At 39.0% G+C, this 57,671-nt stretch carries 53 protein-coding genes (2 of these 53 cut by a window edge); 32 read left to right on the top strand and 21 right to left on the bottom strand.

The genetic code is table 11. From position 1 onward, the window contains the following. The 9 genes from DK207_RS03055 to DK207_RS03015 form a co-directional block, all read left to right on the top strand. Window positions 1-746 carry the 3' portion of a metal-dependent hydrolase gene (locus tag DK207_RS03055; protein ID WP_004953589.1) on the top strand. The gene continues 214 nt to the left of window position 1, outside the view, so only the last 746 of its 960 coding nucleotides appear in the window; the start codon falls outside the window, past its left edge; its stop codon occupies window positions 744-746. 299 nt (window positions 747-1,045) lie between these two features. Next, entirely contained in the window at window positions 1,046-2,020 is a 975-nt protein-coding gene (locus DK207_RS03050) for a metal-dependent hydrolase (protein ID WP_109439927.1), read from the top strand. 36 nt (window positions 2,021-2,056) lie between these two features. Then, on the top strand, window positions 2,057-2,881 hold the full coding sequence (locus DK207_RS03045) for an SDR family NAD(P)-dependent oxidoreductase (protein ID WP_004953592.1): 825 nt from the start codon (window positions 2,057-2,059) through the stop codon (window positions 2,879-2,881). 93 nt (window positions 2,882-2,974) lie between these two features. Beyond that, window positions 2,975-4,495, top strand: a complete 1,521-nt coding sequence (locus DK207_RS03040) for a flavin-containing monooxygenase (RefSeq protein ID WP_109439926.1) — start codon at window positions 2,975-2,977, stop codon at window positions 4,493-4,495. A 261-nt stretch (window positions 4,496-4,756) separates the two neighbouring features. Beyond that, a complete protein-coding gene (locus DK207_RS03035; protein ID WP_109439925.1) occupies window positions 4,757-5,629 on the top strand; it encodes a class I SAM-dependent methyltransferase in 873 nt (290 codons plus the stop codon). A gap of 79 nt (window positions 5,630-5,708) precedes the next feature. Then, entirely contained in the window at window positions 5,709-6,638 is a 930-nt protein-coding gene (locus DK207_RS03030; RefSeq protein ID WP_109439924.1) for a lauroyl acyltransferase, read from the top strand. A gap of 84 nt (window positions 6,639-6,722) precedes the next feature. Continuing rightward, window positions 6,723-7,484, top strand: coding sequence for a LamB/YcsF family protein (locus DK207_RS03025; RefSeq protein ID WP_109439923.1), 762 nt, complete (start codon window positions 6,723-6,725; stop codon window positions 7,482-7,484). A gap of 32 nt (window positions 7,485-7,516) precedes the next feature. After that, window positions 7,517-9,109 carry an urea amidolyase family protein gene (locus DK207_RS03020; protein ID WP_109439922.1) on the top strand — a complete coding sequence of 531 codons (1,593 nt, stop codon included), beginning with the start codon at window positions 7,517-7,519 and terminating at the stop codon, window positions 9,107-9,109. Continuing rightward, the gene (locus DK207_RS03015; protein WP_109439921.1) at window positions 9,093-10,826 is read left to right on the top strand and encodes an acetyl/propionyl/methylcrotonyl-CoA carboxylase subunit alpha; all 1,734 of its coding nucleotides are present in this window, start codon (window positions 9,093-9,095) and stop codon (window positions 10,824-10,826) included. The genes DK207_RS03020 and DK207_RS03015 overlap by 17 nt, the downstream gene beginning before the upstream one ends. A 54-nt stretch (window positions 10,827-10,880) precedes the next feature. Here DK207_RS03015 and DK207_RS03010 read toward each other — a convergent pair whose 3' ends face one another. Both DK207_RS03010 and crp read right to left on the bottom strand, forming a co-directional pair. Beyond that, window positions 10,881-11,657, bottom strand: a complete 777-nt coding sequence (locus tag DK207_RS03010) for a M48 family metallopeptidase (RefSeq protein WP_109439920.1) — start codon at window positions 11,655-11,657, stop codon at window positions 10,881-10,883. 202 nt (window positions 11,658-11,859) lie between these two features. Beyond that, a complete protein-coding gene (gene crp, locus DK207_RS03005; protein ID WP_005082645.1) occupies window positions 11,860-12,567 on the bottom strand; it encodes a cAMP-activated global transcriptional regulator CRP in 708 nt (235 codons plus the stop codon). A 146-nt stretch (window positions 12,568-12,713) separates the two neighbouring features. Between crp and DK207_RS03000 the strand changes: the two genes are divergently transcribed. Beyond that, window positions 12,714-13,136, top strand: a complete 423-nt coding sequence (locus tag DK207_RS03000; RefSeq protein ID WP_109439919.1) for an OsmC family protein — start codon at window positions 12,714-12,716, stop codon at window positions 13,134-13,136. A 65-nt stretch (window positions 13,137-13,201) separates the two neighbouring features. On the opposite strand, the gene DK207_RS02995 is transcribed toward DK207_RS03000, so the two are convergent. Beyond that, window positions 13,202-14,002, bottom strand: coding sequence for a peptidoglycan DD-metalloendopeptidase family protein (locus DK207_RS02995; protein ID WP_162540201.1), 801 nt, complete (start codon window positions 14,000-14,002; stop codon window positions 13,202-13,204). Window positions 14,003-14,265: 263 nt separating this feature from the next. Between DK207_RS02995 and clpB the strand changes: the two genes are divergently transcribed. Further along, complete coding sequence (clpB, locus tag DK207_RS02990; RefSeq protein WP_109439917.1) at window positions 14,266-16,845, top strand: ATP-dependent chaperone ClpB; 2,580 nt, start codon at window positions 14,266-14,268, stop codon at window positions 16,843-16,845. Window positions 16,846-17,014: 169 nt separating this feature from the next. Next, on the top strand, window positions 17,015-17,440 hold the full coding sequence (locus tag DK207_RS02985; protein WP_109439916.1) for a hypothetical protein: 426 nt from the start codon (window positions 17,015-17,017) through the stop codon (window positions 17,438-17,440). Between the two features lie 31 nt (window positions 17,441-17,471). Here DK207_RS02985 and rlmKL read toward each other — a convergent pair whose 3' ends face one another. Further along, on the bottom strand, window positions 17,472-19,679 hold the full coding sequence (gene rlmKL / locus DK207_RS02980; protein ID WP_109439915.1) for a bifunctional 23S rRNA (guanine(2069)-N(7))-methyltransferase RlmK/23S rRNA (guanine(2445)-N(2))-methyltransferase RlmL: 2,208 nt from the start codon (window positions 19,677-19,679) through the stop codon (window positions 17,472-17,474). 264 nt (window positions 19,680-19,943) lie between these two features. Between rlmKL and DK207_RS02975 the strand changes: the two genes are divergently transcribed. The 5 genes from DK207_RS02975 to DK207_RS02955 all read left to right on the top strand — a co-directional run bounded on the left by DK207_RS02975 (window position 19,944) and on the right by DK207_RS02955 (window position 24,306). Beyond that, the gene (locus tag DK207_RS02975; RefSeq protein WP_109439914.1) at window positions 19,944-20,315 is read left to right on the top strand and encodes a hypothetical protein; all 372 of its coding nucleotides are present in this window, start codon (window positions 19,944-19,946) and stop codon (window positions 20,313-20,315) included. Between the two features lie 120 nt (window positions 20,316-20,435). After that, the gene (locus tag DK207_RS02970; protein ID WP_109439913.1) at window positions 20,436-21,452 is read left to right on the top strand and encodes an aspartate carbamoyltransferase catalytic subunit; all 1,017 of its coding nucleotides are present in this window, start codon (window positions 20,436-20,438) and stop codon (window positions 21,450-21,452) included. Between the two features lie 12 nt (window positions 21,453-21,464). Then, entirely contained in the window at window positions 21,465-22,697 is a 1,233-nt protein-coding gene (locus DK207_RS02965) for a dihydroorotase (protein ID WP_109439912.1), read from the top strand. A gap of 207 nt (window positions 22,698-22,904) precedes the next feature. Continuing rightward, entirely contained in the window at window positions 22,905-23,471 is a 567-nt protein-coding gene (locus DK207_RS02960) for a hypothetical protein (protein ID WP_109439911.1), read from the top strand. Between the two features lie 58 nt (window positions 23,472-23,529). Then, a complete protein-coding gene (locus DK207_RS02955; RefSeq protein WP_109439910.1) occupies window positions 23,530-24,306 on the top strand; it encodes a Rossmann-like and DUF2520 domain-containing protein in 777 nt (258 codons plus the stop codon). Window positions 24,307-24,329: 23 nt separating this feature from the next. Here DK207_RS02955 and DK207_RS02950 read toward each other — a convergent pair whose 3' ends face one another. Genes DK207_RS02950 through DK207_RS02940 form a run of 3 tightly spaced genes read right to left on the bottom strand, consistent with a single transcriptional unit; the run spans window position 24,330 to window position 27,096 of the window. Next, a complete protein-coding gene (locus DK207_RS02950; protein ID WP_109439909.1) occupies window positions 24,330-25,052 on the bottom strand; it encodes an AAA family ATPase in 723 nt (240 codons plus the stop codon). A 49-nt stretch (window positions 25,053-25,101) separates the two neighbouring features. Next, entirely contained in the window at window positions 25,102-25,917 is an 816-nt protein-coding gene (gene thiM, locus DK207_RS02945; protein WP_109439908.1) for a hydroxyethylthiazole kinase, read from the bottom strand. A gap of 18 nt (window positions 25,918-25,935) precedes the next feature. After that, window positions 25,936-27,096: a hypothetical protein gene (locus DK207_RS02940; RefSeq protein WP_004639458.1), complete on the bottom strand. Its 1,161-nt coding sequence runs from the start codon at window positions 27,094-27,096 to the stop codon at window positions 25,936-25,938. Window positions 27,097-27,361: 265 nt separating this feature from the next. Between DK207_RS02940 and DK207_RS02935 the strand changes: the two genes are divergently transcribed. Both DK207_RS02935 and DK207_RS02930 read left to right on the top strand, forming a co-directional pair. Further along, complete coding sequence (locus tag DK207_RS02935; protein ID WP_005090061.1) at window positions 27,362-27,838, top strand: DUF2147 domain-containing protein; 477 nt, start codon at window positions 27,362-27,364, stop codon at window positions 27,836-27,838. A 160-nt stretch (window positions 27,839-27,998) separates the two neighbouring features. Then, on the top strand, window positions 27,999-28,472 hold the full coding sequence (locus DK207_RS02930) for a DUF2147 domain-containing protein (protein ID WP_004639455.1): 474 nt from the start codon (window positions 27,999-28,001) through the stop codon (window positions 28,470-28,472). Window positions 28,473-28,552: 80 nt separating this feature from the next. On the opposite strand, the gene DK207_RS02925 is transcribed toward DK207_RS02930, so the two are convergent. Continuing rightward, window positions 28,553-28,810: a hypothetical protein gene (locus DK207_RS02925; RefSeq protein ID WP_004639454.1), complete on the bottom strand. Its 258-nt coding sequence runs from the start codon at window positions 28,808-28,810 to the stop codon at window positions 28,553-28,555. A 416-nt stretch (window positions 28,811-29,226) separates the two neighbouring features. Between DK207_RS02925 and pepN the strand changes: the two genes are divergently transcribed. From pepN to DK207_RS02900, 5 genes are all read left to right on the top strand, one after another. Beyond that, window positions 29,227-31,833 (top strand): aminopeptidase N, encoded by a 2,607-nt coding sequence (gene pepN / locus DK207_RS02920; RefSeq protein WP_109439907.1) that lies wholly within the window; start codon window positions 29,227-29,229, stop codon window positions 31,831-31,833. 132 nt (window positions 31,834-31,965) lie between these two features. Next, complete coding sequence (locus DK207_RS02915) at window positions 31,966-33,345, top strand: L-serine ammonia-lyase (protein WP_109439906.1); 1,380 nt, start codon at window positions 31,966-31,968, stop codon at window positions 33,343-33,345. Between the two features lie 137 nt (window positions 33,346-33,482). Beyond that, a complete protein-coding gene (locus tag DK207_RS02910) occupies window positions 33,483-34,172 on the top strand; it encodes a dienelactone hydrolase family protein (protein WP_109439905.1) in 690 nt (229 codons plus the stop codon). Between the two features lie 69 nt (window positions 34,173-34,241). Next, the gene (locus DK207_RS02905; protein WP_109439904.1) at window positions 34,242-34,664 is read left to right on the top strand and encodes an RDD family protein; all 423 of its coding nucleotides are present in this window, start codon (window positions 34,242-34,244) and stop codon (window positions 34,662-34,664) included. Between the two features lie 189 nt (window positions 34,665-34,853). Next, on the top strand, window positions 34,854-36,683 hold the full coding sequence (locus tag DK207_RS02900; RefSeq protein WP_109439903.1) for a monovalent cation:proton antiporter-2 (CPA2) family protein: 1,830 nt from the start codon (window positions 34,854-34,856) through the stop codon (window positions 36,681-36,683). 44 nt (window positions 36,684-36,727) lie between these two features. On the opposite strand, the gene DK207_RS02895 is transcribed toward DK207_RS02900, so the two are convergent. The 4 genes from DK207_RS02895 to DK207_RS02880 form a co-directional block, all read right to left on the bottom strand. Then, a complete protein-coding gene (locus DK207_RS02895) occupies window positions 36,728-37,900 on the bottom strand; it encodes a benzoate/H(+) symporter BenE family transporter (protein WP_109439902.1) in 1,173 nt (390 codons plus the stop codon). 169 nt (window positions 37,901-38,069) lie between these two features. Continuing rightward, window positions 38,070-38,717: a leucine efflux protein LeuE gene (gene leuE / locus DK207_RS02890; RefSeq protein ID WP_109439901.1), complete on the bottom strand. Its 648-nt coding sequence runs from the start codon at window positions 38,715-38,717 to the stop codon at window positions 38,070-38,072. Between the two features lie 77 nt (window positions 38,718-38,794). After that, window positions 38,795-39,784, bottom strand: coding sequence for a transaldolase (gene tal, locus DK207_RS02885; RefSeq protein WP_109439900.1), 990 nt, complete (start codon window positions 39,782-39,784; stop codon window positions 38,795-38,797). 114 nt (window positions 39,785-39,898) lie between these two features. Continuing rightward, the gene (locus DK207_RS02880; protein ID WP_109439899.1) at window positions 39,899-40,786 is read right to left on the bottom strand and encodes a LysR family transcriptional regulator; all 888 of its coding nucleotides are present in this window, start codon (window positions 40,784-40,786) and stop codon (window positions 39,899-39,901) included. Between the two features lie 88 nt (window positions 40,787-40,874). Here DK207_RS02880 and aceI point away from each other — a divergent pair, with 88 nt between their 5' ends. From aceI to DK207_RS02855, 5 genes are all read left to right on the top strand, one after another. Next, window positions 40,875-41,303: a chlorhexidine efflux PACE transporter AceI gene (gene aceI, locus DK207_RS02875; protein ID WP_109439898.1), complete on the top strand. Its 429-nt coding sequence runs from the start codon at window positions 40,875-40,877 to the stop codon at window positions 41,301-41,303. Window positions 41,304-41,581: 278 nt separating this feature from the next. Further along, on the top strand, window positions 41,582-42,385 hold the full coding sequence (locus DK207_RS02870) for an SDR family NAD(P)-dependent oxidoreductase (protein ID WP_109439897.1): 804 nt from the start codon (window positions 41,582-41,584) through the stop codon (window positions 42,383-42,385). A 198-nt stretch (window positions 42,386-42,583) separates the two neighbouring features. Further along, entirely contained in the window at window positions 42,584-46,045 is a 3,462-nt protein-coding gene (gene mfd, locus DK207_RS02865) for a transcription-repair coupling factor (protein WP_109439896.1), read from the top strand. Window positions 46,046-46,212: 167 nt separating this feature from the next. Beyond that, on the top strand, window positions 46,213-46,647 hold the full coding sequence (locus DK207_RS02860) for an HIT domain-containing protein (RefSeq protein ID WP_004639438.1): 435 nt from the start codon (window positions 46,213-46,215) through the stop codon (window positions 46,645-46,647). A gap of 50 nt (window positions 46,648-46,697) precedes the next feature. Then, entirely contained in the window at window positions 46,698-48,137 is a 1,440-nt protein-coding gene (locus DK207_RS02855; protein WP_109439895.1) for an adenylate/guanylate cyclase domain-containing protein, read from the top strand. A 60-nt stretch (window positions 48,138-48,197) separates the two neighbouring features. Here DK207_RS02855 and fdx read toward each other — a convergent pair whose 3' ends face one another. The 8 genes from fdx to DK207_RS02815 all read right to left on the bottom strand — a co-directional run bounded on the left by fdx (window position 48,198) and on the right by DK207_RS02815 (window position 54,393). Next, entirely contained in the window at window positions 48,198-48,536 is a 339-nt protein-coding gene (gene fdx, locus DK207_RS02850; RefSeq protein ID WP_109439894.1) for an ISC system 2Fe-2S type ferredoxin, read from the bottom strand. A gap of 17 nt (window positions 48,537-48,553) precedes the next feature. Continuing rightward, window positions 48,554-50,413, bottom strand: a complete 1,860-nt coding sequence (gene hscA, locus DK207_RS02845) for a Fe-S protein assembly chaperone HscA (protein ID WP_109439893.1) — start codon at window positions 50,411-50,413, stop codon at window positions 48,554-48,556. 38 nt (window positions 50,414-50,451) lie between these two features. Beyond that, window positions 50,452-50,970, bottom strand: coding sequence for a Fe-S protein assembly co-chaperone HscB (gene hscB / locus DK207_RS02840; protein ID WP_109439892.1), 519 nt, complete (start codon window positions 50,968-50,970; stop codon window positions 50,452-50,454). Window positions 50,971-51,116: 146 nt separating this feature from the next. Beyond that, window positions 51,117-51,437, bottom strand: coding sequence for an iron-sulfur cluster assembly protein IscA (gene iscA / locus DK207_RS02835; RefSeq protein ID WP_004912036.1), 321 nt, complete (start codon window positions 51,435-51,437; stop codon window positions 51,117-51,119). A gap of 29 nt (window positions 51,438-51,466) precedes the next feature. Beyond that, window positions 51,467-51,853: a Fe-S cluster assembly scaffold IscU gene (iscU, locus tag DK207_RS02830; protein ID WP_004639432.1), complete on the bottom strand. Its 387-nt coding sequence runs from the start codon at window positions 51,851-51,853 to the stop codon at window positions 51,467-51,469. A gap of 91 nt (window positions 51,854-51,944) precedes the next feature. After that, window positions 51,945-53,162 carry an IscS subfamily cysteine desulfurase gene (locus DK207_RS02825; RefSeq protein ID WP_109439891.1) on the bottom strand — a complete coding sequence of 406 codons (1,218 nt, stop codon included), beginning with the start codon at window positions 53,160-53,162 and terminating at the stop codon, window positions 51,945-51,947. 1 nt (window position 53,163) lies between these two features. Next, window positions 53,164-53,637: an Rrf2 family transcriptional regulator gene (locus DK207_RS02820; RefSeq protein WP_109439890.1), complete on the bottom strand. Its 474-nt coding sequence runs from the start codon at window positions 53,635-53,637 to the stop codon at window positions 53,164-53,166. A gap of 108 nt (window positions 53,638-53,745) precedes the next feature. After that, entirely contained in the window at window positions 53,746-54,393 is a 648-nt protein-coding gene (locus DK207_RS02815; RefSeq protein WP_109439889.1) for a hypothetical protein, read from the bottom strand. Between the two features lie 213 nt (window positions 54,394-54,606). Between DK207_RS02815 and DK207_RS02810 the strand changes: the two genes are divergently transcribed. The 3 genes from DK207_RS02810 to DK207_RS02800 all read left to right on the top strand — a co-directional run bounded on the left by DK207_RS02810 (window position 54,607) and on the right by DK207_RS02800 (window position 57,515). After that, window positions 54,607-55,062 carry a phasin family protein gene (locus tag DK207_RS02810; protein WP_109439888.1) on the top strand — a complete coding sequence of 152 codons (456 nt, stop codon included), beginning with the start codon at window positions 54,607-54,609 and terminating at the stop codon, window positions 55,060-55,062. Between the two features lie 169 nt (window positions 55,063-55,231). Next, window positions 55,232-55,504 (top strand): HU family DNA-binding protein, encoded by a 273-nt coding sequence (locus tag DK207_RS02805; protein WP_004639426.1) that lies wholly within the window; start codon window positions 55,232-55,234, stop codon window positions 55,502-55,504. A gap of 139 nt (window positions 55,505-55,643) precedes the next feature. Beyond that, on the top strand, window positions 55,644-57,515 hold the full coding sequence (locus DK207_RS02800) for a SurA N-terminal domain-containing protein (RefSeq protein WP_109439887.1): 1,872 nt from the start codon (window positions 55,644-55,646) through the stop codon (window positions 57,513-57,515). Between the two features lie 72 nt (window positions 57,516-57,587). Here the strand turns inward: DK207_RS02800 and DK207_RS02795 are convergent, their stop codons facing one another. Continuing rightward, window positions 57,588-57,671 carry the 3' portion of a YbgF trimerization domain-containing protein gene (locus tag DK207_RS02795; RefSeq protein ID WP_109439886.1) on the bottom strand. The gene runs 726 nt beyond the window's last position, so 84 of the gene's 810 nt are visible here — the last part of the coding sequence; its start codon lies off the right edge, out of view; its stop codon occupies window positions 57,588-57,590.

Here is a 57,671-nt window from a genome sequence, read left to right as displayed (position 1 = left end):
TAGTGATTGAAACAGCACGTCACCATCGTGATTTGCTCAAAGATCCTATTTTAAAACAACGTGTAACCTCTTTGATTGGTCAAGAGGCGATTCATTCTAAATTACACAATGAATTTAATGACGCAATTGTTGAACTTGATTATCCAGTGCGCTTGTATCGTTTTCTTGGTGAAAAGTTTTTTGATCATATTTTCTTGAAATTCCCACAACCATTAAAACTTTCTCTAATGGCTGGAATCGAGCATTTCACGGCCGTGTTAGCAGAATACATGATGGCGCATGAGCAGAACTTCTATTTTTCTGATGATGCAAAGACTCGTGCCTTGTGGATGTGGCACATGCTTGAAGAGTCTGAACATAAGGATGTTGCTTATGATGTTTATCAAACATTGAATGGTAATTATGCGTTACGTGTTACAGGATTCTTCCTTGCATATTTCACGATTCTTGGGCTGATTCCATTCTCTGCAACATTAGTTCCAGTTTTGCGTAAACCGCAAGAAATGTTAACGGCGAAGTTTTGGAAAGATGCTCGACGTGGTGTGAAATTAATCTTTAGCCCTAAAGATGGTGTGTTCGGTAGTACTCAGGCTCGAATCTTTGATTATTTGCGCAGAGATTTCCATCCTAACGATCATGATGCATCAGAATATTTTAAATACTACGAGAAAAAATTGTTATCAGAAGGCGGTGCTTTACATCCTTTCTTTGTGAAGGAGTTTACACCTAAAGTTCAGGCAGCTTGATTGATTTAAAGCGATGCAGTGCACGAGTGAATTATCGTTTTCGAGTGGCAAAAATGATCAATTCGTTATGAGCAATTTGGTTCTTGTTGGTCATATTTTGCTAGTGCACTATGCATCGAATATCTTGATAAAGACCAGTATTAGATTTTATCGAGATAATGTTTGGCACAAACATTCTTAGAAATTTTTTAAGAGCTGAGATGTTTCAAATTGCAGAAATAATCTTAAAGACAATTTGATCATTTCATTGGATGTGCCGCTATTAATTTTTATATTACTCTCTCTGTGGGGGACAAGCGATGGTCGCTCAAGTTATTCGAAATGTATTTTCAGACAAACTTAGTACTAAATATCAAGGCATTGTCCAAAATTTAGCGAACAAGGCTCCAATTCCTATTCGTCATTTTGATTTCAAATTTAATCCAGCTGAGTTGGATCAGAAGTTCTTCTTAAATAAAGAGTTGGCGACTTCTTATTTTCATGCTTTATCGATTTTCTTAACCTTTGGTGAGGATGTGGTCATTGAGACAGCTCGTCACCATCGCGAATTTATTAATGATCCGATTTTGAAACAAAGATTGACTTCATTAATTGGTCAAGAAGCAATTCACTCAAAAATTCATAATCAATTCAATGATGAAGTTCTCAAAGAGAATGGTTATCCAGTCGAATTACTCCGTGCGATTGCAGATAAAGTGTTTGAGTACGGAATTTATAAACTACCGCACTCTATGCAGCTATCTTTAATGGCAGGTATTGAGCATTACACCGCTGTACTCGCTGAATTTATGATGCAGCATGAAGAATATTTACTTGGTTCACAAGATGAAAGACAACGTGCGATGTGGATGTGGCACATGCTCGAAGAATCAGAGCATAAAGATATTGCTTATGATGTGTTTCTAGAGTTATCGGGTGATTACTGGGTTCGTATTACTGGATTCTTACTTGCAAGTTTAACCATTTTAGGTGGTGTTTCTTTAGGTGGTTACTTGATGCCATTTATTCGTAAGCCAAGTAATTTGATCAATCCACGTTATATGAAAGATGTATTAGAAAGTACAGCTTTGTTATTTGGTAGTGAACGAGGCGTATTTGGTAGTAGCTTTATGCATATCTTGGAATATTTACGTCCGAGCTTCCATCCAAACGACCATGACACCACCAAGTACTTGGAATATTACAAAGAGCGTTTATTAAACCCAGAAACAGGTTTATTGACACCGTATTTCTTAAAAGAATTTGTACCGCCTGTTCGTGCAGCTGCTGCATAACTTGGTCAAGCTGAAACAGTAATTTGGAATACCAATATGAAACTATTTGGAAAAAAAGCCAAACCAAGCCAAAACGCATATGCCGTGGTAACAGGTGCGGGCAGTGGGATTGGACGTAGTTTTGCACTTGAATTGGCGAAGCGTGGCGGTACGGTCGTTTGTTCTGATATTAACTTGGATGCAGCAAAAGAAACGGTTGCCTTAATCGAGCAATTGGGTTCGAAAGCTTTTGCAGTAAAGTGCGATGTTGGAAATGCCAAACAAGTTGAAAAGCTTGCTGACCAAGCAGAACAATTGATGCAACATCCAACAACACTTGTGATCAACAATGCAGGTGTTGGGTTGGGTGGTAAGTTTGATGAAACTTCACTTGAAGATTGGAAATGGGTGTCTGATATTAACTTATGGGGCGTGATTCATGGTTGTCACTATTTCGTACCAAAGTTTAAACAACTTGGTCGTGGTGCAATTATCAATGTTGCTTCGGCAGCTTCTTATACTGCGGCACCTGAAATGACAGCCTATAACGTGACTAAAGCTGGGGTACGTGCTTTGTCTGAAACGCTTTCAGCTGAGTTAAGAAAACATAACATCAAAGTTAATGTGTTATGTCCAACATTGGTGCCGACCAATATCATCAAAAACGGAAAAGTACCGCACAAGGGTATCTTGGACTATGCACTGACAAACTTGGCCTTCACGACCAGTGACAAAGTTGCCAAGCTGACATTAGACCGTTTGGATAAAGATCAGCTTTATACCATTCCTCAGATTGACGCAAAACTATTCTGGTTAATGAAGCGTACTGCTCCGAATTTATATGCAAAATTCTTGGGTACATCATACCGATTAATGAAATAAAACCTGTTTAGGAAAAGATTTTAATTACTGAGATAAGCTTTTTTTAGGTTAATTAATGCTTATTTCAGTTAAATAAATGAAAGGATATTTTGAATGACAGCTCAAGCAAAAAAATTAAATTCTGCTGACAAAAAAGCACTCCCACAGCATATTTACGATACGTTTATCGTAGGCGCAGGGATTTCAGGTATTGCGACAGCAATCCGTCTTGATCAAGTTGGTTATAGCAACTACAAGATTATTGAAAAGGCAACACGCGTTGGTGGTACTTGGCGCGAAAACACTTATCCAGGTTGTGGTTGTGATGTACCGTCAGCTTTGTATTCATACTCATTTGCTCCAAGCGCAAAATGGAGTCACTTGTTTGCTCGTCAACCTGAAATTTTGAACTATTTAGAAGAAGTGAGTGAAAATTTTGGCGTAAGTTCAAAAATTGAATTTGGTACAGAGTTACTCAGTGCGAAATGGGACAATGAGCGTAATTTATGGGTGATGGATACCAATAAAGGGCAGTTCTTATCACGCTCAACGGTTTTCGCAACGGGCCCAATTACAGAAGCTCAAATTCCAAAATTAGATGGTTTAGAAAGCTTCACAGGCGAAATGTTCCATTCAGCAAGATGGAATCATGATTATGACTTGACGGGTAAACGTATTGCAGTCATTGGTACAGGTGCATCAGCAATTCAGTTTGTGCCACAAATTCAGCCGAAAGCAAAAGAATTGTATGTTTTCCAGCGTACTGCGCCGTGGGTTGTTCCAAAGCCTGATACGGATTTGGGTGATGTAAGTAAAAAATTAATCGAAAAATATCCATTGATCCAAAAAACTTGGCGTCAAGCGGTAGCTCAATCATTGAATGCCATTAACTTTGGTTTACGTAATCCTGCTGTGTTAAAACCAGTCGGTGAGTTAGCCAAGCTGATTTTACGCTTCCAAGTTGAAGATCCTGAATTGCGTAAAAACGTGACGCCAAACTTCACTATTGGATGTAAGCGTTTATTGTTCGCTAACAACTATTATCCAGCTTTACAGCAACCTAATACTAAATTGATCCCTCATGGTTTAGTTAAAGTTGAAGGTAATACTGTTGTGGCTGCAAATGGTGAGCGTCATGAAGTTGATGTGATTATTTGGGGTACAGGTTTTGAAGTCTCTCATCCACCAATTGGCAAGCGTGTTGCCAATGAAAAAGGTGAGATTTTAAATGACCTTTGGAAAAGCAGTTCTCCAGAAGCGTATTTAGGTACAAGCATTGAAAACGTACCAAATGCTTTCTTGGTTTTGGGTCCGAACGTTCTGGTATATGACTCTTTTATTGGTCTAGCAGAAGCTCAACTTGATTATATCGTTGATGGTTTATTGAAAATTAGAGATCAAGGTATTGCCAAGTTAAACATCAAACCTGAAGTGATTAAAAAGCACAATGAGTTAGTACAAAAGCATCTTAAAACCACTGTTTTCAATGCTGGTGGATGTAAGAGCTACTATTTAGATGCAAATGGTCGAAACTTTGCTGCTTGGCCTTGGTCGTTGAAAAAGTTAAAACAACGTTTAAAACAGATGGATTTAAACGATTACCAAGTGACGTATCAAACTGAAAAGACCAACTAATTTTTTAGTCGAGTGATATAAGGGCAGTAAATTTTATCTTAGGATGGAGTTTGCTGCTTATTTTTTGCAAGACATAACGCCGTAGTGGACAAAAATGTCCCTGTCCCGTAGGGTTACGGCTAAAATATCCCTAAACTGTATTATGAAACTTGATAAGGGAGTCGTCATTGCCTGCGTTTCATGCCTTGTTTATGTTGTCTTAAGCCTATAACGCAATGTATGGTCGAAACGTCAACAGATCCTGAACCTTAGGAAATAAATATGAAAGATGGACAATCAAGCCGAACGGCTGAAGCGGCTGCTGCATTACGTGCGAATCATTTACAAAATGCTGAAAATCCTGTTTTTTCCGATCCTTTTGCATTTGAGCTAACCAGTAAAGGTTGGAAGAAGTTACTCACTACACCGTTTACAGTTAAGTTGATGAACTCAACTGTGTTTAATCGAACTTTAGGCTTGTTAACAGGGCAGGTTGTTGGTCGTTCACGTTATGCAGAAGATTTGTTAGAACAAGCGATTCAACGCGGGACGCAACAATATGTATTGGTGGGTGCTGGCTTAGATTCTTTTACTTTAAGGCAAGCACAACAATATCCGAATTTAAGAATTTTTGAAGTTGATCATCCAGATACTCAAGCGGCGAAACAACAAAAACTCAAAGAATTTGGGGAAATTCCAACCAATGTTGAATTTGTATCGATTGATTTTGAAAAAGAGTCGATCGCTGATGCTTTGGCGCGAAGTGGTTTTCAGCAGGAACAAGCTGCATTTTTTTCTTGGCTTGGCACGACGCATTATCTCGAACCACAGACCACATTACATACTTTATCGAGTATCGCTCAAATTGCTAGCGAGGGAAGTGAAGTGGTTTTAGATTATTCAATTGACTATCGTGAGTTGGATGGTGTTGAGCGTTTCGGGAGTTTGTTTGTTTCACAATTTACTCGTTTCTTGAAAGAACCATTAAAAGGTCAGTTTCGACCGAAAGATTTGCATCAAGCTGTAAATGAAATTGGCTATCAAGTTATAGAGGATTTATCAGGTGATGGTCTAAGTCAGCGGTATTTTCATCAGCGTCCAGACCATATTCGACATACCATAGCAACGCATATGCTGCATTTGTGTTTAAAATAGATTGAGAAGAACACAATTAAGAACATTAAAAAAACTAGATATGCTACGCTGGTGAGTTTTATTTAAGAAACTTGTCGCTATGAGCGCTGAACAACAACTTGAGGCCAGTAAATTTCAATGGTCTTTTTTACTGCCTAAGTATTGGGGAATATGGATTGCTTTACTGATTTTGATGATCTTTGCAATTCTACCTTGGGCAATCCAATGGCGTTTAGCGGATCTTTTATCTAAAGTTGCATGGAAAGCTTTGAAATCTCGCAGGAAAACCACAATTAGGAATCTAGAGGTTTGTTTCCCTAATAAAAGTGAGTTAGAAATACAAAAGGATGCACAACAAGTTTTCTTGAATATGATGCTTGGTTTGTTTGAAGCATTAAATGCTTGGTATAAGCCAAGTTGGTTTAAAAACCGAATTCATATCCATGGATTACAACATATTGAAAATGCACAACAGCAAGGGGTGCTATTGTTAGGAACACATACTACACTTTTAGATGCTGGTGGTTTTGTAAGTAGTCGTTTCTTTGATTTTGATGTGGTTTATCGTCCACAAAACAATCCTCTACTTGATATGTTGATTCGTAGATGTCGAGCGACGATTTATAAGAATCAAATAGGCAAAGATGATATGAAAGGCTTAATTCACAGTCTAAAAAATGGGCATGCCATTTGGTATAGTCCCGATCAAGATTTTGGATTGAAGCAAGGTGTTATGGCGCCATTTTTTGGTGTTCAGGCTGCGACATTAACAGCGCATCGACGATTGATGAAAATTACCAAAGCATTGGCTATTCCTTTATTTTTTTATCGTGAAGGTGATATAACAAATCCGCAATATCATATTTTATTAGAACCACCTTTAGAAAATTTTCCAAGTCTTGATGAGATCGAAGATGCGACGCGAGTGAATTTGATTATCGAAAATCAGATCAGAATGCAGCCAACGCAATATATGTGGTTTCATCGTAGATTTAAAACAAGAATCGAAGGACAAGCAAAAATTTATTAATGAAACACCATTAAGTTTACTGGCATGGTCGAAACGATGGTGTAATAATTAAACGGATTACTTTTTGGATTTTGATATAAGACCATGATTCAGATTGATTTAAATAGCGACTTAGGTGAAAGCTATGGTGCATGGAAAATGGGCAATGATGAACAAATTCTTCCAATCGTAAGTAGTGCCAATATTGCCTGCGGCTTTCATGCGGGTGACCCACAGAATATTCTAAAAACCTTAAAACAGGCTGCTCAACTCAAAGTGACTGTTGGTGCGCATGTTTCTTATCCTGATTTGGTTGGCTTTGGTCGCAGAAAGATGGATTTGTCTTATGATGAGTTATTTGCAGATGTGCTGTATCAGATTTCAGCTTTACAAGGCTTGGCCCAAGTCGCTGGAACATGCGTTAAATATGTAAAGCCACATGGGGCGTTGTATAACACTATTGCTGCTGATTTAGAACAAGCTCAAGCCGTGATTGATGCGATTAAACAATATGATGCCAGTCTTGTGTTGGTTGCGTTGGCTGGATCAGCGTTGATTCCCTTTGCCCGAAAGCAAGGTTTAGCTGTAGTTTCAGAAGCGTTTGCAGATCGTGCTTATCACAGCAATGGTACTTTGGTCTCACGTCGTCTAGACAATGCTGTGATTCATGATACCGAGCTTGTTGCACAACGAGTATTGGATATGGTGTTAAAAGGCGGAGTGGATTCGATTGAAGGCGAATTTACCAAGATTCAGGCAGATACCATATGTGTGCATGGTGATACGATAGGTGCTGTACAAATGGCACAAGAGATTCGACAGGCGCTGCTAACACATCATATTCAAATACGTAATTTTGTGGCTTAAGTATTTTTGATCATAATAAAAAGAGTGATGAGATGCGGTTTTTATCAGTTAATTTGAATTGTGTATTAATTGAATTTCCCAGTTTAGAGGAAACAATAGCAACGTACCATTTTTTACAACACCATCAGCATCCTCATATTCAAGAAATGATACCCGCAGCGCGAACGATATTGGTTTATTTCAATGATCTATTTATTGATGCAAAGAACTTAATTCAATGGATTTCCGCTCAGAAAATAAACCAAGATTTTTTTGATACAGGTAAAGAAGTTGTTATAGAGGTTAATTATCAAGGTGCTGATTTAATCAATGTTGCTGAGCATGTGGGAATCAGTGTTGAGGAAGTTATCTATAAACATACGCATAGTCATTGGCAGGTTGCATTTATTGGTTTTGCCCCTGGTTTTGCGTATTTGGTCAGCTCTGATCATCCATTTACCAGTATTCCACGTTTGGCTTCACCACGAAAGAAGATTCGGGCTGGATCTGTGGGCTTGGCGGGCGAATACAGTGGAGTTTATCCAAAAGATAGTCCCGGAGGTTGGCAACTAATTGGTCAAACAGATGAAAAAATGTGGGATATTCATCGTGCTCAACCTGCTTTATTGTTACCCAGTGATCAGGTCATTTTTAAGGATGTTCGCCATCATCCAATACAGATTTCTGTCCCCAACTTGCCCGTTTCTCCTCCAAAAAATAATGAAAAATCGGCAATATTCGAAGTCAAAAGTGTGGGTTTGCAAGTCTTAATACAAGATGATGGGCGTAAAAATATGTCCAAACTAGGTATAGGGCGAGCGGGGGCGATGGATCAACGTGCTTTTAAAAGTGCGAATCTAATTGTAGGTAACCCATCTGATGCGGCTGTATTCGAAATATTGAATGGTGGACTACGCTTGAAAGCATTGCAATCAACAGTGATTGCAGTGACGGGTGCAGCAGCAGATCTTTGGATAACTTACGCGAATTCGGACAAAGTTCAGGAATCATTATACCAGCCGATTGCTTTAGATGCGGGTGATGAAATTTATATCGCGGCACCTCAGGCTGGGGTTCGTAATTATTTGGCTATTCGTGGTGGTTTAGCTGTTGAGCGTGTTCTAGAAAGCGCTAGTTATGATGTATTGGCTGAGTTGGGAACACCACCGATTCAAGTTGGTGATCAAATTTGTGCTGGTCTTTTAAAAACACAAGCAGTGAATTTAGATCAGTCGGCTATTGATTTACCAAGCAAAGGTGAAACGGTCGTTGTTGATGTCATACTCGGACCTCGAACGGATTGGTTTAATCAACAGAGTGTAGACATGTTGTTTAATCAGGCTTGGTTAGTCACCACAGAAAGTAATCGAATTGGTCTAAGACTAGTGGGAGAGCATCCACTTCAACGCGAAATAAACCAAGAGTTGCCTAGTGAAGGATGCTGTACAGGGGCAATTCAAGTTCCTGCAAATGGTCAGCCTGTTTTGTTTATGAATGATCATCCATTAACGGGTGGATATCCTGTGATTGCAGCAGTTGCTCCATATCATTTAGATCTAGTTGCTCAACTTGCAGCAGGATGCTTCATTCAATTTAGAAAAATTTCAGATTTTATGGATATCACATCACATGTACACACAGCATAAACTTTTAATCGCCAATCGCGGAGAGATTGCGGTTCGTATTATTCAAGCCTGTCAGGATTTAGGTATTCGTTCGGTAGCCGTGTATGCAGATGATGATATTGAAAGTTTATATGTCCAATATGCGGATGAAGCTTGGGCATTGTCTGGTGTAACCGCAAAAGAAACCTATTTGGATATTGATAAAATTTTAGCGATTGCGCGGCAGGCGCAAGTGACGATGATCCATCCAGGGTACGGTTTTCTGTCGGAGCGTGCGGACTTTGCTCAAGCGGTGATAAATGCTGGATTGATTTGGATTGGACCATCACCTGAAAGTATTGAGAAACTCGGTGATAAAATAGAGGCACGTAAAATTGCTCAATCTGTTGGTGCTCCTTTGGTTTATGGAACGGATCAGCCGCTTAATTCTGCGGCTGAAGCAGTCACTTTTGCGCAGCAGTACGGATTACCGATCGCAATTAAAGCGGCTTATGGCGGCGGCGGCAGGGGGTTAAAGGTAGCTTGGAGACTAGATGAGGTTGCTGATTTGTATGAGTCAGCGGTACGTGAGGCGCAAGCCGCATTTGGACGAGGTGAATGCTTTGTAGAGCAGTATTTAGAAAACCCTAGGCATATCGAAGCACAAATTATTGCGGATCAACATGGTCAAGTTGTGGTTGTGGGTACACGTGATTGTTCCTTACAGCGTCGTAATCAAAAGTTAGTCGAAGAAGCACCTGCGCCATTTATCAATGAACAGATTTATCAGCAAATCATTCAGTCGTCGGTCAATATCTGTCAAATGGCAAAATACGTGGGTGCAGGAACAGTTGAGTATTTATTGAGTCAAGATAACAAACTTTCATTTCTTGAAGTCAATACACGTTTACAGGTTGAGCATCCTGTCACAGAACAAACCACTGGCGTAGATTTGGTTGTAGAGCAAATTAGAATTGCCTTGGGTCAGCCACTTTCTATTCAAACAACCCCAAAGCCGCAAGGTCATGCAATTGAGTTTAGAATCAACGCAGAAGATCCGGCACGCGGTTTTATACCAGCTTTTGGTCGAATCACTCGGTTTGATGCACCATCAGGAATAGGTATTCGTTTAGATCGAGGGGTAGGCTCAGGAAGTCTGGTGTCCAGCCACTTTGACTCCTTGATGGCGAAACTGATTGTGACCGGAGCTACTCGGGAAATAGCGATCCAACGTGCTAAGAGAGCGTTAGTACATTTTAAATTAGAAGGTGTCGCTTCTGTATTGCCATTTCATCAGGCAATTTTAACTCAACCTGATTTTGTGAATGAATTCAAAATCCATACGCGCTGGATTGAACAAGAATGTTCACTAGATTTTGCGGTACAGCCCCGCAGCCAAAGATCAGATCAGGTGACATTACAGCGTCATCATATCGAGATTGATGGGAAATTACATGAAGTTGGATTGCCATTGGGGATTTTCCAAATGGAGAGCAAACATCGTCCAGTTGTTTATGATGAAGTTGAACGAATTCCTAAAAATGGAAATGCCGTACTTGCACCCATTAATGGTGCTATTACTGATTGGAAGATTAAAGAGCAGGATCAAGTTCAGCAAGGTGAGGTGATTGCAATCATGGAGGCGATGAAAATGGAGGTACCTGTAATCGCACACCGCACAGGGAGGATTCGGCATTTAATGGATATAAATAGAACGATAAATGCGGATGAGGAAATTGCCAGAATAGAAGTGGAATAAGTGAATAAAACAGAAGCCATTAAATCTACTTGAGATTTAATGGCTTTAGGTAGATTAACGACGGCTATTATAAATCGCCATTGCAGCAGGTAAGTTTTTACGCATGTCCGCAATACGTTGAGTGTTTGATGGGTGAGTAGACAAGAAAGCTGAGCCTCCTTTACCATCTAAACGACTCATTTTGTCCCACAAAGTAATTGCTGCATTTGGATTGTAGCCTGCTTGCGCCATGAGCATTAAACCGCCGTAGTCAGCACGACTTTCTAGATTACGTGAATAAGGTAAGCCGATACCAATTTGGCTGCCTAGATTGATCGCTGCATTACCCGCTTCACCGATATTCGCGCCTGCATAAGAAGTACCAATACCAATCGCTAGGTTAGTAAGTGCTTGAGCACCAATTTTGCTCTTTGCATGTTCTTCTAGGGCATGCGTCATCTCATGGCCCATAATTGCAGCAATTTCATCATTGGTGAGATTAAGCTTATTTACAATACCTGTATAGAAGACAACTTTACCACCTGGTGCGACATAAGCATTCACAGTATCTGATTTCAACACAGCTAACTGCCAATCAAAACGTTGACCTGTTTTATTTAACTTGTCCGCATGGGGTTTAAGTCGATTAAATACCGTGTTGATTCGTTGGTAAGTTGCAGAACTTGTATCAAGTTGATTTTTTGCGCGGGCTTCTTGAGTCATTTGTGCAAAGCCCTGTGCTGATTGTGCATTGAGGGTTGCAGTATCGGCACCAGCCATTTCAGCAAAGGATGCACAGCCAGAAATAGTCATCACAGTGATTGCACAAAGGCTTAAAGCGAACTTCTTCATACTTATTCTCTCCAAATCAGTATCTTATCAATATCAATATACTTAAGCCGAATTATAAAAAAAGTTGACCATTCTTTACATTCTGATTCTCTCTATAATCATAGTAATTATGTAATCAAAAGCCTATTGATTTTGCTCTTTTTATTTAAAAAATAAAGCCAGTGTGAACACTGGCTTTTTATATAATGATTATCCGATTTGATTAATCTTCATCATCATATTCATCTTCAGGAAAGGTGTTTTCCTCTAAAGATGCATCAAAAATTAAGATTGCTTTACCATCAGTCTGAATCATGCCTTGGTCTTCAAGTGTTTTAAGTACACGACCAACCATTTCACGAGAACAACCTACAATACGGCCAATTTCTTGACGGGTAATACGAATCTGACGACCATTCGGTAAAATCATTGCCTCTGGTTGAGCAGATAAATCGATTAAGCAACGTGCAATACGACCTGAAACGTCGATAAAGGCAAGGTCAGTTACTTTACGAGTTGTGTTTTTAAGACGACGTACCAGTTGAGCAAATACTGCGTAACTTAAATCAGGATACTGTTTACTTAATTCATGGAAATTGTCATAAGAAATCTCTGCAATTTCGCATACATCTCGAGTGCGTACTTCAGCAGTACGTTGTGGGTTCTTTTCAAAAAGACCCATTTCACCAAAGAAGTCCCCAGGGTTCAAATAAGCAACAACGATTTCACGTTCATCATCTTCACGTAAAATAATTGATACTGAACCTTTTAAAATTAAATACAGTGATCTTGATTCCGTTCCAGCGTCAACAATCGTGGTGCGTTTAGGGTATCTGTTAATATGAGCACGTTTTAGCAAAGCTTTTACTGATTCAGGTAGTTGGCCTGGAGATAAAGCATCAGTGCTAAGATGTGAAAAATTTGAAGTCATGCTTAAAATTTCCGAATTTGGATAAAACCGATCGCACAGGCTCATTTGAGCTTTTTCTACACAGAAGAGATGAAATTCCTTATCAACTCATTTTATGTTAGTGTACAAGAACAGAGTAAATTTATAACGTTTTTCGGGTAGTTGCAATGCAAACAAGTGTACATTGGTTAGAGAATGTTGCTTTTGAGGCGAAATCAGAAAGTGGTCACAGTTTAGTGATGGATGGTTCTGCTGAATATGGGGGTGAAAACCGTGGACCACGTCCTATGGAGTTGATTTTAATGGGACTTGGTGGGTGTGCTTCGTTTGATATTGTGACCATATTAAAGAAATCTCGCCAAGATGTGACAGGTGTCATATGTCAGCTTAAAGCCGAGAGAGCAGACACAATTCCAGCAGTATTTACCAAAATTCATTTACACTTTGTGGTAACAGGGAAATCCGTTAAAACCAAGCAGGTCGAAAAGGCTGTGGAACTGTCAGCAGAAAAATATTGTTCAGCTAGTAAAATGCTGTCGGATGGTGGCGTGGAAATTACTCATGATTTTGAAATCGTAGAAGCAGAATAAATGTAAAACTATTAAGTTTATCTAAAAAGTGATCTATTTAATTTAGATCACTTTTTTATTGTTTTTTACTTTAGAAATAACTGAGGATCCACACGTGCATTGTTAAGGCTCATTCCCCAATGCAAATGTGCACCCGTAACACGCCCTGTTTTACCGACTAAACCAAGAACTTCGCCTTGACGAATGGATTGTCCTTTTTCGACATTAATCTTACTGAGATGACAGAACATACTAATTAAACCTTGACCATGATCAATCAGTACAGTTTTTCCATTAAAAAAATAATCTCCCGTTTGAACAACAACACCATCCGCTGGTGCAACGACGGTTTGTCCTACGGGTGCTGGAATATCTAAACCAGAGTGGGGTGCACGTTCTTCGCCATTAAAGAAACGCTTACGTCCAAAAGAGTTACTAAATTTTCCTGTTGTGGGGCGAATAAAGCTGGGCATGCTTTGCCATGAACTGGTTGTAAATGACTCATAAACTGTATTTTGTTCCGTAGCTTCCCGTGCATAACGGTCTAACTGTGCTTGACTTGGGTTGACATAGTCTTGATTTTTGATGGTGAGGCGTTGTTCAGCATATTTATAAGGCTGAATTTCAATTTGTATCGGTGTGCTATTCGTGGTGAGCTGTAATTGACCAACAGGTGTAGAGAGAGGGATACCTAGCACAGCATAACGTTGTGTACCTTCTTGCGTGATTAACACAGGCTTTTGTTGATAAAAAACTTCTGTGGTTTCTGTAGTTAAAGGAATAACAGCAATGCCACCAGCGCGTCGAGAGTCTTGGGGAAGTTGAGCAAATGCAGTATGAAAAGAGACGAGGCAAATGGCGCCAAGCAACATTGTTTTTAGATACATGAGTGACATTTTTGATTCAAGTAAAATGTAAAGCTAAAAGGTTCGGTTAAAAATCACAATAAGGATTTTGTTCAAAATGGAACAGACAGAAAAATTATACAAAATAAACTTGAAATCGATCGTTTAGAGACCCATATTATCACTGAGTTTTATTCATAATTGTTTTTATAAAATACTGAAAATTATATAAATTTTATTTGAAATTTAAAAAAGCGTTCCCATCTTAGTGATAAGTTAAAAATTTGTTGTGAGGAATAACAAGAATGCGTTTTGAAAAATTTACAAACCGCTTACAGCAAGCGCTCTCTGATGCACAATCCTTGGCGATGGGTAAGGATCATACTGCAATCGCAGGGATTCATATCCTGACGACTTTATTAGAAGAACCAGCCAATCTAAGTTTGTTGCAACAAGCGGGTGCTCGTCTACCAGAACTTAAGCAGAAACTTGAACAAGCTGTGCAAAATGCACCGACACTGGCCAATCCGACGGGTGATATTAATCTTAATCCAGAAGCGGTAAAGGCGTTAAATCTAGCTGATCGCTATGCTCAGAAAGCAGGTGATGAATTCTTATCTACGGATTGGGTATTACTTGGTTTAGCCGAAACAGGAGAAACCAAGACCATTCTCAATAGTGTTGGTGTAACCTCAGAAAGCTTGCGTAAAGTTATAGAAAATATAAGAGGAAATGACAAAGTCATGAGCAATAATCACGAAGACCAACGTGACTCACTGAATAAATATACCATTGATTTAACTGAGCGAGCATTAGCGGGCAAACTTGATCCTGTGATAGGTCGTGACGATGAAATTCGCCGTACGATTCAGGTTTTGTCTCGTCGTACCAAAAATAACCCTGTGTTAATTGGTGAACCAGGGGTCGGTAAAACTGCGATTGTAGAAGGTTTAGCACAACGTATCGTTAATGGCGAAGTACCAGAAGGATTGAAGAATAAACGAGTCCTTTCACTGGACTTGGGTTCACTACTTGCAGGTGCAAAGTACCGTGGTGAATTTGAGGAACGTCTAAAAGCAGTCCTCAAAGATCTTGCCAAGCATGAAGGTGAAATCATCCTATTTATTGATGAGCTACATACGCTGGTCGGTGCAGGTAAAGGTGAGGGCGCCATGGACGCAGGGAATATGTTAAAACCTGCTTTAGCGCGCGGTGAGTTACGTTGTGTTGGTGCAACCACTTTAGATGAATATCGTCAATATATTGAGAAGGATGCTGCACTTGAGCGTCGCTTCCAAAAAGTATTGGTGGATGAACCAAGTGTTGAGGATACCATTGCGATTTTACGTGGTCTAAAAGAGAAGTATGCAACTCACCATGGCGTGCAAATTTTAGATTCTGCGATTATTGCTGCAGCGAAAATGTCGCATCGTTATATTACTGATCGTCAATTACCAGATAAGGCGATTGATTTAATTGACGAAGCAGCATCGCGTATCAAAATGGAGATTGATTCAAAGCCTGAAGCTTTAGATAAACTTGATCGTCGTTTAATCCAGTTGAAAATGCAATTGGAAGCCGTGAAAAAAGATCAAGATGATGGTAGTAAAGCTGAAGTCAACCATCTTGAACAGCAAATTGCTGAAAAGCAAAAAGAATACAACGATCTCGAAGAGATTTGGAAAGCTGAAAAGACACTGGTTGAAGGGGATAAGAAAGCGCAAGTTGAATTGGATCAAGCCCGAGTAGCTTTGGAAAAAGCGAAACGTGAAGGTGATCTGGCTGAAGCGGCACGTTTGCAATATGGGGTGATCCCAGAGTTGCAGAAACGACTTGAACAAGCTGAAGTTGCTGAGGAAAATGAAGAGCCGAAGTTGATTCGTACTAAAGTGACTGAGAATGAAATCGCTGAAGTGGTAAGTGCGGCAACGGGCATTCCTGTGGCAAAAATGTTGCAAGGTGAACGTGAAAAATTACTGCATATGGAAGAGTTTTTACATAACCGTGTGGTTGGGCAAGATGAAGCAGTGGTGGCTGTTTCTAATGCAGTCCGTCGTTCACGTGCAGGTTTATCTGACCCGAACCGTCCTAGTGGCTCTTTCTTGTTCCTTGGCCCGACAGGTGTAGGTAAAACTGAGTTAACTAAAGCATTGGCGAATTTCTTGTTTGATAGTGATGATGCCATGATTCGAATCGACATGTCCGAATTTATGGAAAAACACTCAGTCAGTCGTTTGGTTGGTGCGCCTCCAGGCTATGTGGGTTATGAGGAAGGTGGCGTTTTAACGGAAGCTGTACGCCGTAAACCATATAGTGTGGTGTTGTTTGATGAGGTAGAAAAAGCACATCCAGATGTGTTCAATATCTTACTGCAAGTATTGGATGATGGACGTTTAACCGATTCACAAGGCCGCGTGGTTGACTTTAAAAATACAGTGATTGTGATGACCTCAAATCTAGGTTCACAAGATGTACGTGAATTAGGTGAAACGGCGACAGACGATGAGGTTCGAGCTGTAGTGATGGGTGCTGTGAGTCAACACTTCCGTCCAGAGTTTATTAACCGTATCGATGAGCTGGTAATTTTCCACTCTCTGAAAAAGGCACAGATCCGTGGTATTGCCGATATTCAGTTGGATCGCTTACGTGCCCGCTTAGCTGAGCGCGACATGCGATTAACTGTAGATGATACTGCTTTCGATCTATTGATAGATGCCGGTTTTGATCCTGTGTATGGTGCTCGTCCGTTAAAACGTGCAATCCAGCAACAGGTAGAAAATAGTTTAGCTCAGAAAATTTTATCTGGTGAATTCCAAGCTGGAGATAATATCCTGATCAAAGGTGAAAACAGCCAGCTCATCTTCGATAAGGTTAAACTCAGTTAAGCTTAAAATTTTATCAATTGAACAAAAAGATGGTGATGAAAATCGCCATCTTTTTTTATTTATATGCTATTGATCAGTTTTTTTCAGGAATATGCTGAATATGATTGCAGCCTGATGAAAAACTTGATAGTTTCAGAACAAATAAGAAAAAAATTCAGGATGAATTGCAATGAAAGACAAGCAACATTATTACGCAGGTATTTGTGTAATTTTGTGCATGGGTATTTTGCCTTCTTCATTTGGGTGGAGTGCTCAACCGATGCCAGAATCAACCTTAGCACTACAGACAGGATTGGCAACGAGTACCTTGCCGAATATTATTTTCAAAGCCAACCAAGATGCTTTACAACCTGAGCAAGAACGCTGGCGCATTCAACGTGCGTTAAGTGATCGTTTTTTACGTGAAGTAAGAATCAGTATGTTGGAAGATGGTTCACTATCGCCCTATGAAGAACAAAAGAAAAATACGGTTTCAGATAGTCGTGATAAAAAGCGGGCGTCTCTAAAACCGCATAGAGAATCACCCGATCGATTTATGGTGTATGAGTTTGAATCGACGAATATACATGGTGAAATCACGATTACTGTGAAGTAATCGTGACCTGAAATATTACCGCCCTGATCGCTTATTTTATTGAGGGATGCATAATTTTCCACGCTCTGTGGATCTTATGATTTCGTTTGAAGTCTAAACCGATCGTCTCGTTTGTAATTTCTTCAATCTCATACATGGCTTCAATCTCTTCATCTAATTCAAAACCGCGGTAGTTATTGGAAAAATACAATGTACCATCGCTGGTTAAGCGATTCATTGCACGCTTAATCAGCGACACATGGTCACGTTGCACATCAAAGGTACCATAGAACTTCTTCGAGTTTGAGAACGTTGGAGGATCAATAAAGATCAAATCGTACTGTTCATGTCCTTCTTTTAACCATTCGAAACAGTCACTAGCAAAGAACATGTGCTGTTCATCAGCATGATCCACGGTTAAACCATTTAGTACAAAGTTTTCCTTAGACCAACTCAAGTAAGTGTTGGATAAATCTACACTGGTTGTACTGGCTGCACCGCCCAAAGCGGCATGTAAACTCGCTGTTGAAGTGTAGCTATAAAGATTTAGGAAGTGTTTCCCACGGGCTTCTTTGGCGATTCTCAAACGCATTTGGCGATGATCTAGGAATAAACCTGTGTCTAAATAATCGGTCAAATTTACCAAGATTCGCGCATTGCCTTCTTGAACAATAAAGCGTTTAGACGCGGTGCTTTGCTTGGTATATTGGTTTGACCCAGCTTGTCTTGCACGAGTTTTAATAAAGATGGCATCACGGCCTAAGCCCGTTACAGCACGAATCGCCGCAAGAGCTAAATTAAAACGTTTTTTTGCTTTTTCAGGATCAATACTTTTAGGTGGGGCATATTCCTGTACATGCAATCGATCGCCGTACAGATCAACTGCAACATTGAAGTCTGGCAAGTCTGCATCATATAAACGCAAGCAGTAAACATTTTCTTTAACAGCCCATTTTTTTAGGTTCTGCATGTTTTTTTGCAAGCGATTGGTAAAGTCTTCTGCACCTTCAATTTTTTCGAATTGCTGAGGTTGCCAAGTTGCTAAAAATGGCTGGGTGACTGTGGCTGGTTTTACAGTACCAAATCGAACATAAATCGGTAATTTACCATTCATCAAGCGGAGTGTTTGAGGCTCAAGAAAAGCCAATACATCAGCTTGTTCAACCTGTGCAGCAATAATTGCTGCACGCTGATTTGGGAAATTCTTTTGTAATAGTGCCGATAAACCTAGATATAAAGAGCGGTTAGATGCTTTATCACCTAAACGCTCACCATAAGGTGGGTTGGTGACGATAAAGGCTTTCTTTCCTTCAGCATGGAAATTATCCCAATCCGCTAAAGTACGTTCTTCAATTTGAATTTGATCGAGTAGTTTTTCAAAACCAGCGGCTATAATGTTTTGACGTGTTGCTTTAACTGCCTCCCAATCTGCATCATAAGCATATAGTTTTGGCAGTGGTTGTTCTAAAGCCTTTTCATGGCGTTCAGCCGCTTCAGCTTTTAGTGATAACCAAAGTTCACGGTCATGTCCATGCCAGCCGTTAAAACCGAAACGTCTAACCAAACCTGGCGCACGATCAGTCAATATCATCAGGGCTTCAATGATAAATGTGCCCGAACCACACATAGGATCAAGGATAATATCGGGTTGATATTGTGCTAACTCTGCTTTTTGTAAAATTGCTGCTGCTAGATTTTCTTTGATCGGGGCATCGGTCATAAAACGACGATAACCACGTTTATGTAACGAATCACCAGATAAATCTAAGCAATAGGTATGTTCTGTTTTTCCTGCCAAAACATATAGCGTAATTTCGGGTTGCTTAATATCAATGCTTGGACGTTTACCAACAGCTTCCATAAAGGAATCCACTACGCCATCTTTAACACGTAAGGTTGCAAATTGGGTATTGACCTTAATTTCGCGTTCAACATGGAGTCGAACTGCAAAAGTACTTTGTGGTGCAAATACAAGCGACCAATCAAAACTGATGGCACCTTCATAAAGCTCTTCAGCCACATCACGCGCATCATGGGTATGTTCAAGCTCATGAGTATGAATTGGTAAAAGCACTCGAGAAGCAAGACGAGACCACATGCAAATACGGTATGCATTTTCAAGTGTGCCTTTAAATACCAAACGTCCAGCGAAGCGTTGAATGTTTTGAATCCCTAAGTTTTCCAATTCTTGTTGTAATAAGGTTTCAAGTCCATCCGCACAGGTCACCCAATAGTTTGTCAGACGTTGTGTAGAATTCATGCACATTTCCAAAAAAGCAGTTCAGCAATCGGCTATTTTAACTGATTTTTATCCATTCTGTCGGTGCTTATTTGTGTGATTGTCAGCTTTATCATCGATTAACGTTTTTTATGAATAGCTCTTAACTGGAGATTCGTCATTTAAAAAGCCGTTTTGAATAATATTTTTAATCGTTGGTACATATTTTGCTAACTGTAATATTGCTCATCAGCAAATTATTTTTCTTAAAGTTGATGAAATTAAAGAAATTTAGTGGGGAAAGTCATGGAAGGTAATCTGAAAAATGATGTGGTGATAAATACAGATGCTTTTGCAATCGCAACGCAAATGTATGTTCGTATGCGACGCGTATCAGGTCGGGTCATTGATGTAATGTATTTGGTCAATAATAAGGATTACGCCAGACATATTATTGAACTTGCTTTGGCAACGGAAGATTCGGAATTAGAGCGACATGTTGCTCGCTTAAGTTCATTAATTGATTTGTTGCCTGAAACCATCGCTGGCGAGAAAATATCCCGAACAGAGAATGGGAAAGAGTCGATTGGCATCCCAGAGAATGATTCTAATGAGGTAACTGAGGAAGAAATTTACCAAGCCCAAATTCATCATCACTATATTGGTGCATTACGTTAAGTGAAATAGGTTGCAAGGCGCTAATTTATTGCAACATATCGATGAAAAGTTGTGCTACTAAAATAAAAGAATTGGGCTACACTATGCAAGTTTTGGTGATTCGACCCATAGGAATCCATTATGCATATTGCAGCCCTGCATCAACCGAGTCAGGTTCAATTGAATCAACAAGGAAATTTAAAACACTTTTTAACAATTGAGGGTCTTTCCAAGGAAAGCCTGACCAAAATTTTAGATACTGCGCAAAGCTTTTTAGATGAAAATAATAATTTGATTAACCGTCCCTTATTAGAAGGGTTAACGGTGATGAATCTGTTCTTTGAAAATTCTACTCGTACCCGAACTACATTTGAAGCGGCAGCGAAACGCTTATCTGCAAATGTATTGAATATTGATATCGCACGTTCCAGCACATCCAAAGGTGAAACCTTGCGAGACACTCTTTGGAATTTGGAAGCGATGGCTGCTGACATTTTTGTGGTACGTCATTCTTCATCGGGTGCAGCGCATTTCATTGCCAAAGATGTCTGTCCGAATGTAGCGATTATCAATGCAGGGGATGGACGTCATGCACATCCTACACAAGCGATGTTGGATATGTTGACGATTCGTCGTGAAACTAAAAAGCCTTTTGAAGAGTTATCGGTTGCCATTATCGGTGATATTAAACATTCACGTGTAGCACGCTCGAATGTTGCAGCACTACAGACTTTAGGTTGTAAAGATATTCGTGTGATTGCACCAAATACCTTATTGCCTGTTGGCTTTGATGAATACGGTGAACATGTTCGTTTGTTTAATAAAATGGATCAGGGCGTGAAAGACTGTGATGTGATTATTGCATTGCGTATTCAAAATGAGCGTATTGATTCGCCTGCGCTATCTTCACAAGCTGAATTTTATAAAATGTATGGCTTAAACAAAGAGCGTTTGGCATTGGCTAAACCTGATTGTATCGTGATGCATCCAGGTCCTATGAATCGTGGTGTTGAGATAGATTCGAGTGTCGCTGATGGTGATCAATCGGTAATTTTAAAACAAGTGACCAATGGTATTGCAGTTCGTATGGCAGTACTTGCACTTGCAATGCAAGGGCAGTTACAAGAACAAGGTTTAATTGAAGCGATTGCGCTGTAAGGGATAGATCACATGAGTATTGTAAAAATTGAAAATGTCCGTGTGCTCGATCCGATTCAAAAAACTGATCAAGTCAAAACGGTTTATATCGAAAATGGCAAGTTAGTTGATTCTGTTGACCAAGTAGATGAAGTAATCAATGGTCAAGGTAAGTGGTTAATGCCAACCATGGTTGATCTTTGTGCACGTCTCCGTGAACCAGGTCAACAGCAACACGGTACCTTAAAATCCGAAGGTAGAGCAGCACGTGCCAATGGTATTCTACACGTCATTACACCGCCAGATTCTAAGCCTATTGTTCAGGACAATGGTGCTTTGATTCATGGTCTAATCGAAAAAGCATGGTTAGATGGTGGCATTTATATGCAAATCATCGGTGCGCAAACTCAAGCTTTGAATGGTAAACAACCTGCTAATATGGCAGGTCTAAAAAAAGGCGGTTGTACCGCTGTTTCCAATGCCAATGCAGCTTTTGAAAATGATGATGTGGTCATCCGTACACTTGAGTACGCTGCTGGTTTGGGTCTGACTGTTGTTTTTTATGCAGAAGAAGCTCAAATTGCAAAAGATGGCTGTGTACATGAGGGCTTTATTGCCTCACGCCAAGGTTTACCAATGATTCCAGCGATTGCTGAAACAGTTGCGATTGCTAAATATCTTTTGATGATTGAAGCAACAGGGGTAAAAGCTCACTTCGGTCTATTGTCATCTGGTGCATCGGTTGAGTTAATTCGTACAGCAAAAGCTAAAGGTTTACCCGTCACGGCTGATGTGGCTATGCATCAATTACATTTAACAGAACATTTAATTGATGGCTTTAATTCATTAGCGCATGTACGTCCACCTTTGCGTTCAGAACAGGATAAAGCATTATTGCGCCAAGGTTTAAAAGAAGGCGTTATTGATGCGATTTGTACCCATCATGAACCGTTAAGCAGTTCTGCTAAAATCGCACCATTTGAAGAAACCCAGCCAGGCATTACAGCATTTGATACCTATGTTGCTTTAGGTGTTCAACTGATTCAAGAAGGTGTATTTGAACCTTTAGAATGGGTTGAAAAAGTGACGATCATTCCTGCTGAGGTTGCCAATATGCGTGACCGTTGGTTACAAGAAGCGGGATGGGTGTTGCTTGATCCTGAACTGGAATGGACTGTATCCAAAGAGAGCATTCTTTCTCAAGGTAAAAATACGCCATTATTAGGACAGCAGCTCATAGGCAAGGTGATGCATACGTTTGCTTAAGTTTTAACTCAAGTTATTGCGTGGAATAGACTTTTGAATCAAAGCTCTATTCCATAATCTGTAGCTGATGTGTGTATATTGTATTGAATTTTTTAAAAAACAATAAAAATGATAATAAATAGATTAAAGTATCAATGAAATGAGATTTATTATGCATAAAATTATAAAAAAGAGATGTGAGTCATTTGAATTGTTGGAGTTAATACAATGTCTACAAATCCAATGGAGCTACTTAAACAAAAAGTATCAGCGGTGATTGTCAATGATCAAACCAGCTTGGTAAATGAAAAAAACGATATTTTATCAAGATTTTACCCAATTCTTTTGGCTCAATTTTTAGAGAAGCCCCAACTTGTCGATCAATTAAAAGAAAAACTAACACCTTCAGTTTATGATTTATTTGAAAAAAATGATCAAGTAAAAAATGCATTGTTGTTACGTTTGGCTGCAGGGCGTGTTTCGGTTGCTGAAGTGGAAAAAACTTTGAATCGAGCCATCCCAAAGAGCTTGGCTGTGCTTTCAAATGAGATCGGGAACGATACCATTAGCATTATTTACTATCTTCGAGATCATAAAAAGTCTATTCACGCACTGTTGCCGAATTGGATGCCTGAGGTTATGAGCTTAGGACAAGTTACAGAAAAAACTTTGATGCCGCCGATTTTGACCATGCCTGTTACGCCACAAGATTCAAAGCAACCCAAAGCTTTTCCTTTCTTTGCTTTGGTTTTTGCTAGTTTCTCACTACTTTGGTTATATCAGATAAGTAAATAATTGATTTAGATCGCGGTTCTTGGCATGCTGCCAATCAAACAACATTTAGATTGAGTTTATGCGTATTACATTTATTGGTGCTGGTCGGGTTGCTACTCATTTAGCCAAAGTTTTGCATCAGCAGCATCATATTGTTCAGGTTTTTAGTCGTGATTTAGAAAATGCGGAAAATCTAGCTTCTCAAGTAAATGCTCAAGCAATTGATCAATTCGCGCAATTAGATTCACGAACCGATTTAGTGGTGATTGCTGTCAGTGATCAAGTAATTGCTGAAATTATGAATTCAATTACATCACTCGTACCTCAGAGTTTAATTGTACATACTTCGGGCAGTACGAGCTTAATCACGATAGAGCAAGCATCACAGCGAACAGGGGTGTTTTATCCACTACAAACTTTTAGTTTGGATCGCGATATCGATTGGATTGAAACACCAATTTTTGTAGAAGCATCAACACAAGCCGATTTAGAAATACTGACAGGGCTTGCTAATAGCCTAAGTAATAGAGTCTATCAATATAGCTCTAAACAACGTCAAACACTGCATTTAGCGGCAGTATTTGCATGCAATTTTAGTAATTATTGCTATGACATGGCGCAGCAAATCGTTGCTGCTGAACAGGTCGATTTTAGCTTGTTATATCCTTTGATAACTGAAACAGCCAGTAAAGCTGTTGTTAATCAACCCAAGCTTATGCAAACAGGTCCAGCAATGCGCGGTGATCAAAATATTTTAAAAATGCATCAACAATTGCTTGCCCAATCTGAAAGAACTGACTTAGCACAGATTTACACATTAATGAGCGAAGGGATTTTCAAACGTCACCATTCATAGGATAACAGGGAGATTGAAATATTTTACTCAATATCAATAATTTGTTTGAGGTAATCGCCGTTTGAGTTAATAATTTCTTTATACATATAGTAGATATGTGTGTCTGCAAAATTCACTTCACGCAGGCTATTCTCGGTCAATTGAAGCAATTGGATATTTGGCATCAGCATTAAAATAGGTGAGTGCGTTGCAATGATAAATTGCGTACCTAACTTACTCAGTTGAATTACTTTTTCCACAAAGTTAATTTGATTATTGACTGAAAGTGCGGATTCTGGCTCATCAAGAATATATAGACCTTCGGCGCGAAAACGGTGATCAATAAGTGCTTTCATTGCTTCACCATGTGATAGCGTATGTAAATCTTTCCCGCCGTAGAAATTTCGAATGGGTGGTCCGAAACTTGGTGCATTATCGAGTTGACGCATTTCGGTTAGAAAGTTGTAGTAAGTTTCAGAGCGATAAAAAAAGATATCTCTTATTCGACGTGGAGATTTTTGGATACGCAAATGTGAGCTATAGTCTAAATGGGTATCTTCGGTCTTATAATTAAAATTGACCGTTCCTCCTTCAGCCGAGCAGCCGAATTTTAAAGCTAAAGCTTCTAAAATCGTTGATTTTCCACTGCCGTTCTCACCAGTAATTACAGTGATATTTTTTCTAAACTCAAGTGGATAGAGATGAAAAAATGGAAAATCATCTGGGATGGTATTTAATAATTCAACTTTAGTGAGTAAAGGTTTCATTAATCAATCATTTAAGTCAAAGCAGCATTGATTGTTTATGTATAAAGAATCATAGACAATCAATGCTGTAATATTGATGAATTAAATTATCATCTAACATATGTAGATAGTCTAAAAACATAATATTAAAACTACCGACTGTTTGTGCTTGGTCATAAGCAAGTTTACCAGCAATTGCAAAGTGTAAGTGCGAAGCAAGTGCAGCAATTGCGGGCGAAGCAACCGCACTATAAGCTGCTGTTAAAGCACCTAGCGCGCATCCTGTAGCAGTGATTTTCGGTTGTAGATGACAACCACCATTGACTTGAATCACCATATCAAATTGCTTTGAAATAATATAATCAGAAACGCCAGAAATGGCGACACAATCTGTATGCTGCAATAAACGCCGAGCTTGCTCATAAACATCTTGGCTATTGAGTGTACTGTCTACGCCTTTAGATTGAACATGATTACCTGCTAATGCACTAATTTCTGAGGCATTTCCACGAATGATCGTTGGGTGGTATCGCAATAATTGATCTACGGTTTGACTGCGCCATTTTAAGATTGGACCGTAGCCGACTGGATCGAGAACCCATGGTATTTGATGCTGTTGCGCCGTTTGAGCAGAAATCAACATCGCTTGGGTTTGTTCTGTGGTCGGTGTGCCAACATTAATACTTAAAGCAGCACTAATTTTGGTAAATTCTTCGGCTTCATATGGATTATCAATCATCGCAGGAGATGCACCAGCTGCCAGCAGTATATTGGCGACATAGTTGTTGGCAACACTGTTGGTCATACACTGAATCAACGGTGTTTTTTGTTGCAACGCATGCCAAGCTTGAATGACTTGATCAATCAATAGTTGTTTTGATGACATGATAAGAATCCTAAAGCTTTAACGGGTGAAATAGTGGTCTTGATGTTTGCACTGACGACAAATGAGGGAAACATAATCTGTAGCATCGTACTCAACCACGAGGTCATTAGAACCACAATACATGCAGCGTTTTACCGAATAAAAATTTAAACGAGGCTCTATTTTTCGCCATGATTTCCAAATTGGTTGAATAAAGATCTTTTCATCGTAGCCAAGAAATTTAAACAGTAAAATTTCACTCATTTTACTTAAAGGGATATTATGTGGTCTGGGTAATGTTGAGGTTTCCCATCGTTCAGTCACTGAACGTTCGCGGTATTGTTCCAATGTTTTCTTTAATAAATTGGTGTTAATAAATTTATCATTTCTTGGCTGTAAAGCTTTTTGTTTGTACAAATATTCGAGTGCTGTTTGAATTAGATAATAGATCTGACCGATGGCTAAACTATCCATAAGTCGAAAGCAAAAACTTTGAAAAGGGCGACTACCTGCAATTTGAATCCCCCATGTTCGGCAATAAAATTGCATAAACTGAACAATCTCTTGGTATAAAACCAAATACATTGCATCTTTTACTTCGTCAGTTGTTTTAAAGGGTATGCCTAAACTAAGATTTTCATAAAACCAGTTACGTAATTGTTGAGCAACACTATATAAACTAGGATCAGAATAACCATCTAAACGAATATTTAAATAGTAATGTCCTGTCTCAATACCTGAATCTTGTGGTTTTAAAACACCGAGTTTGAGCAAGCTTTGAAGTAAATGGTTTTGGAATAAATAGTTGGGCGTAAAATGATGGAATTTAATATTTTCCCAATGAATGATTTCATCATGTTGTACATCTTCACGCGCATAATGGTCGAGTAAACTCAGTAAAAATAATTTATGTAAAAAACTGAGCTGATTAAGGCTATAAATGACTTCATCTTTGGTACTGTATTTACGTTGTTCTTGTAGGCGAGTTTGTTGTGTTTGTTTCTTTCTTGCAGCAGTACATTGAGCACAATGGCAATTCAGTTTACTTTCTTGCTGAAAAACGCGGTGTTGGCAGTGACTGCATTCGTGAAATTGTAGCTCTTGAGTATATTGTTCAGCTTCAACCCAATACATTGATGCTTGACACAATGGGCAATGGCTACTTTCATCTAACTGTTTTTGTAGAATCTGTAAATCCATTGATTAAGTCGTCTTAGAAAAAATATATTATACATTGCTGGCACATGAAGTGGTGCAAAGAATCGTTGAGAATGAGTCTAGATGTTTAAATTTTAAGGTGGCTGATTGTGAATGTAAACCTTGTTTTGGTAATGTTTAAATATGTGATTTAATTCAAATTTATAAAGAATAAAACTGTGAAATATCCATGATTTTTTATTGACCATATTGATGCATTGTAATAAAAATGTAGGCCCAAAGGATTGCTAGGGATAAAGGAGCCAATATGCAAAAAAAAATCCTCATGAATGGAGTCGTGGGAATCTCTCTAGGTTTATTAACTACACTTACGATTGCGTCAACACCAGAAGGCTATTGGAAGAGTATTGATGACCGTACAGGTGAACAGCTTTCAATTGTTGAAGTGAAAAAAAAGACTGACGGAACTTATACAGGTACGATTGTTTATCGATATCCTGTGCCTGGTGGTGGTACGTTGTTGACCAATTGTGTTAAATGTCCTGAACCATTTAAGAATAAACCAATTTTAGGTCTGCAAATCGCGTGGGGTTTGAAACAAGATCCTCAAAATCCAAATCAGTATATTGATGGTCGTGTTCTTGAACCAAAAACAGGAAATATTTACAAAGGTAAAGCACAACTCAGTGCAGATGGTAAACGTATGCGGATGCGCGGTTATATGGGAATTTCTGCCTTAGGACGTACGCAAGTCTGGATTCGTACTGATAGTCCAAATCCTTAAATTAAAATTTATGAATTACACTGTACGTATTTGATTGTTGAAAATTTTATAGAGTCAAGTACTGGGGCGTACAGTGTAACTGCGCTATAAATATGCTATTTTTTTAATATTAAATCTATAAAACATGACTAAGTAATTTTTTAACGGGGAAAATATAAAGATGTCAAATCATGTATTCATGAAAGGAATCATGGGGCTTTCTATTGCATTTTTAACGGCGACAGCTTCTGCTGCATCGATCGAAGGATACTGGAAAAGTATTGAAGAGCGCACAGGTGAACAACTCTCCATTGTCGAAATTCGAAAAGGTGATGATGGGCGCTTTAATGGGAAAATTGTTTATCGCTATCCAAATGCACATGGTATCGCTTTGACCAACTGTACCAAATGCCCAGCACCGCATACCAATAAACCTTTACTTGGATTGGAAATATTGTCTGGATTTAGACAAGATCCGAATAATTCTAATGCCTATATTGACGGTACAGTTTTAGAGGCGACCAGTGGTCGAATTTATAAAGGTAAAGGTGTCGTATCGGGCGAAGGTAAACGTTTACGAATGCGTGGCTATATGGGGGTATCTGCGCTTGGGCGTACGGTTGTTTGGATTCGGACCAATAGCGGAAATCCGTAAATTGCCAAATACTTTGAAATTCTAGTTTGAAAAAACCTCAAATCAGAGGCTGATTTGAGGTTTTTTTATTGAGTTAAATGTTAAACAGGGCATGGTAAGTTTTCGTCCTCTTGTCCAATTTTTTTTGCGGCAATAAGCGCTTGTACTTTTTTACTCGGTACTTTCTCTTTTCCTAGGGCATCGTAAGTATTCACGATATTGGTTACTTCTAATGTCGTCAGTTCAATTCCCTCTGCTGTTAGAAAAACAGAAATCACATGATGGTCAATACCTGCTTTCGCAAGATCATGGATTGCTTTAATGTTTTCGAGACGATAAAGGTGTGCTTTCAATTCCATAGTCGTAGCCCTCGCTTGTTATTTTATTTACCTACATTGGCATAATTGATTAAGCAATAACCGTGCACAAAATGTAAAACAAATAAAAAAAATGTAAATTAAGCGATGAAAAGCAGTTCGGTCTGTCACTTTTATTTAAGAATAGAAAACTATGTTGTAATTTTGTCTAAATGATCGGCTGATTGAAGCGAATATATTTGAAATTGAATTATTTCAACCCAATAAAATTCTTAAACTCGTGTCTGGCATTAAAGACAGGCTCTGATAGTTGGCGTATGATCGGTTGAGATGTACTAAATAATTTTCTAATACGAAATATTTAGACCAAACGGCATAATTTGTGCAAATTGATGACGCAACCAGAAGTCTTACCAACAAGACCGTTGACATGAAATTATGAAAGATAAGGAATACTGATGAATATCGCGGCGCAACCTCCTGTACAAACGGATCAAACCATTTATTTAAAAGACTACCAAAAACCATCGTTCTTGGTTGATTCGGTTCACTTGGACATTCAAGTTTATGAGGACCATACCATTGTTGATTCAACGCTTGTAATGAAGCGTCAAAGTGCTGGTTCGTTGATCCTTCTAGGTCGTGATTTAGAATTAAAATCGATTCAGCTCAATGGTCAAACATTAAACTCTGATCAATATGAATTAGACAGTGAACAACTGGTGATCGCAGATGCACCAGATGAGGTCATATTACAAATTCAGGTGATCATTCATCCTGAATCAAATACTCAACTAGAAGGCCTTTATAAAGCGGGTGAGTTGTACGTTACTCAAAATGAGCCTGAAGGTTTTCGTAAAATTACGTTTTATCCAGATCGCCCAGATGTACTATCTGTATTTACAACTCGTGTTGAAGCGGATAAGAAATATCCTGTGTTATTGGCAAATGGTAATTTGCTGGAAACTGGCGAGGTGAATGAAAATCGCCATTTCGCAATTTGGCAAGATCCAACCAAAAAACCGAGCTATTTATTTGCTTGTGTAATTGGAGATTTGGCTGTACTCAAAGACCGCTATACCACTATAGAAGGTCGTGATGTCGCATTAGAAATTTATGCAGTAGAAAAAGATATTCCAAAATGTCACATTGCAATGGAAGCGTTAAAGCATTCAATGCGTTGGGATGAAGAGCATTATGGTCGTCCATATGATCTAGACAATTATATGATTGTTGCCGTGAGCCAGTTCAACATGGGGGCGATGGAAAATAAAGGTTTAAATATCTTCAACACCTCATGTGTGCTTGCAGATGAGGAGTATACGACTGATGCGGCCATCATGCGTGTGCAGTCAGTCATTGCACATGAGTATTTCCATAACTGGACTGGTAACCGTATTACTTGTCGTGATTGGTTCCAGCTCTGTTTAAAAGAAGGTTTAACCGTTTTCCGCGATCAGTCTTTTTCTGAAGATTTACAGTCAGCAGCAGTACAACGTATTGATGATGTAGCAGTGTTAAAATCGCATCAATTCCCTGAAGACGCGGGACCTCTGTCTCATCCTCCACGCCCAGATCATTTTGTTGAAATTAATAACTTCTATACGGCAACGGTTTATGAAAAAGGCGCAGAAATTAACCGTATGATGGCAACCCTATTGGGTAAAGATAAATATCGCCAAGGTACGGATGAATATTTCCATCGTCATGATGGTCAAGCTGTCACTGTGGAAGATTGGGTTTCTGCACTTAGTGCAGGTTCGGGTGTCGATTTATCCAATTTCCTGACGTGGTATAACCAGCCAGGCACACCGAAATTGGAAGTTAAAGGGCAATATGATGCAGCGACACAAACCTATCGTTTGAGTTTTAAGCAAGGTTTAAAAGCACATCCGAAATATCCGAATTTAAAAGCAGTCCCGATTCCTGTTGCTTTAGCCTTGTTTAATACAACTTCTGGTGAGCAATATACTCTGCACAGTGCCGATCTATTTGTAAATGATGTAAAAGATGGCATGTATTTGTTTGATCAAGATGAAGCGACGATTGAATTTACGGGTATTACTGAGCAGCCCGTGGCTTCATTGCTGCGTAATTTTTCTGCACCAGTGAATTTGGTATTTGATTATTCAAATGATGATCTTGCATTCTTGATTCAGCATGAAACTAATGGTTTTAATCAATGGCAAGCAACCCAGACGTTATTAGAACGTATCTTATTGGAAGATCATAAAGCTGATACTTATATTGAGGCCATTAAAAATACGCTGCCTGAATTGGTAAATAAAGATCCACTACTTGCTTCTCGATTATTTGATGTTCCAAGCGAAAATTATTTGGGTAGTCGAATCGATCAAGACTATGAACCAGAATTAATTCATGAAAAACGTGAAGCTGTTTTGAACCGTTTAGCACGTGAACTTGGTCCTTTCTGGAAAGAAACATATTTATCATTGGACCCAGACATGCAAAAAGAATTTTCTTTGGCAATGGGTGTTCGTGCATTGAAAAACATCATGTTGAGCATGTTGGCACGTCAAGGTGATAATTCTGTTTTCGACTTGGCTTATGAACAATACCAGCAAACAAGAAATATGTCGGAACGTCTTGGGGCGCTACGTGTATTAGTTTGGAATGATGCGCCACAAGCGCAAGCAGCGCTTGATGACTTCTACAATCGTTTCAAAGATGAAGCCTTGTCTTTGGATCAATGGTTTATGATCCAAGCTTCTCATCCTTGCGCGACCGCAGAAACCATTAGATATCTAACTCAACATGTCGATTATGATTTAGGTACACCGAACCGAATCCGTTCTGTCAGCGGTGCTTTGGCAAATAATCCAGTGAATACGTGGAGTTTTGGTGTTGATCATTTTATTGAATTAGCAGCCTATCTAGATGAAAAAAACCCAATTTTAGGTTCACGTTTATTACAGGTACTTTCTCGTTGGTATACGTTGATCGAGCCTCAGCGCGGTCATGTACAACAAGCATTAAAAGCCTTACAGCCAAAAGTGAAATCTAAAAATGTGTCAGAAACTTTGAATGCATTATTAAGCATTTAAGCGTTAAAATTTTCTATAGCCACAATCGTCATAGTACGGTTGTGGTTATTGTTTTTGGTTTTCTTTTTTTATGGAATTGCCCATTGAATAAAAATTATAAAAATATGAAGGGATAGCAGAGGACAATAATATATGGCGCTGAGCGTATTTGATCTTTTTAAAATTGGTGTTGGGCCTTCGAGTTCACATACGGTTGCACCGATGAGAGCAGCATATCGCTTTACTCAATCACTTAAGACCCAAGATATTTTAAATAAGGTGACTAGCGTACAAATTCTTTTATACGGTTCATTGTCTTCGACAGGTGTGGGACACGGTACAGATCGAGCGACGATATTGGGTTTAATGGGGAATGATCCTGAAACGATTGATATTCCTCATAGCCAAATACAGTTAGATCAGGTGTTGCAATCCAGCAAGTTGATGTTGGATGGCACCCATGCAGTGCATTTTGATCCTAATCGAGATATTGTTTTTATTGATGAGGCTTTACCGTACCATCCGAATGCGATGACGATAACAGCATTAGATTCTGAAGAAAAACAGCTCTATTCAAATACTTATTACTCAATTGGTGGTGGGTTTATTATTGATGAGAGTCAGGTAGATCAAGGGAGTTTTGTGGAAGATCAAACCATCGTCCCTTATCCATTTCAAAGTGCTAAAGAACTATTGGCATTATGCCACACACATCAATGTAGCGTTAGTCATTTGATGCTAGAAAATGAAAAAAGTTGGCGTAGTGAGGCTGAAATCCGTGCCAAAATTATGCAAATTTGGCAAGTGATGCAAGATTGTATTCAAAGTGGTTTGCAACATGAAGGTGTTCTGGCAGGTGGTTTGAATGTGAAACGCCGTGCGAAAAACATTCATCAACGGTTAATAAAAAAAGAAAATGAGAATTTAATTGCGACCACATTCAACGCAATGGAATGGGTGAATTTATACGCGCTTGCGGTCAATGAAGAAAATGCCGCAGGAGGTCGAGTGGTCACCGCACCTACCAATGGTGCGGCTGGAATCATCCCAGCGGTGTTATCTTATTATGTTAATTTTTCTAAAGATGAGTCTGAAGATACCATTGTGAGATTTTTCTTGAGTGCCGCGGCAGTCGGTATCTTATGTAAATTGAATGCATCTATTTCTGGTGCCGAAGTTGGATGTCAAGGTGAGGTGGGTTCCGCATGTGCGATGGCATCGGCAGGTTTAGCAGAAATCTTGGATGGGACACCCGAACAGGTTGAACATGCTGCTGAAATCGGATTAGAACATAATTTGGGATTGACCTGTGATCCTGTGGGAGGTTTGGTGCAAGTCCCATGCATTGAAAGAAATGCAATCGCTGCTGTAAAAGCAATCAATGCAGCTCAAATGTCATTACATGGGGATGGTGATCATTTTATTTCATTGGATAAGGTCATTCAAACTATGAAAGAAACTGGCAAGGATATGTCTGATAAGTATAAAGAAACTTCAAAAGGGGGATTGGCAGTCAATTCGATTGAATGTTAAAACCGAGTTTTCTTATCTAAACAGAAAGCCTAACAGATATGATGAAAAGGGATGTTAATTAAACATCCTTTTTTATTTGACAATTGTTATTGTCATAAATAATATGAGTGAGAATTAATCAATATAGATATGAGAAAATGGAAATAAAAACAATTACATTACCAACTCGTCAGATCGAGGTTGAAGTTTATGCACCAACCCAAACGACTGAAAAACTTCCAGCGATTTTGTTACTCCATGAATTATATGGTGTGATTGATGCTTATCGCGAAGATGCTCAAGACCTTGCCAATCGTGGATATCTAGTTTATGTACCGAATTTATATTCGGGTGGCGCTGTTAAATATTGTATTCGTGCAATGGTTGCGAAAGCGGGGCGTACCAATGCCGCTGATAGTGATGTAAACAAAGAAATTCATGTGTTATTGGATCAGTTAAAGGGGGATCCGCGATCAAATGGTCGCTTAGGTATGTTAGGTCAGTGTTTAACAGGTGGTTATGTCATTCAAATGGCAAAACGGGAAGATATGTTGGCACCTGTTGTCTATCATCATTCTATTGGAATTGAAGGTGCAGGCGTCCCTAAAACCGAATCTTTGGATGAAATTCGGTTGTTACAAGGACATTGGTCAGAGCAATTTGATCCATTTTGTCCTGCTAAAAAAAGAAATAAACTGATTCAACAATTAGGCGATCGTGTAGAAGCATATACTTACCCAATGCCACACGGTTTTCGTACCGTTTGCCGGAATCGGCCAGAGTCGGCATTGGTTTGGCAACGTACAGTTGATTTTTTTGACCGTGAATTAAAACAAAATTCAAGATAAATGTTATAGTGTTTGCTGAAAAAATATCTCTAATCATTGACTTTTTATAAACAAAATAGAGAGGGGAATATGTCAGATAAATATGAATATGCGGGATTTTGGATACGTTTAGGTGCAGCCATTCTTGATACGATTCTTATTTTAGCGGTTTTGATTCCATTAATGATGCTGTTAACTCCAAATGTTACGGAGAACTTAGCAAGTACAAGTTGGTCTTGGACGGATTGGCTCGGGCAGATTTTATCGGCTATATTTTATATATTCTGTTGGGTTAAATTTGCAGGTACGCCAGGTAAGCGCTTATTACGTCTAAAAGTTCTCGATGAGCAAACAGGTCATCATATTTCAGTAGGTCAAGGAATTATCCGTTATATTGGTTATATTCCAGCAACATTGGTATTTTTCATTGGTTTGATCTGGATTGCTTTTGATCGTAAAAAACAAGGTTGGCATGACAAAATGGCGAAAACTGTCGTTGTTCGTGAACTATAATCTTAGAATACCTAGGGCGATATGTGTTTGTCACAAATTCGTCCAACTTTTTAGAACAATAATGTAATAAATTAAATTGTGAATGGCCGTCGACAACGAATGGAATAAGAAGCATTGTCCCATAAATGATATATAAGTCTTGGATTGTTTCGAATAAAATAGAAAGATATTGATAACAATGAGAATAGTATGAGTTCAGAAGCTCACTCAATCAGTTTAATTGCACCTGTTGTTTTATTGGCAGCCGCTGTTGTCGCAGTCCCCATCTTTAAAAGAATTGGATTAGGCTCTGTATTAGGATATTTAATTGCAGGTCTAGTTATTGGTCCATTTGGTTTTGCTTTTTTTAATGATTCAGCCTCAATTTTGCATATTGCCGAACTTGGTATTGTGATGTACCTGTTTGTGATAGGTTTGGAAATGCAACCTTCACATTTATGGAGTTTAAGGCGGGAAATATTTGGTTTAGGCAGTTTACAAATTTTAGTAAGTTCCTGTGCGTTGACAGGTGTCGGAATTCTTTTCGGTTTCCCATGGCAAGTTGCGTTTATTGCTGCTACAGGTTTTGTCCTGACTTCAACTGCGATAGTAATGCAGTTATTAGGAGATCGTGGAGATATCGCTCAACCACGTGGGCAAAAGATTGTCTCGATTCTATTATTTGAAGATTTGTTAATTGTACCTTTACTTGCGCTTGTTGCGTTTATGGCTCCCAATCATGTGGTGGAAAGTACCTCAGCTCGATTTGAAATGATCGGTATTGGTTTACTTGCTATTGCTGGCCTAATTGCAGCGGGCTATTGGTTGTTAAATCCATTGTTTAGACTCTTGGCAGCTGCAAAAGCGAGAGAAGTGATGACAGCCGCAGCACTTTTGGTGGTATTAGGTGCTGCATTAATCATGCAAGTGAGTGGGTTGTCCATGGCAATGGGAGCTTTCCTTGCGGGTGTGCTGTTATCAGAATCTACATTCAGGCATCAAATCGAAGCCGATATTGAGCCGTTTAGAGGGATTCTGCTAGGGTTATTCTTCCTCGGCGTAGGGATGTCACTGGATTTATCTGTCGTAGCTCAAAACTGGCAACTGATTCTGTGCGGTGTTTTAGCTTTGATGTTTGTGAAAGCTTTAATGATCTATATTGTGGCTCGTATTACTAAGAGTTCACATACTGAGGCTTTAGATCGGGCTTTACTCATGGCACAAGGGGGCGAGTTTGCTTTCGTGTTGTTTGCCGCGGCAGTAAGTGCACAAGTGATTGATAATACAACTCGCTCAAATCTTACGGCAATTGTTGTACTTTCTATGGTGCTGACTCCAATTATTGGGATCGTGTTTAAACGTTTTACCGAAACCAAAGACTCAATTTCATTGGAAAATGTCAATATAGCGGAAGGTTTAAGCGGCAGCGTTTTAATGATTGGTTTTGGTCGATTTGGACAGGTTACCAGTCAATTGCTATTGGCACGTGGCGTAGATGTGACCATTATCGACAATGATATTGATATGATTCAAAACGCTGAAAGGTTTGGTTTTAAAATTTATTATGGTGATGGAGCACGTTTAGATATTTTGCATGCATCAGGTGCTGCAACAGCACAAGCGATTGTCGTGTGTGTGGACAGCAAAGAAACAACCAATAAAATCGTTGAATTGGTTGGACATGAGTTTCCATTAGCAAAGCTACTGGTCAGATCTTATGACAGAGAACATTCGCTTTACTTGGTGAAACACAAAGTCGATTATATGATTCGTGAGACTTTCGAATCTGCGATTAAATTTGGTGGTGTGATCTTAAAAGAGCTTGGTGTTGATCAAGAGGAAGTAAGACGTATTAGCAATGAAATTCGTGATCGGGATGAGGAGCGTTTTGAAACCGAAATTGCTGCCGATGATGTTTATGCAGGTGTCGGACTACAATACACCCATGCACAACCAAGACCGACTGCGCCATTGATCCAACCGCAACAAGTTGGACGTATTTTAAATGATGACGAAGCTCAAAAAGATCTAGATAAATAAAACTCAATGCTCCATCGTGTAAGAGATAAGCCTTAAGTTTTGACTTAAGGCTTATTTTTCAATTTGAAGATAATTAAAACGACGATTCCAAGAATTAACCCCCAGAAAGCAGAACCAATCCCCAGAAATTGCACACCAGAAGCGCTACATAAGAAAGTAAGTAAAGCTGCTTCACGTTCTTCTACATTGGCAAAAGCAACAGCAATGTTATGGCTAATCGTGGCAAAAAGAGCTATACCTGCAAGTGCTACGATGAAAATTTGTGGGAATGACATCAACAAACTTACTAATGTTGCCGCAAAAAGCCCCATCAAAATATAAAATAAACCACAACTAATGCCTGCGATATAGCGTTTGCTTGGGTCAGGATGCACTTGATCATCCAAACTTACTGCTGCACTGATCGCTGCTAAATTTACCGAAAAACAGCCAAATGGTGCAAAAACAGTATGTGCGACACCAGTCCAACCAACAAGTTGATTGACATGTGGATGATAGCCATAGCTTTTAATCATGGCGATGCCAGGTAAATTTTGTGAAGTCATATTGATCACAAACAAAGGTAAAGCCAAGCCCAGAATTGCAGACCATGAAAAGGAAGGTTGCATCCACACGGGTTGCGTTAAAGCCCAAGAGATGGGTGCCAGTTGAAAACTGATAAATAACGGACAAATCGCAGCGCCTAAAATAACTGTTAGCACAATGCTATAGCGCGGGAATAAACGTTTTGAGAGGAGATAAATGGCTAACATACTGAGGATAAACCCCAGATGGGTTTCTAAACTGCTAAAGATTTGTATACCAAATTTTAACAGGATTCCCGCAAGCATGGCACAGGTCAGGCTTGCTGGTATATGAGCCAATAATCTTTGAAAAACACCAGAGAAACCCACAACCGCAATTGCAATGCCGCAGATGACGAATGCACCGATGGCTTCATATAGATCATAATGTCCTGTAGATGCAATTATTAAAGCTATACCAGGCGTAGACCAAGCTGTAGCGACAGGATATTTATATTTCCAAGATAACACTAAACCCGAAAGTCCGATCGCTAAACCCAATGCCCAAAACCAAGAGCTAATTTGTGCAGTATTTGCACCGAGGGATTGTGCACCTTGTATAACCAATACTGCAGAAACACTAATACCAATGAGAAAGGTGATAAAGCCAGCGAATACAGCAGGAATTGAAAAATCTTGGGTCAGACGTTGCATCTATATATCTATTATTGATTAGAAATTTATTGAAAAGTATACCGTTTATACAACTTAAATCGTAGTTCTAAGATGATTGAATAAATTGATCATTTGATTAAAAAAGATGGAGAGGGAACATGAACGAACCCAGTGCTCCCCACTGTAATCAAAATAGATCTAGGATTGATTAGATCGTTGAAGTTGCAAGTCTCAAACCAAATCCAAAAAATAGGATACCCACTAAAAAAATACCACCTGCTGCCAGTTTATAATTATGTTTAAAGAAACCCGCTAATTTTACCCCAGAGAAAATTAGTGCAGTGAGATAGCTAAAGCTGACGATTTGTAGAATGAGTGCCAATACCAAAAAGCTTATCATCGGATAGGAATAACTTGGCTCAACAAATTGTACAAAGAAAGATAAGAAAAACAAAATTGCCTTTGGATTCAACAAGCTAATACTAAGTGCCGTTCGATAGGGATGAACTTTGTCTAATTGAGGTAAATCAGCTAACTCTGCATGATGGGTTGGTTTCTTCCATGTTTGATAGGCATTTTGAAGTAATTTAATACCTAAGTAAGCAAGATAACCTGCACCTGTAATTTTTAAAATTACAAACAGAATTGGAAAGGCTTTTAATAAAGAAGCTGCACCTAATACGGTACAAATGATCAAGATAAAATCGCCAGTAAATACCCCACAAGCAGCCGCGTAACCAGTACGTATACCATAACGTGAGGCGACAGACATTACATAGATAGAGTTAGGGCCGGGTAATAAAACAATTAAAATCGCACCAATAATATACGTGGTTAAATCTGTGATACCGAACACGATGAACTCAATAAAAAAAAAACCGACCTTCACTAATATAGCAAAAATCGGTTTTTAATAGGTGAAAAATCAGCTAATTATGGGCTAATTTCAGCATCAACACCAAAAGATTGACGGAGTAACAAACTTAATTGATTTCGGGCTTTGATAAAACCGTCAATTCCACCTTGCAGTAGTTGGAATGCCATTAAATCCTGCTCAAGCTCAGCCTTGAAGCTTTCTTTAGTTTGTGCCGAGCGCTCGATTTTTTCAGCCTGATGTGCTGCTTCTACACTAAGTTGAGCTTCAACATTTTGTTGGTCTTGTTCTAATTGTGCCAATAAATTTGGTGCAATCGTGAGTAAATCACAACCTGTCAAGCCGAGCACTTGTGCTGTGCTGCGGAAACTTGCTCCCATGACTTGCGTTTGAATACCTTGTTGCTTGTAATAGTTATATATTTTTATTACGGAAAGTACGCCAGGATCTTTCTCGATAGGATAAGCATCAACGCCTTCTGCTTTTTTGTACCAATCCAGAATACGTCCCACAAATGGAGAGATGAGCGTAACGTTTGCATCTGCACAGGCTTGTGCCTGATGTAAACCAAACAATAAAGTGAGATTACATGGAATACCTTCTGCTTCTAAAACTTTAGCTGCTTGTATTCCTTCCCATGTTGAAGCGATTTTAATCAAAATACGTGATTGTTCGATTCCATAGTCTTGATAGAGCTTTGAAAGTTCACGAGCTTTAGCAATGGTTGCCTCAGTATCATATGAAAGTAGAGCATCGACTTCTGTTGAAACCCGGCCATCAATTAACTTTAAAATCTCAACACCAAACTTAACAGTTAAAATATCAATTGTACGCTCGATGAGCTCATTTGCTTCATAACCTTCTTTTTTAGCTTGTAAATAGGCATCTTCGATGAGTTCTTTACTTTCTGGTTGTTCAGCTGCTGCTGTGATTAATGAAGGATTTGTTGTTGCATCAAGTGGACGAAATTTCTTAATTGCTTCAAGGTCACTACTATCGGCTACAACGGTTGTAAAATTCTTTAATTGATTTAATGCGGTTTGAGTCATTGATATAACGTTCTTAGTTTAACAAATATAGTGGTATTTTTATTTATAACACACAATTCAAGAAAGCAAAGTATCACTTCTTATCAGAAGTTTTATTGTTTGATGGATGTATTGTTAGTTATTCTGACGTTGTTGACGGATGTGCTCTATAAGAAACCTTGCAGCAGCGCCGAGTTCACTTTCTCGACTCCAGACAAGATCCACATAATATTCGAACTTTGGCGTGAAATCATATAGCTCCAAAATTTTCAATTTTTTCTTTAACTCAGGATTTTCATTAAACATTTCTAAGGGGAGAACACCCCAACCCAAATTTCGAACAATCATCATACAAGCTGAATAGTGGTTGTCGGTACGCCAGTAATCTTTAGCAAAAAGTAATTCAGGTTTAATCGTGTTATCTCGGCTCGCTACTACGATTTGACGGGTTTGAACCATTTGCTCAAAAGATACTTGTTCAAGGTGAGCAAGCGGGTGAATATTTGAGATAACAGGTACTAAGGCCTCTCTTTTAAGTTCAACAAACTGCTCACGACTGTCTAATTGTTCACGCTCAAACATCAAAGCCAGTTGTGCTGACTGATCCAGCAACATCTGTAAAGCATCTTCTTGGGGAGCAGAGACGATATTAATTGCGAGACTTGGAAAGTTTTGTTCAAGCAGAGTAATGTAATCAGTCCAATTGGTGTGCAATAGTTCTGAAACGACCACAATATTTAACGTGGACTCTAAGCCTGTACTAAGTGCATGAGCATGTTGTTTCCATTGATTCATTTCAATGAGCAATTGTTGTGTTTTTTCATACAGTACCATTGCTTCAGCGGTAGGGTTCGGTTCACGTCCAACTCGATCAAATAAGTTGAGATTTAAATCAATTTCAAGGTTGGCAATCGACATGCTTACCGCAGAAGGAACTTTGCCTAACTTACGTGCCGCTGCCGAAAATGAACCTGTCTCAATGACGGTTTGAAACATGATGAGTTGTTCTTGATTAATATTCATCTGTCAAAAAAACTGAAAGAACCTGATTGGATTAATCAAAATTATAAAAATAAAATGGCAAATATCCAAACAAGAGAGTGTTATAGAAATGTTGATTTCCAAAAGAAGACTCATTCATGCGATTGTCTATGAAGTGATTTTATTGGTCATCATCGCAATTGCGTTAAGTTTTATTTTTGACATGCCAATGGAAGTAACAGGAACTTTAGGTGTGTTTATGGCGGTTGTTTCAGTAATTTGGAACATGATTTTTAATAATTACTTTGAAAAAATTGAGCATAAATACAATTGGGAAAGAACCATTCCAGTGCGTATTTTGCATGCAGTTGGATTTGAAGGTGGTTTGTTGATTGCTACCGTCCCAATGATTGCTTATATGATGAATATGACGATCGTTGAAGCATTTATTTTAGATATTGGTTTAACCTTATGTATTTTGGTTTATACCTTTATCTTCCAATGGTGTTATGACACTGTAGAAAATCGTTTCTTCCCAAATGCAAAATTTGCATCATGATGGGGATGAATGAGAAAAAGCACTTTCTAGACTTTTTAGAGAGTGCTTTTTTAGAGTGATATAGGTTGAAATAAATTCTAATACGTCTTTTTAAAAAGCGTAAGGTAATAAAAATTGAGTATCTCTTATATAGAATTTTTTATAAAAAATAGGCTTAATTCACTTTAAATTGTTGCTTGAAATTTGATTGTATGGGCAAGAAAAAAAGTTTTTTGAGTCAAAAAAAGTTGAAATTGAAGATATAAAGTGAAGATATATAAAATAGGAAGATAAATAACATGAAGCTAAAAGGAAAAACCATTGTTCTTACGGGCGCATCGAGTGGTATCGGAGAGCAGGCTGCAATTCAATTGGCAATATTGGGGGCCAAAGTTTGTTTGATTGCCCGCCGTGCAGAAGAGTTAGAACGTGTGCAGACCATTATTCATGAGCAAGGCGGTCAAGCATGGATTTATCCTGTCGATATTACGCAGGAAGATAATGCGAAACAGTGTGTTGAGCAAATACTTACCGAACATGTAAAAGTTGATGTGTTGATTAACAATGCAGCTCGCTCTATACGTCGTCCTATTACTCAAGCATTGGATCGACTTCATGATTATGAGCGTACTATGCAAATTAACTATTTTGCTGCGGTGCGGTTGACCTTATCTTTTTTACCTCATTTCTTAGCCAATCGTAATGGGCATGTCGTTAATATCTCAACGATGTCTACTCAAGTTCCTATTCCTTTGTTTTCAGCTTATTTAGCTAGTAAATCTGCTTTAGAATCTTTCTCTCGATCACTTAAAATGGAGTTGGGAGATCAAGGCATCGACGTGAGTATTGTATATTTCCCAATGGTAAGAACGCCTATGTCATCTAAAACAACTATTTATAAACACATGCGGATGTTAGATACCTCTACGGCAGCAGGTTGGTTGGTTAAGGCAGTACAACAAAGGCCATATCGGATTACCAGTACCAGCGGTGCCATCGCAAATGCCTTACTTAATACCGCACCAGATACGGTGATGAAATTAACACGACCTTTATTTCGCTTGATGGATCGCAACTTGGAAAGAAAATTAGAAAATAAATAAAATAAAAAAATCTATGGAGGTGAACAAAATTGTTGTCAATCACCTCCGATTTTTGGGGACTAAGGTCAGAATAATAGTCCGTTTATTGGACAGTCATCTTGCGTTTGTGGGAAAGTTTTATATTTTAGATTAACTCCATTACGAAAAACATCATGCTAAAATAAGTCACTTGTCATTATAAATTGCACGATTTTCTCTATGTTTCAGCAAGAAATTTCTCAATTAAATCTACAACAACTTAAAGCAGGCGAAAAGCGTTGGATTGGTTCATTACTGGGATCGTCGGCAGCACTATTATTTAAAGAAATTGCGACCCAAAGCTCAAATCTATATGTCATTGTGGCAAGGAATAACCAGCATTTGGCTCAACTGGAAAGTGAGCTTGAATTTTACGGCATCAAACCAACAATTTTCCCTGATTGGGAAATCTTGCCCTATGACCGTTTATCTCCTCATCAAGATATTGTTTCAGAGCGTTTGGCTATTTTATCCAATATGCCACAAAAGGGTATTTTGTTGATTTCAGCGAGCACCTTAGCTCAACGTGTTGCACCGTATTCATGGGTGGTTGGCGAACACTTTGATATTAAAGTTGGACAAAAGCTTGATTTAGAAACACAGAAAAAACAGCTCGTGCAGGCAGGGTATCGTTTGGTTGATACCGTTTACGATCATGGTGAGTTTGCTGTTCGCGGTAGCATCATGGATATTTTTGCTTCGGGACAGGAACAACCGATTCGCATAGATTTATTTGATGATGAAATTGAAAGCTTAAAATTCTTTGATCCAGAAACCCAACGTACGACGGAGTCTTTAAAAAACTTTACTGTTTTACCTGCCAAAGAGTTTCCACTCAAAGAAGGCCGCTCAACTTTTAGAGATCGTTACGCAGAGAGTTTTCCAACCGCAAACCCAAAGAAAAATCCCATTTATCAAGATGTTCTCGAAGGAATTGCAACCCCAGGATTAGAATTCTATTTGCCTTTGTTCTTTGATAAAAAGGTGATGGAAGCACAAAGTATGTTCACAACATACTTACCAAAGAATTGCATTGTCATTACAAATAATGAGATTGAAGATGAGTTAATCAACTTTTGGAAAGAAGTTGTACGTCGTTATGAAGATCGTCGGCATAACATTGATCAGCCAATTCTCCCGCCTGAAGATTTATTTTTAATGCCTAATCATGTACTGCAGGCACTAAATCAATTACCTCGTATTATCGCTTCACCTGATGCTTTAGATTCAAAATCTGGTGTTTTAAATCTTGCCTCTGAGCAACCGCCAAAACTTGCAGTTGATCCCAAAAAAGAGCAACCGTTTCAGGCGGTCAAAGATTATATTGATCAAATCAATTTCCCTGTTTTATTGGTTGCCGAAAGTGCAGGTCGACGAGAAACTTTAAAAGATGCTTTGCGATCTGTTCTAGGTGAAATCCAGACTGTCGAAAGTTTTGCTCAATTCCAAAAAGATAAACTCAAAGTTGCGATTACAAGTGCACCCTTAGATCGTGGTTTGCTGCTAATGGATCAGTTATCTGTCATTTCAGAAAATCAGTTGTATGAACATCGAGTGGTACAGCGTCGCCGTAAACGTCAGCAAGAAGTTTCTGAAGAGTTTTTAATTCGAAGTTTAACTGAGCTGAGCATTGGCGCGCCGGTGGTTCATATTGATCATGGCGTAGGACGATATGCAGGATTAATCACTTTAGAAATTGATAATCAAGACCATGAGTTTTTACAACTTGATTATGCTGATGCGGCTAAGGTGTATGTACCTGTCACCAATTTGCATTTAATCAGTCGCTATAGTGGAGGTGATCCTGATCTTGCGCCATTACATAAATTAGGAACGGATGCGTGGAGTAAAGCAAAACGTAAAGCCCTCGAACAGATCCACGATGTGGCTGCTGAATTATTACATATCCAAGCGCGTCGTCAGTCCAAACCAGGATTTGCTTTTGAACTTGATCATATCGCATATATGCAATTTGCCAGTGGTTTTGCTTATGAGGAAACTTTGGATCAGGCAAATGCGATTGAAGCAACATTGCATGATATGCAACTTGCCAAACCGATGGATCGTTTAGTTTGTGGTGATGTGGGCTTTGGTAAAACAGAAGTTGCGATGCGAGCAGCATTTGTGGCGGTACAAAATGGTAAGCAAGTTGCGGTATTAGTGCCGACCACATTACTTGCACAGCAACATTATGAGTCATTTAAAGATCGCTTTGCGGATACTGCAGTACGAATTGAGGTTCTTTCACGATTTGGTAGCAATAAAACGCATTTAAAAATTATAGAAGATTTGGCTGATGGCAAAGTAGATATTGTGGTAGGTACCCACAAAATTCTACAAGAGAATATTCAATTTAATAATCTCGGCCTTATGATTGTCGATGAGGAACATCGCTTTGGTGTCCGTGACAAAGAAAGAATTAAGGCTTTGCGTGCAGATGTAGATATGCTGACCTTAACAGCGACACCTATTCCACGTACCTTGAACATGGCATTCTCTGGTATGCGTGATTTATCGATTATAGCAACGCCACCTGCACGCCGTTTAGCAGTCAAAACTTTTGTGCAAGAACATACCGATGATTCAATCAAAGAGGCCATACTGCGGGAGCTTTTACGTGGCGGGCAAGTTTATTTCTTGCATAATGAAGTCGAGACGATTGAACGTGCCGCGGAAAATATTCGTCATTTAGTTCCAGAAGCACGGGTGGCAGTTGCGCATGGACAAATGCGAGAACGTGAACTTGAGCAGGTGATGCAGCAGTTCTATCACAAAGACTATAATGTTTTGGTTTGCTCAACGATCATTGAAACAGGAATCGACGTACCCAATGCCAATACTATTATTATCGAACGTGCAGACAAGTTAGGACTTGCACAATTACACCAACTACGTGGTCGTGTAGGGCGTTCACATCACCAAGCTTATGCTTACTTACTTGTTCCATCAATCAAACACCTTAAAGGTGACGCGGAAAAACGCCTAGATGCAATTCAGAGGGCTTCAACCTTAGGTGCGGGCTTTATGCTAGCAACAGAGGATTTAGAAATTCGCGGGGCTGGTGAGTTACTGGGTGAGCAACAAAGTGGCTCGATGCAGGCAATTGGTTATAGCTTATATATGGAAATGCTTGAGAAAGCGACCAAAGCCATTCAAAAAGGTAAAACACCAAACTTTGATGCGCCATTGTCATTAACCGCTGAAATTAATTTACATATGCCGGCATTGATACCTGATGAATATTTGGGTGATGTGCATCAGCGATTATTATTCTACAAGCGTATTAGTAACACTGATAGCCAAGAAAAACTTGATAATATTCGCATGGAGTTGATCGATCGTTTTGGTATTCCACCGCAACCTGTAAAACAGTTATTCAGTGTGCATCAGATTCGATTAAGAGCAGAGCAGTTAGGAATCACTAAAATTGATATCAATAGTAATGGTGGGTATATCGAATTTTCACCAGAAACGCCTGTACAAGCCATCAGCATCATTCAGCTTATGCAGAAAAATCCGACTCATTATCGGATGGAAGGTGGACAGCGTTTGAAAGTAACGGTACAACTCGCAGAATATGATAAACGCATCCAGTTTATCGTTGATTTGTTGAATAAGTTACTCAATGAATTGAATATTTAGTTTAAAAAACACGCTTTATTTTAAGTAAAGGTCAAATATCAATGATTCCTCCCATAATAAGTGAGGAAAATCATTGTTATTTGTAATCAAACGACTGATGAAGAATACTCACATCAGAACTGATGTGATAGTATTGATCATCATTATTCTGCATCATTTATAAAGATATGTTTAGTTTGCATCCACAACTTGCTCAAGATACATTTTTTGTAGGCGACTTCCCGCTTTCAACATGTCGTTTAATGAATGATATGCAATTTCCTTGGTTGATCCTTGTACCACGTGTACCGGGTGTTACAGAACTTTATGAGCTAAGCCAAGCAGATCAAGAACAATTCTTACGTGAATCTAGTTGGTTATCGAGCCAGCTCTCTCGCGTATTCCGTGCGGATAAAATGAATGTTGCCGCTTTAGGAAATGTTGTACCTCAATTGCATTTTCATCATGTTGTGCGTTATCAAAATGACGTGGCATGGCCTAAACCAGTTTGGGGAACAGCAGCTGTACCGTACAACAGCGATGTATTAGCACATATGCGCCAGACTTTGATGTTAGCATTACGTGGACAAGGCGATATGCCGTTTGATTGGCGCATGGACTGATCCAAAAAATAGAAGAATAACAGTATTCTATAATAAGAAAGGAGGATAGAGTGCCGCTAGATAGGTTGATTGATAAAGAACCTAGACAGTTCGCATATTTCCATCGTTTGATGGGATATTCGATTTTGTCACTTATTCTGGTAATTTATACATTTACCTCATCAACTGCTAACTATCAACTTTACATCCTCCCTTTATTATTAGTTTATTTTTTATTATGTCCTCGCTTAGAAAAATGGCTGCAATACAAATACGATAAGCAAATTGAGAAAAATGTCTTTTTTGCCAATGAGGCAATTATTGTTGCGATTGTTTTAGCTGCTTTGCATCTGAGTTTAGTACCTACTTTTGTTATTTTATTCGCCTTACTGTATGTTGGATTAAACAATAAAATCCCTTTAATGGTTGCTTGTTTAATTGGACTGATTGGCGTAGTTGCATTTTACTTTAGTACTTTTTTTATCTTTGGTGCCGAGCAATATTTTGAACCTACTAATCCAGAGCTGACTGTAGTTAGTTTGCTTGGGTTAATGGTTTTTATTGTGATTGGTAATTATTACCAGCATCGTCGTCTTAATATTCTTGGTCAACAGCGTCAGCATTATCATAATCAAATGACACGCTATATTGCTTTTGCAAACCAACTGAGTCGTTATGCACCACTTCAGTTATGGCAATCCATTATGCGTGGTGAGGCTGAAGCAAAAATTGAGTATAAACGTAAAAAACTAACGATCTTCTTTTCTGATATCCAGGGCTTTACCGAGCTTTCAGAAACACTGATTCCTGATGATTTAGCATTCTTGCTCAATGACTATTTAAGTCATATGACTGAGATTGCGAAGCAATATGAGGCCACTGTTGATAAATTCATGGGAGATGCAATTTTAATCTTCTTTGGTGACCCGAACTCACAAGGAACAGAGCAAGATGCAAAATCCTGTGTAGAAATGGCGATTGCGATGCGTCAGCAAATGAAATTGCTACGTGAGCGATGGAAGAAAATGGGTTATCCAGCATTGCACATCCGGATGGGGATTAGTACAGGTTACTGTCACGTGGGTAACTATGGTGCTTCACATCGTATGGCTTATACCATTGTAGGTCGTGATGTAAACTTGGCGGCTCGTTTGCAGTCAGCTGCTGAAGTTGATGAAATTTTAATTGCAGATGACACACATCAACTGATCAAAAATGAATTTTTGTGTGTACCGAAAGTACCGATTTATCTAAAAGGGATTCAAGGGCCAGTTAAAACGTGGCAAGTGATGGAAAAATTCACGGGTAAGAAATCTGACACACAAAAATGGTTTGATTACGATTATAAAGGCTTCCATCTCGTATTGAATTTGGAAGAAGTACAAAATTATGAATATCCCGAGCTCGTTGAAATCTTGGAAACCATGATTGATCGAATCAAGACTCAACAAAAAATCACCAATGCACAGGGTGTTCCAAGGTTAAGTTTGGATGATGAAATAAAACCTTAACTATGGGTGATAATAAAAAACCTCATTGTATAAATGAGGTTTTTTATTTCAAAAAATCATTTAGTGATTTTCAGAAGCATGGTTGATGGTGTATTTAGGAATTTCAATTTCTAGATCTTCGTCAACCACCACAACTTGACATGATAGGCGAGAGTCTGGCTCTAAGCCCCACGCGCGATCAAGTAAGTCAGCCTCAACGTCATTCATTTCTTCGAGACTATCAAAGCCTTTACGAACGACTACATGGCATGTCGTGCAAGCACATGACATATCGCATGCATGTTCAATTTTAATGCCTTGCTTAAGTAAGCTTTGGCACAAATTGGCATCTTGTTCTACTTCAAATTCTGCACCTTCAGGGCAAAATTGAGCATGAGGAAGAACTTTAATACGTGGCATATTGATCACCTATACCTTTAGTTTGAGTTTGACCAATCTTCAAGTTTTGTACCTTTTAAGGCATGGTCAATATGTCGGTTCATGCGAAGTGCAGCAAATGCATCGCTGTGAGTTTTAAGTTGCTGAACAGCATGTTCAATCGCTTCAAGTTCATCTGTTTTCAGACGAGCTTTTAGCGCTTCGGCGGCAAGAATTAAATCACGTGCTTGCTGCTGAGAAAGTAAATCTTTATCTACTTTTAATGCTTGTTCTAAGGCTTCAAGTTCACGTTGCGCTTCAACTTTGGTTTCTTGCAAATGACGAAGATTTTTGTCTTCTTCTGCATGCTGGAAGCCTTCTACTAACAAACGTTCAGTATCCGCGGTTGATAAACCGTACGAAGGTTTGATATCAATCTGCGCTTGCACACCTGAGGTTGTTTCTTTCGCAGATACCGTGAGTAAACCATCTGCATCCACTTGGAAGGTTACTTCGATACGAGCTTGACCAGCAGTCATTGGAGGAATGCCATGTAATACAAAACGCCCTAAAGAGCGACAATGCTCCACCAAATCGCGCTCGCCTTGTACCACATGAATCAACATGGCAGTTTGACCATCTTGATAGGTGGTAAATTCTTGTCGACGGGCAACAGGAATAGCTGTATTACGAGAAATTAAACGCTCAACTAAACCACCCATTGTCTCTAATCCAAGAGAGAGAGGGGTCACGTCTAGTAATAATGAACCATCTTGACTATTACCAATCAATTGATTAGCTGTAATAGATGCACCAATCGCAACGACTTCATCTGGATTGATTGTACATAGAGGTTCACGCTTGAACAGTTCACGCACTGAATTTTGAACAGCGTAAGAGCGAGTAGAACCACCCACCAACACAACATGTTCGATATCGTCTAATTCAAGTTTTGCATCACGTAATACGCGTTTACAAACACTTGTAGTTTTATCGAGCGCAACTTGAATAATTGATTCAAAAGTTGAACGGTCTAAAGTTAAACGATCATCTAATAACTTTAATTCAGCAGATTCGTGGTCGGTTAAATATTCTTTGGCTTGACGAGCAGCAACAACAAAAACAGCATACTCTTCATCGCTTAATGTGGTGATATCAAGCTGTTTTTTTGCCCATTTTACAATTAAGCGGTCAAGGTCATCACCACCTAACGCAGTATGTCCACCTGTTGCTAAAACTTCAAAAACACCTTGTGAAAAACGTAGGATTGATACGTCAAATGTACCACCCCCTAAATCATAAATCACATAGTTTCGATCAGTACTAAGATTGCTTTCTTGGTCAAGACCATAAGCGACTGCAGCAGCAGTTGGCTCATTGAGCAAGCGTAAAACATTTAAGCCTGCAAGTTGTGCAGCGTCACGTGTTGCTTGACGTTGAGCCTCATCAAAATAAGCTGGAACAGTAATCACCGCACCATTAACGGGATTATTTAGACTCGCTTCTGCACGGTCTTTCAGTTGTTTTAAAATTTCAGCTGAAATTTCAACTGGTGTTTTTCGGCCAGCAGCAGTTTCAAAAGCAGGCATTTCATTTTCCGCACCGACAAGTGTGTACGGATGTTGAAACTTAATATCAGCTTGCGAACGACCCATAAAGCGTTTTACAGAGACAACCGTATTTTTTGGGTCAGTCAACATAAATGGTTTGGCTTCATAACCAAACGTGGTTGAATTTTTCGCATAATGAACAATAGATGGTAATAATACTCTGTCTTTGTCATCTTGTAGAACTTTCGGTTTTCCCGATAGCACTGTCGCCACTAAAGAGTGGGTTGTCCCTAAGTCGATACCGATCGCAATACGATGTTGATGCGGTGCGGTTGATTGACCAGGTTCAGCAATTTGCAAAAGTGCCATGCGTGAGATATCCCTTGAAAATAATCAGTTACAGCGGATTAAAAATCATCATCTAGATCAAAGCTTTCTTCTTCATCTAGCATGCGATCTTCAGCTTTATCAATATCATTCATTACACGTTGGAAAAAACGTAGTTTACGAACGGTATCGCGCGCTTCAGCCCAATCTTCGTCGGCATAATCTAGTTTAAACTCTCGAATTAAGCCATCAATCCATTGCTGTACTTCGATTTTTAACGTTCGAAGTTGATCGGGTGATGCGGCTTCATCGAGTTGTTCGCGCATTTCAAGTGCCGATTGCAAGAACTCAAAATCACTAATTGATTGATCGAGATGATGATCCTGCTTTTTCAGACTCAGCAAATATGCAGCACGGCTATCAACTTGCGAGAGCACTTTATATGCCTGATTGATGTCACTAGACATGATCAATGCCTGATCTTTATCAGTCGCTTTGTCTGGATGATATTGCTGTTGCAAACTTAAAAATCGCTTTTTTAAAGCTGCTAAATCGATATCGAGTGCTTCTGGTAATTGGAACAACTCAAAATGATTCATGGGAGATGAATTCCGTTTTAAATCACTCTCAACCTTCTGCAAAAGGAAGGGCTTCACAAATTAAATGATGCTATATCATTTATGGAAGTCCCCCTATGAAAAGGGGGATTCAGAGAGATTTTTGACTTTAGATAAAAATTGAATGATTAAACGGTAAATGACTCACCGCAACCACATTCACCTTTTTGGTTTGGGTTGTTAAACTCAAAACCTTCGTTTAGACCATTTTTTACATAATCCATCTCTAAACCTTCGAGATAAACTAAGCTTTTAGGATCAACGAAAACTTTGACACCAAACTGTTCAAATACTTGATCATGTGTGTCAACATCATCGACAAACTCAAGAACGTAAGCCAATCCAGAACAACCCGAAGTTTTCACACCAACACGAATGCCTTCACCCTTACCACGATTTTGCAGGTAATTGCTGATGTGAGTCGCAGCATTTTCAGTTAAATGGATCATGAAAACTCCAATGTCTTTTCGGTAATCAATTAAGCTTTCGCTTTTTTGCCACGATAGTCTTCAATCGCAGCTTTAATTGCATCTTCAGCCAATACTGAACAGTGAACTTTCACTGGTGGAAGTGCAAGCTCAGTCGCAATATCAATATTCTTAATTGCTTGTGCTTCATCAAGAGTCTTACCTTTTAACCATTCGGTTACAAGAGAGCTTGATGCGATTGCAGAACCACAGCCGTAAGTTTTGAAGCGAGCTTCTTCAATTACGCCATTATCATCAACTTGAATTTGTAAACGCATAACGTCGCCACAAGCTGGTGCACCAACCATACCTGTACCTACATTTTCTGCATTTTTATCTAAAACGCCTACATTACGAGGGTTTTCGTAATGATCAATTACTTTTTCACTATAAGCCATGTCGCTTCTCCAAACCTCGGGGTCAGCCTAATATTAATATGAGGGTTAAAACACTGTTTTCAATGAAGAGTTCAATCGAAATTTCAACGAATTAGTGTTCAGCCCATTCAACTGTAGAAAGATCAATACCTTCTTTATACATATCCCAAAGCGGAGAAAGTTCGCGTAGTTTCTCTACAGCAGCTTTGGTGATTGTTAACACGTGGTCAATATCTGCTTCAGTCGTGTATTTACCAAAACTAAAACGAATAGAGCTATGCGCTAACTCATCAGACAAACCTAAAGCACGTAAAACATATGATGGCTCTAAAGTCGCAGATGTACATGCTGAACCACTAGAAACGGCAACATCTTTAAGTGCCATCATCAACGATTCACCCTCAACAAAGTTGAAGCTAACATTGAGGTAGTTTGCAACGTTTTGAGTCGGGTGACCATTCAGGAACACTTGCTCAAGATCTTGTAAACCATTCCAAAGTTTGTCACGTAATTGACGAATACGTTCTTGCTCTGCTTGCATCATTTTACCAGCAAGCTCAAACGCTTCACCCATACCAACAATTTGATGAGTCGCTAAAGTACCAGAACGCATTCCACGCTCATGACCACCACCATGCATTTGCGCTTTTAAGCGAACACGTGGGCTGCGACGAACAAATAATGCACCAATCCCTTTTGGACCATAAATCTTATGACCAGAGAAACTCATTAAATCAACTTTCATCGTAGAAAGATCGATTTCAACCTTACCTGCAGCTTGAGCCGCATCTACATGGAAGAAAGTTTTGTTTGCGCGGGTGAGTTCACCGATTGCAGCAACGTCGGTTACTGTACCGATTTCGTTATTCACCATCATCAGTGATACAAGGATGGTATCTGGACGTAAAGCAGCTTGAACCATTTCTGGTGTAATTAAACCAGTGCGTGGTTCTGGCTCTAAATAAGTAATCTCAAAGCCTTGTTCTTCAAGTTCACGGCAAGTATCTAACACAGCTTTGTGTTCAATTTTACTTGTAATGATGTGTTTGCCTTTAGAACCGTAGAATTGAGCAATGCCTTTTAATGCTAGGTTATCAGACTCAGTCGCACCTGAAGTCCAAACGATCTCACGAGGATCAGCTTTGATAAGATTTGCTACTTGTTCACGCGCATATTCGGCTTTTTCTTCAGCTTGCCAGCCATATGCATGTGAGCGTGATGCAGGGTTACCAAAAGTCCCTTCGAACGTTAAACATTCCATCATACGTTCTGCCACTTCAGGCAGTACAGGAGTGGTTGCTGCGTAATCTAGATAAATTGGACGTTTCATGTCAAATACCTGTAACCGATAGAAGGGCTGAATCTAAACTTGGTGAATTTTGGCGTAGCGCAACAGTTTGTACGTTGTCACGTGCAATCAAGTCAGCAAGATTGATCTTCGCAAGATAATCGGCAATATGGTGGGAGAGGTCTTGCCATAAGTCATGCGTTAAACACATTGCACCATTTTGGCAGTTGCCTTTATGGTCACAACGCGTTGCATCGACAGTTTCATTTACGGCTTCAATAATTTCTAGCACAGTAATTTCACTTGCATTGCGTGCAAGGTGATATCCACCATTTGCACCACGAACACTTGAAACTAACCCGTGACGCTTAAGTTTTGCGAATAACTGTTCTAAATAAGCGACTGAGATGGATTGGCGTGCTGCTATTTCCGCAAGCGTGATCGTTTGTTCAGTTGGCTGCAAAGCTAAATCAAGTAGAGCAGTCACTGCGTAACGACCGCGAGTTGTTAGGCGCATGATTCGATACACATGAATAGACTAGATGTATAAATTTTATGAATTCCGACTAAAATAGTCAAGTTTTTTAATTGCCATTATGCGTGTGAAAAGTGAAATATTTTGGAATTATTGTATCCATACATTATATACAAAAAACGCAATCAAAATAAAGCTAAACGCCCCAAAAGCGATATTGATCAAACGCTGACGTTTTTGCAGGCGATGAATGCGATTCTGGTATTGCTTTACTTCAACCAATAAAGTGTTGATTTCAGAGCGTTGTTCATCGATTTTTTCCAAAAGAGGGGCAATTCGATGTTGAGATGCGATCGTATCAGCATCATTATCAAATGCATTAAACCATTGTCTCCAATTGACTAGAATACTAGATAGGCTTAAGTGGGGAATAAGATCAGTAAATTGCTCAATTAAAGCAGCATCTCCTAAAATACGGAGATTAGAAATACTAGTTTGATTATTTAAGACAAAAATTTTAATCAAATCGATCAAGGTACAATTGACTTCAAGATCGATTTTTCGATCTAAAGCCTGCATGTCAAACAATAAACCTTTATCTGTGAACTGAATATAAAAGTCAAAGAAAGGAATATAGCTGTTAATGCGGATCGTAATTTTTTCATCAATCAGCTTTTTTGCATGCAAACGCAGTCCAGCATCATTCGTCAAGATGAAGGAAAAAAAAGTTTCTAAAACAATGATGACAATGTTTAGCAACAAATGCGGATGTTTATGTCTTTGTTGCATATCAATCATAAATCTCTTTTTCCTTGCCAATAAAATTAATAACAAAACACCAGTTCAGTAAATTTTGAGTATCCTTACCCAATTGTTAAAAATAATTTACATGACTATATTGCTTTGTAGAACAGTTTTTTAAAACGATCAAGTCCTAACTTTGATATTATAAAAACATTTTTATGGTTAAATACGACATGTTGTTTGTAACGAGCTTAGGAGTGATGGTTCATGGATAATACAAATATAGACAATGCAAGTGAAGATACTGAAACAAAAAATAAGTCAAAATCAAAGAGTTCTAAGAAATCAGCACTTGATTTTAAAAAGTATACACAACAAATTTGGCTTGCAGGTTTAGGGGCTTTTTCGCGTGCCGAAGAAGAAGGTAATAAATTATTCGACTCTTTAGTCAAGGTGGGTGAAGAACTTGAGTCTAAAACTGTCGATTTTGCCGATAATACTGTTGGGAAAGTTACAGAAAAAGCAAAAGAGTCGGTGACAGATACCAAAGACAAAGTTGAAAAAATTTTAGATAGTGGAGTAAATCACTCACTCAATCGAATTGGTTTGGTAACGCCGAAAGATCTTCAGCATATTGAGCAACTGCTGGTACAGCTTCATATTAAGGTGGATGCTTTGATAGAAGAAAATGATCAATTGAAGGCTAAATTGAATAAAAAGTAAAAAAAATGCAAGTAACTCGTCCGTTTATGTCGTATTTCGGTATTTATTTTAATTAAAAAGGCCTTTCTAGTATTGCGTTCTCCCCTAAAGCATTGCTATAAAGGCTGCATGGCCTTTTAAACTATAGCCTTGGATCTTAACAAACGATATTAAGAGGATATTTTTTATCATGAATAAATCAGAATTAATTGATGCGATTGCTGAAAAAGGGGGAGTGTCTAAGTCGGATGCTGGTAAAGCACTCGATGCGACAATTGCATCAATCACTGAAGCACTTAAAAAGGGTGATACGGTTACTTTAGTTGGTTTTGGTACTTTTAGCGTAAAGGAACGTGCTGCACGTACTGGTCGCAATCCTAAAACTGGTGAAGAGCTTCAAATCAAAGCAAGCAAAGTACCTAGCTTCAAAGCTGGTAAGGGTTTAAAAGATTCGGTTGCGTAATCTTTCTAAATCAATAAACGCACCATTTTGGGTGCGTTTTTTATTTATCCAATGAAAAAGTTAATTTGATCTTCATTCGGCATTCATTCACTTTGTTTTTTAAGTTAAAATTGCCCCGAAATTAAATATTGGAATATTTATGGAATCATTTCGTACGGTCATTAAAGGTTGGCTTGGCAAAGTCCTGTTAGTTTTGTTTTTGACCCCTTTAGCTCTTGTCGGTATTGAAGGATATTTTAGTGGTAGCAATAGAGCAGACGTTGCCAAATCGGTAAATGGTCAAGATATTTCTAATAAAGAATTAGAAAGTGCAATCAAAAATTATAAAGATCAATATTTAGGCTTGGTTCAGGGTGATGAATCATTATTGAATCTATCTGCAATTCAAGAAAGAGCGATGGATGCGCTTGTAGCGCGTAGCTTATTGTCGCAGCAGGCTGAAAAACTGGGTATCTCTTTGAGTGATGCACAGCTTGAACAAATGTTGGCACAGCAACCGAGCTTTCAGCAAAACGGACAGTTCTCACAACAGCTTTATGAGAACTATCTACGCTCAGTAGGTTTAACGAATCAGGCGCTTATTTCAAGTTTGCGTCAAGATCATGCCTTGAAAATGATTTCATCGAGTCTGATGGAAAATGCATTGGTAAGTAAGTCTGATTTACAGCAACTTGCAAATTTGCAAACAGAGCAGCGCACATTACATTTAGCTAGTATTAAGTTAGATGAGTATAAGAAGGGCGTAACAGCTTCAAATCAAGAAATTACTGATTACTACAACAAGCATAAAAATGAATTTAAGCAAGTTGCGAGTGTCGATGTAGATTATGTGGTTTTAAGTCCTGCTTTGTTGGAACAAGCTAATTTAGCTGTTACTGATGCGGATCTGCAACAAGCCTATGCGGCATTTGTAGAAAAGCAGCAGCAAAGTGTGAAACGTGAAGTTAAACATATCTTGGTGACGACGGATGAGCGTGATGATGCTGCGGCTCAGAAATTAATCAATGAGGTTTACGCGAAAATCCAATCAGGCATGACATTTGCTCAAGCTGCCAGCCAATATTCGGAAGATCCGAGTTCTAAAAATCAAGGTGGTTTGGTAAGTGCTTATGCTCCAGGCGCTTTTTCTACTGATTTTGATAATGCTGTGAACACCTTGAAAAGCGGTCAAGTTTCTAAGCCTGTAAAAACTCAATATGGTTATCACATTATTGAAGTGCAGGTGCCTACAGTCAATATTCCATCATTTGAATCTGAAAAAGCCCGCCTAACAGCTGAAGTTGAAAAAACTAAAGCTGCGAATCTGTTTAGTGATACTGTCAACAACTTAAACGAGATGGTTGTGGGAAGTGATTCATTAGAGGTTGTTGCACAAGAAGTGAAAGCTGCACGTGTTGAATCTGCAAAAACAATTACTTTAGCAACCCGGCATCCTGTTTTGAGTGATTTGAACGTTAAAGTAAAACTATTCAGTGATGATGTGAAGAATGGTGACCGTAACGCATCTTCTAACATCCAATTAACCAATGGTGATTCAATCTGGATTAAGGTTCGTGATTATCATCCAGCAGGAATCAAGCCATTAACTGAAGTAACGGCTGAAGTTAAAGCAAAAGTGATTGAGCAGAAGGCTTATAAAGCAGCTCAGGCGAAAATGGCAACAATCCTTGCTGATTTTAAAACTCAGCCAGCAGCACAAGTTGTCGCAAAATCACAAGTTCCTTTTGAAAATGCAGGTACTTTCGCTCGCTCACATGGTTTGAAGCGTGCAATTGAACGTGCTGCATTTAGTATTCCTGCACCGAGCAAGGAAGGGATGTGGTCTGCAACTACGGCGAAATTGCCAAATGAACTTGTTATCGTTGCTGTTTCAAATGTGGATAGCAGTGTAGCGAGTAGTTTGCCAGAAAAAGAGTTGTTGGAATTGAAACAATTGTATCAACAGTTCCGTGGTCAACAAGTTCTGGAAGACTATACCGCATATCTAAAATCTCAAGCGGACATTAAGTAAGCTAGGATTGATTTCTGCAAAAAAAGCCAGTTCAATGAACTGGCTTTTTTGTGAATGTTGCAATCGCAGAGTTTATTTTTTCTGAATAAACTTTGCTTCTTCAGATTGAGGGTATTGAGCTAGCAGTTTGGTTTTGTATTGGTTGGCTTGAGCTGT

This window comes from Acinetobacter haemolyticus, from assembly GCF_900406815.1.
In the GTDB taxonomy this organism is placed as follows: Bacteria; Pseudomonadota; Gammaproteobacteria; order Pseudomonadales; family Moraxellaceae; genus Acinetobacter; species Acinetobacter haemolyticus_A.
This window is presented reverse-complemented; position numbering and strand designations above follow the sequence as displayed.

What these genes read in the sequence shown, in the direction of transcription:
- DK207_RS03050 (WP_109439927.1), top strand. Translation starts at nt 1,046, where the DNA reads ATGGTCGCTCAAGTTATTCGAAATGTATTTTCAGACAAACTTAGTACT.
- DK207_RS03045 (WP_004953592.1), top strand. Translation starts at nt 2,057, where the DNA reads ATGAAACTATTTGGAAAAAAAGCCAAACCAAGCCAAAACGCATATGCC.
- DK207_RS03040 (WP_109439926.1), top strand. Translation starts at nt 2,975, where the DNA reads ATGACAGCTCAAGCAAAAAAATTAAATTCTGCTGACAAAAAAGCACTC.
- DK207_RS03035 (WP_109439925.1), top strand. Translation starts at nt 4,757, where the DNA reads ATGAAAGATGGACAATCAAGCCGAACGGCTGAAGCGGCTGCTGCATTA.
- DK207_RS03030 (WP_109439924.1), top strand. Translation starts at nt 5,709, where the DNA reads ATGAGCGCTGAACAACAACTTGAGGCCAGTAAATTTCAATGGTCTTTT.
- DK207_RS03025 (WP_109439923.1), top strand. Translation starts at nt 6,723, where the DNA reads ATGATTCAGATTGATTTAAATAGCGACTTAGGTGAAAGCTATGGTGCA.
- DK207_RS03020 (WP_109439922.1), top strand. Translation starts at nt 7,517, where the DNA reads ATGCGGTTTTTATCAGTTAATTTGAATTGTGTATTAATTGAATTTCCC.
- DK207_RS03015 (WP_109439921.1), top strand. Translation starts at nt 9,093, where the DNA reads ATGTACACACAGCATAAACTTTTAATCGCCAATCGCGGAGAGATTGCG.
- DK207_RS03010 (WP_109439920.1), bottom strand. Translation starts at nt 11,657, where the DNA reads ATGAAGAAGTTCGCTTTAAGCCTTTGTGCAATCACTGTGATGACTATT.
- crp (WP_005082645.1), bottom strand. Translation starts at nt 12,567, where the DNA reads ATGACTTCAAATTTTTCACATCTTAGCACTGATGCTTTATCTCCAGGC.
- DK207_RS03000 (WP_109439919.1), top strand. Translation starts at nt 12,714, where the DNA reads ATGCAAACAAGTGTACATTGGTTAGAGAATGTTGCTTTTGAGGCGAAA.
- DK207_RS02995 (WP_162540201.1), bottom strand. Translation starts at nt 14,002, where the DNA reads ATGTATCTAAAAACAATGTTGCTTGGCGCCATTTGCCTCGTCTCTTTT.
- clpB (WP_109439917.1), top strand. Translation starts at nt 14,266, where the DNA reads ATGCGTTTTGAAAAATTTACAAACCGCTTACAGCAAGCGCTCTCTGAT.
- DK207_RS02985 (WP_109439916.1), top strand. Translation starts at nt 17,015, where the DNA reads ATGAAAGACAAGCAACATTATTACGCAGGTATTTGTGTAATTTTGTGC.
- rlmKL (WP_109439915.1), bottom strand. Translation starts at nt 19,679, where the DNA reads ATGAATTCTACACAACGTCTGACAAACTATTGGGTGACCTGTGCGGAT.
- DK207_RS02975 (WP_109439914.1), top strand. Translation starts at nt 19,944, where the DNA reads ATGGAAGGTAATCTGAAAAATGATGTGGTGATAAATACAGATGCTTTT.
- DK207_RS02970 (WP_109439913.1), top strand. Translation starts at nt 20,436, where the DNA reads ATGCATATTGCAGCCCTGCATCAACCGAGTCAGGTTCAATTGAATCAA.
- DK207_RS02965 (WP_109439912.1), top strand. Translation starts at nt 21,465, where the DNA reads ATGAGTATTGTAAAAATTGAAAATGTCCGTGTGCTCGATCCGATTCAA.
- DK207_RS02960 (WP_109439911.1), top strand. Translation starts at nt 22,905, where the DNA reads ATGTCTACAAATCCAATGGAGCTACTTAAACAAAAAGTATCAGCGGTG.
- DK207_RS02955 (WP_109439910.1), top strand. Translation starts at nt 23,530, where the DNA reads ATGCGTATTACATTTATTGGTGCTGGTCGGGTTGCTACTCATTTAGCC.
- DK207_RS02950 (WP_109439909.1), bottom strand. Translation starts at nt 25,052, where the DNA reads ATGAAACCTTTACTCACTAAAGTTGAATTATTAAATACCATCCCAGAT.
- thiM (WP_109439908.1), bottom strand. Translation starts at nt 25,917, where the DNA reads ATGTCATCAAAACAACTATTGATTGATCAAGTCATTCAAGCTTGGCAT.
- DK207_RS02940 (WP_004639458.1), bottom strand. Translation starts at nt 27,096, where the DNA reads ATGGATTTACAGATTCTACAAAAACAGTTAGATGAAAGTAGCCATTGC.
- DK207_RS02935 (WP_005090061.1), top strand. Translation starts at nt 27,362, where the DNA reads ATGCAAAAAAAAATCCTCATGAATGGAGTCGTGGGAATCTCTCTAGGT.
- DK207_RS02930 (WP_004639455.1), top strand. Translation starts at nt 27,999, where the DNA reads ATGTCAAATCATGTATTCATGAAAGGAATCATGGGGCTTTCTATTGCA.
- DK207_RS02925 (WP_004639454.1), bottom strand. Translation starts at nt 28,810, where the DNA reads ATGGAATTGAAAGCACACCTTTATCGTCTCGAAAACATTAAAGCAATC.
- pepN (WP_109439907.1), top strand. Translation starts at nt 29,227, where the DNA reads ATGAATATCGCGGCGCAACCTCCTGTACAAACGGATCAAACCATTTAT.
- DK207_RS02915 (WP_109439906.1), top strand. Translation starts at nt 31,966, where the DNA reads ATGGCGCTGAGCGTATTTGATCTTTTTAAAATTGGTGTTGGGCCTTCG.
- DK207_RS02910 (WP_109439905.1), top strand. Translation starts at nt 33,483, where the DNA reads ATGGAAATAAAAACAATTACATTACCAACTCGTCAGATCGAGGTTGAA.
- DK207_RS02905 (WP_109439904.1), top strand. Translation starts at nt 34,242, where the DNA reads ATGTCAGATAAATATGAATATGCGGGATTTTGGATACGTTTAGGTGCA.
- DK207_RS02900 (WP_109439903.1), top strand. Translation starts at nt 34,854, where the DNA reads ATGAGTTCAGAAGCTCACTCAATCAGTTTAATTGCACCTGTTGTTTTA.
- DK207_RS02895 (WP_109439902.1), bottom strand. Translation starts at nt 37,900, where the DNA reads ATGCAACGTCTGACCCAAGATTTTTCAATTCCTGCTGTATTCGCTGGC.
- tal (WP_109439900.1), bottom strand. Translation starts at nt 39,784, where the DNA reads ATGACTCAAACCGCATTAAATCAATTAAAGAATTTTACAACCGTTGTA.
- DK207_RS02880 (WP_109439899.1), bottom strand. Translation starts at nt 40,786, where the DNA reads ATGAATATTAATCAAGAACAACTCATCATGTTTCAAACCGTCATTGAG.
- aceI (WP_109439898.1), top strand. Translation starts at nt 40,875, where the DNA reads ATGTTGATTTCCAAAAGAAGACTCATTCATGCGATTGTCTATGAAGTG.
- DK207_RS02870 (WP_109439897.1), top strand. Translation starts at nt 41,582, where the DNA reads ATGAAGCTAAAAGGAAAAACCATTGTTCTTACGGGCGCATCGAGTGGT.
- mfd (WP_109439896.1), top strand. Translation starts at nt 42,584, where the DNA reads ATGTTTCAGCAAGAAATTTCTCAATTAAATCTACAACAACTTAAAGCA.
- DK207_RS02860 (WP_004639438.1), top strand. Translation starts at nt 46,213, where the DNA reads ATGTTTAGTTTGCATCCACAACTTGCTCAAGATACATTTTTTGTAGGC.
- fdx (WP_109439894.1), bottom strand. Translation starts at nt 48,536, where the DNA reads ATGCCACGTATTAAAGTTCTTCCTCATGCTCAATTTTGCCCTGAAGGT.
- hscA (WP_109439893.1), bottom strand. Translation starts at nt 50,413, where the DNA reads ATGGCACTTTTGCAAATTGCTGAACCTGGTCAATCAACCGCACCGCAT.
- hscB (WP_109439892.1), bottom strand. Translation starts at nt 50,970, where the DNA reads ATGAATCATTTTGAGTTGTTCCAATTACCAGAAGCACTCGATATCGAT.
- iscA (WP_004912036.1), bottom strand. Translation starts at nt 51,437, where the DNA reads ATGATCCATTTAACTGAAAATGCTGCGACTCACATCAGCAATTACCTG.
- iscU (WP_004639432.1), bottom strand. Translation starts at nt 51,853, where the DNA reads ATGGCTTATAGTGAAAAAGTAATTGATCATTACGAAAACCCTCGTAAT.
- DK207_RS02825 (WP_109439891.1), bottom strand. Translation starts at nt 53,162, where the DNA reads ATGAAACGTCCAATTTATCTAGATTACGCAGCAACCACTCCTGTACTG.
- DK207_RS02820 (WP_109439890.1), bottom strand. Translation starts at nt 53,637, where the DNA reads ATGCGCCTAACAACTCGCGGTCGTTACGCAGTGACTGCTCTACTTGAT.
- DK207_RS02815 (WP_109439889.1), bottom strand. Translation starts at nt 54,393, where the DNA reads ATGATTGATATGCAACAAAGACATAAACATCCGCATTTGTTGCTAAAC.
- DK207_RS02810 (WP_109439888.1), top strand. Translation starts at nt 54,607, where the DNA reads ATGGATAATACAAATATAGACAATGCAAGTGAAGATACTGAAACAAAA.
- DK207_RS02805 (WP_004639426.1), top strand. Translation starts at nt 55,232, where the DNA reads ATGAATAAATCAGAATTAATTGATGCGATTGCTGAAAAAGGGGGAGTG.
- DK207_RS02800 (WP_109439887.1), top strand. Translation starts at nt 55,644, where the DNA reads ATGGAATCATTTCGTACGGTCATTAAAGGTTGGCTTGGCAAAGTCCTG.